At 62.9% G+C, this 57,671-nt stretch carries 51 protein-coding genes (2 of these 51 only partly in view); 26 read left to right on the top strand and 25 right to left on the bottom strand.

All coding sequences use genetic code 11. The annotated features are described in order from the left end of the window. The 7 genes from fliD to moaA form a co-directional block, all read right to left on the bottom strand. Positions 1-463: the beginning of a flagellar filament capping protein FliD gene (fliD, locus tag OUY36_RS09770; protein ID WP_230485151.1), read on the bottom strand. Its footprint begins 986 nt before the window's first position; the window shows 463 of its 1,449 coding nt (coding positions 1-463); its start codon is at positions 461-463; the stop codon falls past the left edge of the window. 63 nt (positions 464-526) lie between these two features. Beyond that, positions 527-820 carry a flagellar protein FlaG gene (locus OUY36_RS09765; RefSeq protein WP_267937843.1) on the bottom strand — a complete coding sequence of 98 codons (294 nt, stop codon included), beginning with the start codon at positions 818-820 and terminating at the stop codon, positions 527-529. A gap of 114 nt (positions 821-934) precedes the next feature. After that, the gene (locus OUY36_RS09760) at positions 935-2,416 is read right to left on the bottom strand and encodes a flagellin (protein WP_267937842.1); all 1,482 of its coding nucleotides are present in this window, start codon (positions 2,414-2,416) and stop codon (positions 935-937) included. A gap of 401 nt (positions 2,417-2,817) precedes the next feature. Next, positions 2,818-5,184, bottom strand: coding sequence for an NAD-dependent DNA ligase LigA (ligA, locus tag OUY36_RS09755; RefSeq protein ID WP_267937841.1), 2,367 nt, complete (start codon positions 5,182-5,184; stop codon positions 2,818-2,820). A gap of 289 nt (positions 5,185-5,473) precedes the next feature. Further along, complete coding sequence (gene zipA / locus OUY36_RS09750; RefSeq protein ID WP_042924541.1) at positions 5,474-6,307, bottom strand: cell division protein ZipA; 834 nt, start codon at positions 6,305-6,307, stop codon at positions 5,474-5,476. Between the two features lie 182 nt (positions 6,308-6,489). Further along, positions 6,490-9,978: a chromosome segregation protein SMC gene (gene smc / locus OUY36_RS09745; RefSeq protein ID WP_267937840.1), complete on the bottom strand. Its 3,489-nt coding sequence runs from the start codon at positions 9,976-9,978 to the stop codon at positions 6,490-6,492. A gap of 234 nt (positions 9,979-10,212) precedes the next feature. Continuing rightward, a complete protein-coding gene (gene moaA / locus OUY36_RS09740; protein ID WP_125886587.1) occupies positions 10,213-11,208 on the bottom strand; it encodes a GTP 3',8-cyclase MoaA in 996 nt (331 codons plus the stop codon). 189 nt (positions 11,209-11,397) lie between these two features. Here moaA and OUY36_RS09735 point away from each other — a divergent pair, with 189 nt between their 5' ends. Together OUY36_RS09735 and OUY36_RS09730 are read left to right on the top strand one after the other, a co-directional pair. Next, positions 11,398-12,249: an ion transporter gene (locus OUY36_RS09735; protein ID WP_267937839.1), complete on the top strand. Its 852-nt coding sequence runs from the start codon at positions 11,398-11,400 to the stop codon at positions 12,247-12,249. 118 nt (positions 12,250-12,367) lie between these two features. After that, positions 12,368-12,781, top strand: coding sequence for a CopD family protein (locus OUY36_RS09730; RefSeq protein WP_102841297.1), 414 nt, complete (start codon positions 12,368-12,370; stop codon positions 12,779-12,781). A gap of 102 nt (positions 12,782-12,883) precedes the next feature. Here OUY36_RS09730 and OUY36_RS09725 read toward each other — a convergent pair whose 3' ends face one another. Next, positions 12,884-13,363: a DUF2231 domain-containing protein gene (locus tag OUY36_RS09725; RefSeq protein ID WP_003301826.1), complete on the bottom strand. Its 480-nt coding sequence runs from the start codon at positions 13,361-13,363 to the stop codon at positions 12,884-12,886. 147 nt (positions 13,364-13,510) lie between these two features. Between OUY36_RS09725 and coxB the strand changes: the two genes are divergently transcribed. The 4 genes from coxB to OUY36_RS09705 are packed head-to-tail and all read left to right on the top strand — an operon-like array spanning position 13,511 to position 18,130. After that, positions 13,511-14,401, top strand: a complete 891-nt coding sequence (gene coxB / locus OUY36_RS09720) for a cytochrome c oxidase subunit II (protein ID WP_267937838.1) — start codon at positions 13,511-13,513, stop codon at positions 14,399-14,401. Continuing rightward, on the top strand, positions 14,398-16,926 hold the full coding sequence (gene ctaD, locus OUY36_RS09715) for a cytochrome c oxidase subunit I (RefSeq protein WP_267937837.1): 2,529 nt from the start codon (positions 14,398-14,400) through the stop codon (positions 16,924-16,926). Before coxB ends, ctaD begins: the two co-directional genes overlap by 4 nt. Further along, the gene (locus OUY36_RS09710) at positions 16,926-17,285 is read left to right on the top strand and encodes a hypothetical protein (RefSeq protein WP_267937835.1); all 360 of its coding nucleotides are present in this window, start codon (positions 16,926-16,928) and stop codon (positions 17,283-17,285) included. The genes ctaD and OUY36_RS09710 overlap by 1 nt, the downstream gene beginning before the upstream one ends. Next, a complete protein-coding gene (locus tag OUY36_RS09705; protein ID WP_267937834.1) occupies positions 17,276-18,130 on the top strand; it encodes a cytochrome c oxidase assembly protein in 855 nt (284 codons plus the stop codon). Before OUY36_RS09710 ends, OUY36_RS09705 begins: the two co-directional genes overlap by 10 nt. A 29-nt stretch (positions 18,131-18,159) precedes the next feature. Here OUY36_RS09705 and tusA read toward each other — a convergent pair whose 3' ends face one another. Further along, positions 18,160-18,411 (bottom strand): sulfurtransferase TusA, encoded by a 252-nt coding sequence (gene tusA, locus OUY36_RS09700; RefSeq protein ID WP_063543387.1) that lies wholly within the window; start codon positions 18,409-18,411, stop codon positions 18,160-18,162. Positions 18,412-18,483: 72 nt separating this feature from the next. Continuing rightward, positions 18,484-19,533, bottom strand: a complete 1,050-nt coding sequence (rlmM, locus tag OUY36_RS09695) for a 23S rRNA (cytidine(2498)-2'-O)-methyltransferase RlmM (protein ID WP_267937832.1) — start codon at positions 19,531-19,533, stop codon at positions 18,484-18,486. Between the two features lie 174 nt (positions 19,534-19,707). Here rlmM and acnA point away from each other — a divergent pair, with 174 nt between their 5' ends. Together acnA and OUY36_RS09685 are read left to right on the top strand one after the other, a co-directional pair. Next, positions 19,708-22,383: an aconitate hydratase AcnA gene (acnA, locus tag OUY36_RS09690; RefSeq protein ID WP_267937830.1), complete on the top strand. Its 2,676-nt coding sequence runs from the start codon at positions 19,708-19,710 to the stop codon at positions 22,381-22,383. A gap of 359 nt (positions 22,384-22,742) precedes the next feature. After that, positions 22,743-24,311, top strand: a complete 1,569-nt coding sequence (locus OUY36_RS09685) for a methyl-accepting chemotaxis protein (RefSeq protein ID WP_267937829.1) — start codon at positions 22,743-22,745, stop codon at positions 24,309-24,311. Positions 24,312-24,361: 50 nt separating this feature from the next. Here the strand turns inward: OUY36_RS09685 and OUY36_RS09680 are convergent, their stop codons facing one another. After that, positions 24,362-25,048 carry an alpha/beta family hydrolase gene (locus OUY36_RS09680; RefSeq protein ID WP_267938142.1) on the bottom strand — a complete coding sequence of 229 codons (687 nt, stop codon included), beginning with the start codon at positions 25,046-25,048 and terminating at the stop codon, positions 24,362-24,364. A 62-nt stretch (positions 25,049-25,110) separates the two neighbouring features. Here OUY36_RS09680 and ccoN (OUY36_RS09675) point away from each other — a divergent pair, with 62 nt between their 5' ends. The 12 genes from ccoN (OUY36_RS09675) (at position 25,111) to OUY36_RS09620 (ending at position 37,201) form a co-directional block, all read left to right on the top strand. Next, entirely contained in the window at positions 25,111-26,535 is a 1,425-nt protein-coding gene (gene ccoN / locus OUY36_RS09675) for a cytochrome-c oxidase, cbb3-type subunit I (RefSeq protein WP_110777313.1), read from the top strand. A gap of 13 nt (positions 26,536-26,548) precedes the next feature. After that, positions 26,549-27,160: a cytochrome-c oxidase, cbb3-type subunit II gene (ccoO, locus tag OUY36_RS09670; RefSeq protein WP_267937828.1), complete on the top strand. Its 612-nt coding sequence runs from the start codon at positions 26,549-26,551 to the stop codon at positions 27,158-27,160. A 92-nt stretch (positions 27,161-27,252) separates the two neighbouring features. Beyond that, positions 27,253-28,188: a cytochrome-c oxidase, cbb3-type subunit III gene (ccoP, locus tag OUY36_RS09665; protein ID WP_133456979.1), complete on the top strand. Its 936-nt coding sequence runs from the start codon at positions 27,253-27,255 to the stop codon at positions 28,186-28,188. A gap of 352 nt (positions 28,189-28,540) precedes the next feature. Continuing rightward, the gene (gene ccoN / locus OUY36_RS09660) at positions 28,541-29,968 is read left to right on the top strand and encodes a cytochrome-c oxidase, cbb3-type subunit I (RefSeq protein WP_110777315.1); all 1,428 of its coding nucleotides are present in this window, start codon (positions 28,541-28,543) and stop codon (positions 29,966-29,968) included. A 12-nt stretch (positions 29,969-29,980) separates the two neighbouring features. Then, positions 29,981-30,592, top strand: coding sequence for a cytochrome-c oxidase, cbb3-type subunit II (ccoO, locus tag OUY36_RS09655; RefSeq protein ID WP_063543403.1), 612 nt, complete (start codon positions 29,981-29,983; stop codon positions 30,590-30,592). Between the two features lie 6 nt (positions 30,593-30,598). Continuing rightward, positions 30,599-30,784, top strand: coding sequence for a CcoQ/FixQ family Cbb3-type cytochrome c oxidase assembly chaperone (locus OUY36_RS09650; RefSeq protein WP_003301805.1), 186 nt, complete (start codon positions 30,599-30,601; stop codon positions 30,782-30,784). Beyond that, positions 30,785-31,702: a cytochrome-c oxidase, cbb3-type subunit III gene (gene ccoP / locus OUY36_RS09645; RefSeq protein ID WP_110777318.1), complete on the top strand. Its 918-nt coding sequence runs from the start codon at positions 30,785-30,787 to the stop codon at positions 31,700-31,702. A gap of 137 nt (positions 31,703-31,839) precedes the next feature. Beyond that, positions 31,840-33,252, top strand: a complete 1,413-nt coding sequence (gene ccoG / locus OUY36_RS09640; RefSeq protein WP_110777320.1) for a cytochrome c oxidase accessory protein CcoG — start codon at positions 31,840-31,842, stop codon at positions 33,250-33,252. A gap of 12 nt (positions 33,253-33,264) precedes the next feature. Then, the gene (locus OUY36_RS09635; protein WP_156246004.1) at positions 33,265-33,765 is read left to right on the top strand and encodes a FixH family protein; all 501 of its coding nucleotides are present in this window, start codon (positions 33,265-33,267) and stop codon (positions 33,763-33,765) included. A 7-nt stretch (positions 33,766-33,772) separates the two neighbouring features. Continuing rightward, positions 33,773-36,187, top strand: coding sequence for a heavy metal translocating P-type ATPase (locus tag OUY36_RS09630; protein ID WP_267937820.1), 2,415 nt, complete (start codon positions 33,773-33,775; stop codon positions 36,185-36,187). A 92-nt stretch (positions 36,188-36,279) separates the two neighbouring features. Further along, the gene (gene ccoS / locus OUY36_RS09625; protein WP_063543407.1) at positions 36,280-36,492 is read left to right on the top strand and encodes a cbb3-type cytochrome oxidase assembly protein CcoS; all 213 of its coding nucleotides are present in this window, start codon (positions 36,280-36,282) and stop codon (positions 36,490-36,492) included. After that, positions 36,485-37,201, top strand: a complete 717-nt coding sequence (locus tag OUY36_RS09620; RefSeq protein WP_102841312.1) for a sulfite exporter TauE/SafE family protein — start codon at positions 36,485-36,487, stop codon at positions 37,199-37,201. The genes ccoS and OUY36_RS09620 overlap by 8 nt, the downstream gene beginning before the upstream one ends. 17 nt (positions 37,202-37,218) lie before the next feature. On the opposite strand, the gene nadE is transcribed toward OUY36_RS09620, so the two are convergent. Then, positions 37,219-38,043 (bottom strand): ammonia-dependent NAD(+) synthetase, encoded by an 825-nt coding sequence (nadE, locus tag OUY36_RS09615; protein WP_200629930.1) that lies wholly within the window; start codon positions 38,041-38,043, stop codon positions 37,219-37,221. Positions 38,044-38,246: 203 nt separating this feature from the next. Between nadE and hemN the strand changes: the two genes are divergently transcribed. From hemN to OUY36_RS09595, 4 genes are all read left to right on the top strand, one after another. Then, complete coding sequence (gene hemN / locus OUY36_RS09610) at positions 38,247-39,629, top strand: oxygen-independent coproporphyrinogen III oxidase (RefSeq protein WP_267937812.1); 1,383 nt, start codon at positions 38,247-38,249, stop codon at positions 39,627-39,629. 114 nt (positions 39,630-39,743) lie between these two features. Next, entirely contained in the window at positions 39,744-40,478 is a 735-nt protein-coding gene (fnr, locus tag OUY36_RS09605; RefSeq protein ID WP_003301790.1) for a fumarate/nitrate reduction transcriptional regulator Fnr, read from the top strand. Positions 40,479-40,506: 28 nt separating this feature from the next. Then, complete coding sequence (locus OUY36_RS09600) at positions 40,507-41,055, top strand: adenine phosphoribosyltransferase (protein WP_063543415.1); 549 nt, start codon at positions 40,507-40,509, stop codon at positions 41,053-41,055. Positions 41,056-41,091: 36 nt separating this feature from the next. Then, a complete protein-coding gene (locus OUY36_RS09595; protein ID WP_267937807.1) occupies positions 41,092-41,700 on the top strand; it encodes an SCO family protein in 609 nt (202 codons plus the stop codon). A 29-nt stretch (positions 41,701-41,729) separates the two neighbouring features. Here the strand turns inward: OUY36_RS09595 and OUY36_RS09590 are convergent, their stop codons facing one another. From OUY36_RS09590 to pdxB, 8 genes are all read right to left on the bottom strand, one after another. Next, a complete protein-coding gene (locus OUY36_RS09590; RefSeq protein WP_267937804.1) occupies positions 41,730-42,431 on the bottom strand; it encodes a transporter substrate-binding domain-containing protein in 702 nt (233 codons plus the stop codon). Between the two features lie 9 nt (positions 42,432-42,440). Beyond that, positions 42,441-43,214, bottom strand: a complete 774-nt coding sequence (locus OUY36_RS09585) for an ABC transporter permease (protein WP_102841317.1) — start codon at positions 43,212-43,214, stop codon at positions 42,441-42,443. Then, complete coding sequence (locus tag OUY36_RS09580; RefSeq protein ID WP_102841318.1) at positions 43,211-43,957, bottom strand: ABC transporter ATP-binding protein; 747 nt, start codon at positions 43,955-43,957, stop codon at positions 43,211-43,213. Before OUY36_RS09580 ends, OUY36_RS09585 begins: the two co-directional genes overlap by 4 nt. Before the next feature lie 100 nt (positions 43,958-44,057). Next, positions 44,058-45,047 carry an ABC transporter substrate-binding protein gene (locus OUY36_RS09575; protein ID WP_063543425.1) on the bottom strand — a complete coding sequence of 330 codons (990 nt, stop codon included), beginning with the start codon at positions 45,045-45,047 and terminating at the stop codon, positions 44,058-44,060. Positions 45,048-45,192: 145 nt separating this feature from the next. Continuing rightward, the gene (gene recR / locus OUY36_RS09570; RefSeq protein WP_102841319.1) at positions 45,193-45,792 is read right to left on the bottom strand and encodes a recombination mediator RecR; all 600 of its coding nucleotides are present in this window, start codon (positions 45,790-45,792) and stop codon (positions 45,193-45,195) included. A gap of 79 nt (positions 45,793-45,871) precedes the next feature. Then, complete coding sequence (locus OUY36_RS09565) at positions 45,872-46,198, bottom strand: YbaB/EbfC family nucleoid-associated protein (RefSeq protein ID WP_008567825.1); 327 nt, start codon at positions 46,196-46,198, stop codon at positions 45,872-45,874. A gap of 19 nt (positions 46,199-46,217) precedes the next feature. Further along, positions 46,218-48,239 (bottom strand): DNA polymerase III subunit gamma/tau, encoded by a 2,022-nt coding sequence (gene dnaX / locus OUY36_RS09560; protein WP_267937799.1) that lies wholly within the window; start codon positions 48,237-48,239, stop codon positions 46,218-46,220. 87 nt (positions 48,240-48,326) lie between these two features. Continuing rightward, positions 48,327-49,472, bottom strand: coding sequence for a 4-phosphoerythronate dehydrogenase PdxB (gene pdxB / locus OUY36_RS09555; protein ID WP_267937797.1), 1,146 nt, complete (start codon positions 49,470-49,472; stop codon positions 48,327-48,329). Between the two features lie 120 nt (positions 49,473-49,592). Here pdxB and OUY36_RS09550 point away from each other — a divergent pair, with 120 nt between their 5' ends. Beyond that, positions 49,593-50,987, top strand: coding sequence for an MATE family efflux transporter (locus tag OUY36_RS09550; protein ID WP_267937795.1), 1,395 nt, complete (start codon positions 49,593-49,595; stop codon positions 50,985-50,987). Between the two features lie 4 nt (positions 50,988-50,991). Here OUY36_RS09550 and OUY36_RS09545 read toward each other — a convergent pair whose 3' ends face one another. From OUY36_RS09545 to OUY36_RS09525, 5 genes are all read right to left on the bottom strand, one after another. Beyond that, positions 50,992-52,092 carry a cyclic nucleotide-binding domain-containing protein gene (locus OUY36_RS09545; RefSeq protein ID WP_267937793.1) on the bottom strand — a complete coding sequence of 367 codons (1,101 nt, stop codon included), beginning with the start codon at positions 52,090-52,092 and terminating at the stop codon, positions 50,992-50,994. A gap of 18 nt (positions 52,093-52,110) precedes the next feature. Then, complete coding sequence (locus tag OUY36_RS09540; RefSeq protein WP_267938139.1) at positions 52,111-53,022, bottom strand: 1-aminocyclopropane-1-carboxylate deaminase/D-cysteine desulfhydrase; 912 nt, start codon at positions 53,020-53,022, stop codon at positions 52,111-52,113. A gap of 41 nt (positions 53,023-53,063) precedes the next feature. Then, complete coding sequence (locus OUY36_RS09535; RefSeq protein ID WP_063543439.1) at positions 53,064-54,422, bottom strand: hypothetical protein; 1,359 nt, start codon at positions 54,420-54,422, stop codon at positions 53,064-53,066. Between the two features lie 195 nt (positions 54,423-54,617). Beyond that, positions 54,618-55,040 (bottom strand): nuclear transport factor 2 family protein, encoded by a 423-nt coding sequence (locus tag OUY36_RS09530; RefSeq protein WP_200594231.1) that lies wholly within the window; start codon positions 55,038-55,040, stop codon positions 54,618-54,620. Positions 55,041-55,082: 42 nt separating this feature from the next. Then, a complete protein-coding gene (locus tag OUY36_RS09525; RefSeq protein WP_267937791.1) occupies positions 55,083-57,113 on the bottom strand; it encodes an NADPH-dependent 2,4-dienoyl-CoA reductase in 2,031 nt (676 codons plus the stop codon). A gap of 191 nt (positions 57,114-57,304) precedes the next feature. Here OUY36_RS09525 and OUY36_RS09520 point away from each other — a divergent pair, with 191 nt between their 5' ends. Continuing rightward, a protein-coding gene (locus tag OUY36_RS09520; protein ID WP_267937789.1) for a carbon-nitrogen hydrolase crosses the window boundary here: on the top strand, positions 57,305-57,671 show its 5' portion. Its footprint extends 647 nt past the window's final position; the window shows 367 of its 1,014 coding nt (coding positions 1-367); it begins with the start codon at positions 57,305-57,307; its stop codon lies off the right edge, out of view.

Raw genomic sequence — 57,671 nt, 5'->3', positions numbered from 1 at the left:
TGTCCTCGTCAATCGTGACGGAAAAGGATTCCTTGGTGTTCGGCGCGGGCGGGATGCCTGGCACACCAAGCGAGACCTCGAACGTTCCACTGGTAAAACGCGCAGGGGCTTCGGCCGTATTGGGAATCGCGGCCAATGCAACCTTGCTGCTGCTCGCCAGTGATTTGACTTCCAGTTGATAGCTGCCAGCTCCCGCGGTGGTTGTCGCCGTAACGCCCACGAAGTCCGACTTGCTGGAGGTAGCCGAGCGCGCTTGGAACAGCTCTGGCTTGTTTAGCGCACCCAGTGCAGTCTGGAAATCACTGATTGCACCCTTTAGCGCGCCAACCGCCGTGATCCGCGTAGTGGTCTTCTTTTCGAGGGTTGCAAGCTGGGTTTCCTTGGGCGCGCGCTCGGCAGCCACCATGCTGGCCACGATGCTGTCGATGTCGATCCCGGAACCGATGCCTGTTACGCCTGCCATAGCTTCACCTCGTCAAATAAACCACGCGACCGTACTAGATCTAAAACCAAACAAGAAACGTGCCTAGGCCTTGGCCTCGAACAACAGGCTGCGCATCTCATCCAAACGCTCTGCCAGGCGCAGGATATCCTCGGATGGAATCTGCCGCACCACTTTGCCCGAGTCGCCGTCCAGCACCTGTACTACAACCTGACCGGAGGAATCATCCACGCTGAAGTTCAAATCGCGCTGCAAGTTCTGCACCTGCGTGCGAATTCGCTCTACTGCTTCGTTTACATCTACATTTTGTGGCGCCTTGCCAACGCCACCCTCGTCCTGCAACGACGAAAGCCCAGCCTCCTGACGAAAGCTGGGCATTGCATTGCTCGACGAGGATGACGCAAGTGTGGCACTGGCTGCTCTTGCGACGTCCATGATTCACCTCTCAATGAATCGATGGGGTGGATTAACCACCCCATCGGTAAGCCTCGCTTACTGCAGCAAGCTGAGAACGGCCTGCGGCAGCTGCTTGGCCTGAGCCAGGATCGCGGTACCGGCTTGTTGCAGAATCTGGTTCTTGCTCAGATTTGCAGTTTCGGCAGCGAAGTCGGTGTCCTGGATGCGGCCGCGGGCAGCGGAAACGTTCTCGGAGATGCTCTGTAGGTTAGCGATGGTATTGTCGAAGCGATTCTGCACCGCACCCAAATCTGCGCGCTGGCTATCAATACTGGCTAATGCCGAGTCGATAATGGCGATAGCAGATTGGGCACCGCCTTGGGTACTAATGTTTACGCTAGAAATCGCTTTCAACGCCGAGGTTTCGGTGCCAATAGCACCAGTAACATCAGCTGTATCAGCGGTAATCGAGAACGCCCCAGAACTAGTAGTGCGAACAACACCAACCGCAGTAGCAGCTGCAGCACTAGTCTCGGTGATAGTGAATGTACTAGTCGTAGCTTTACCTTCATAATCGAGCGCGGTAGCTACTACCGACTGGTCGCCAGTAGCGTTGCCAGCGAAGTTAGTAATCTTAATATCATCGCCAGCTTCGCTTATCAGTTGAAGCTTACCAGACGAGTCGGCCACAGCGACGATCCCAGTGCTACTACTAACCGCGTTAATCTTATCAGCAAAGTCGGCAAAATCGGTCGCTGAGGTTGCAGTCGCTGTGATAGCTACAGCGCTGGAGTTTGCACCCTGCAAATTAAAGGTGTAAGTGGCAGCTCCTGACAGCGTAGAAAGCTGCAACCCTGTGCGCGCGTCTGCAGCAACACCGGTATTACCGGTTTCAGCATTAATGGCTGCGGCTGTGGCCTTTGCAGACGCCCCTGCCCCAACGTTAATTGCTGCGGCATTACTGCCCTGAGGCCCCGTAATGTTCAGCGCCGTAGCAGCGACCGCATTGGCTGCAGAGACCGTGCCGATATCGCCTGCTGCCGCACCCGTAAGGTCGTTGAAATTCGTGCCCAGCGAGTTAGCAGACGCTCCTTTCAAGGCCACGTTAATAGTTTCATTTGCATTCGAGCCGACCTGAAAGGAGCTCGTTCCAAAGGTACCGTCCAACAACTTGCGCCCACCGAACGTAGTCGTGTCCGCAATCCTGGTTAGCTCAGACTGCAGCTGAGCTACTTCCTTCTGAAGGGATGCTCGATCTGACCCATCATTACTTCCATTAGCTGACTGCAGCGAAAGGTCACGCATGCGCTGGAGAATGTTTGTTGACTGCTGCAGTGCCCCTTCTGCAGTTTGTGCCAAGGAGATTCCATCGTTGGCGTTACGAACGGCAACTCCCAAGCCGCTGATCTGACTGGTCAGGCGGTTGGAAATCTGCAGACCAGCGGCGTCGTCCTTAGCGCTGTTGATGCGGCTACCGGTGGACAGGCGCTGCATGGAGGTGGCCAGCGCATTGGAAGAGTTGCTGAGGTTGCGCTGAGTATTCAGCGAAGCAATGTTGGTATTGACGGTAAGAGCCATGGTGTTTGCCTCCAAGGGCGCTAGTTACTTTGGTTGCCTGAGCTTGCGACTCCGGGCCGGCTTGTGCCCAGGCACCCATTGAGTTCGCATTCGATTAGCTTATCGGCGCCGTTTGGGTTGGCTTTAGGGCAGATTCGAACTTTTTCGTGAGCCCGGTACCGCTCCAACGCTACGCCAGCACATCCATACTGCGGACTTGCTTGACTAGCTTTTCGGGTGAGGCGAGGAAAACTTTAGGGGAAAGCTGCAGCTGTTCCCTGACCTGGAGTCAAAGGGGCTCGCTCACTGCTGGCGAGCTTTGCTAACGCATTCCCGCCGAAGGCCGCTCCCACCAATTCGGTGAAACATTTGGGGAGCGGGTATGACAGCGAAGCTCGCTGGGATGAGGCGTTGCTGACGTGCTATGAACCAAGCTGTGCGAGATGCTCGAGGAATTGCGCTTCGTCGAGCACCGTCACGCCGAGTTCGTTGGCTTTGGTGAGCTTCGACCCCGCGCCTGGGCCCGCCACTACGCAGTTTGTTTTGGCGGATACGGACCCGGCGACCTTTGCCCCCAAAGCCTCCAGCCGCGCCTTGCCTTCATCACGACTCATGGTTTCCAGCGTGCCGGTAAGTACCCAGGTCTGCCCGGCCAGCGGCAGGCCTTCCGCAGACTTCCTCTCGCTCTCCCAGTGCATACCGAACTCCCGCAGCTGGGCTTCGATAGCGCGGGCGCGTTCGGCGCTCTCGGGTTTGTCGAAGTAGTCGCGCAGGGAGCGCGCGGCCTTTTCGTTCAGCCGTTCAACCTGACGCAGATCGAGCCAGTCGGCGGCGATGATTGCTTCGAGCGTGCCGAAACGCTCTGTCAGCCGCTGGGCACCGGTGCGGGCGATATGAGGAATGTTGAGCCGGTCGAGCAGGTCAGCCAGTGTCGCGCAGGCGGCGAACTCGGGATGTACATCGCCCTCCTCCTGTGGTTCGACGCCGCGCTCGCGCAGCAGCGCGATGACCGTGCGGTTGTGTTCGTCCTCGAAGAAGCTATGGATTTCATGAGCGACTTCGAGCCCCACGTCAGGCAGGTAGACGAGCACGTCCGGCAATGCCCGGCTGATTCGCTCCAGGGAACCCAGCGCGCGTGCCAGCAATTTGGCGGTTTCTTCACCGACGTCTGGTATGCCGAGGGCGTAGACGAACCTTGCGAGGCTCGGTTTGCGGCTGGCATCGATGGCGTTGAGCAGGTTGCGCGTGGAAATTTCGGCGAAACCTTCCAGATCGATGACCTGCTCATGGGTCAGGCAGTAGAGATCCGCCGGCGATTTGACCAACCCCCTGTCGACCAGCTGCTCGACGATCTTGTCACCCAGGCCGTCGATATCCATCGCACGACGCGAGACGAAATGGATGATCGCCTGCTTAAGCTGCGCCTGACAGGCCAGCCGGCCGACGCAACGGTAGATCGAGCCTTCGCTCACCGACTCACGCCCCTTGCTGCGCTTGATCAGCTGGGTACGCTCCACGGCAGAACCGCACACCGGGCACTGCTCCGGCACATGCACGGCGCGCGCGCCGACCGGGCGGCGTTCGGCGATTACGCCAAGGATCTGGGGAATCACATCGCCTGCACGGCGCACGATCACCGTATCGCCGATCATCACGCCCAGGCGCGCCACTTCGTCCATGTTGTGCAGCGTCGCGTTGGAAACCGTAACGCCCGCCACCTGCACCGGCTTCAACCGGGCGACCGGGGTGATCGCGCCGGTACGGCCGACCTGGAATTCCACATCGAGCAGTTCGGTGATTTCCTCCCGCGCGGGAAACTTGTGGGCGATGGCCCAGCGCGGCTCGCGCGCCCGGAAGCCCAGCTCACGCTGCTGCGCGACCGCGTTGACCTTGAACACCACACCGTCGATCTCATACGGCAGCGCGTCGCGCTTTTCACCGATGGCGTCGTAATAGGCGCGGCATTCGGCGACGCCCCTGGCCAGTTTCAGCTCACGGCTGATGGGCAGGCCCCAGCTTTTCAGCGCCTGGAGAATACCGATGTGCGTACCCGGCAGCTCGCCATCGCTGCGCCCTACGCCGTAGGCACAAAGTTCCAGCGGACGGCTGGCAGTGATCTTCGAATCCAGCTGACGCAGGCTTCCAGCAGCGGCGTTACGGGGATTGGCGAAGGTTTTGCCGCCGCTTTCCAGCTGCCGCGCATTCAGCGCTTCAAACCCCGCCTTGGGCATGTAGATTTCGCCGCGCACCTCGAGCACCGCCGGCCAGCCACTGCCATGCAGCTTGAGCGGGATGTTGCGAACGGTGCGCACATTGGCGCTGATGTCCTCACCCGTGCTGCCATCGCCGCGGGTGGCGCCGCGCACCAGATGGCCGTTCTCATAAAGCAGGCTGACCGCCAGACCATCCAGTTTGGGTTCGCAGCTGTACTCGACTACAGCGCCATCGCCGAACAGGTCACCTGCCGGCAAATCCAGCCCTTCGCGCACGCGGCGGTCGAAATCGAGCAGATCCTGCTCCTCGAAGGCATTGCCCAGACTCAGCATCGGCACTTCGTAGCGCACCTGACCGAACGCCGCCAGCGCCGCTCCGCCGACCCGCTGGGTTGGCGACTCGGGTGTCACCAGCTCCGGGTGCTCCGCCTCGAGCGCCTTGAGCTCATTGAACAGACGGTCGTACTCGGCATCGGGAACGCTGGGTTCGTCGAGCACGTAGTAGCGGTAGTTGTGGGCGTCGATTTCGCTGCGCAGTTCGGCAATTCGCTCGGCGGCGGTTTGGGCGGAAGGCATAGGGACGGAGCCGTGACTGGGGCTGTGCTGATTCAGACCGCATCAGCGCGCCTTGGTTGATATGGAAGGCGTCGGATTCTAGCCGAATGCGAGTCCGAAGGCAGGTCTGCAGGTTCTGTTGGCTGGGGTCGGACTGGGCAGGCAGCGTTGCGTGACGACGCGCTGAAGCGAAGTGCCGGTGGGCTGAAGCCCACCCTACGACAGTCTGCAGAGCGAGGCGGCAGGCCAGTGAAAGCGAGTCTGCCCAATCAAACGCAACACCGGGCGCGAGGCCCGGTGCTGTGAATTATCAGCGTTGCTTGATGGTCATCTGTCGGCGTTCGAACTCGACGATGCGCTGGCGGTAGTGTTCGATGGTCTGGGCGGTCAGCACACTGCGCTGGTCGTCCTTCAGCTCACCGTTGAGCTCCTGGGACAGCTTGCGCGCCGCGGCGACCATGACATCGAAGGCCTGCTTGGGATGACGCGGCCCCGGCAATCCGAGGAAGAAGCTCACGGCCGGTGTGGTGAAATGATCGATATCGTCCAGATCGAAGGTGCCGGGCTTGACTGCATTGGCCATGGAGAACAGCACCTCACCATTCCCGGCCATGCTTTCGTGGCGGTGGAAGATGTCCATCTCACCGAAGCGCAGGCCGCTTTCCAGGATGTTCTGCAGCAATGCCGGGCCACGGAAGCCGTGCGGATCGCGGCAGATGACGTTGATGACCAGCACTTCTTCCACCGGTGCCTGCTCTTTCGCCGGCTGCGCCTCGACATCGTCCGCGTCGCCGACGACCGGATCCAGCAGGGTCGGCACCGGCTCGTCAGTGCTCAGTTGCAGATCGCCCTGGTAAGGCTCGCTATGCCGGCGCTTCTTGCCCGCGTCGCGACCAGACTGGCGGGCGCTCACCGGCGGCATGTCGGCTTCGTCCAGCGAAGGCTCATGCTCACGATCCACCACGCGAGCCGGCCCTAACAGCTCGGTGGAATCATCGACATCGGGAAGGTTGGAAAGGCTGCGGTCCAGCTTGAATTTCAGCTTGCCCTTGCCACCGCGCATGCGACGCCAGCCGTCGAACAAAATGCCGGCAATGACGATGATGCCGATGACGATCAGCCACTCGCGCAGACCGATATCCATTAATGCATTAACCTCTGAATTCGATGATAAAGACGCAACAAGCGGTCACCTGGGACTGCTCTCAGCGCATCGTAAAAATTGTGCCCTAAGCTAGCACGACGAACGGTAGATTTGCACCGTGCGGTAGTTCTCTTTTTATGGGCTCTTCAGTATCAAAAACGCTCAAATGCGCGGCTTAATCCTCATGCTTCGGCCAGTGCCACGGCCTGTTCGACATCGACCGCCACCAACCGTGAACAACCCGGTTCATGCATCGTCACGCCCATCAGCTGATCGGCCATTTCCATGGCGATCTTGTTGTGGGTGATGTAGATGAACTGCACTTTCTCCGACATTTCCTTGACCAGTCGTGCATAACGGCCGACGTTGGCGTCGTCCAGTGGAGCATCGACTTCATCCAGCATGCAGAACGGTGCCGGGTTTAGCTGGAAGATCGCAAACACCAGCGCCAGCGCAGTCAATGCCTTTTCGCCACCGGAAAGCAGGTGAATGGTGCTGTTCTTCTTTCCGGGCGGACGCGCCATGATCGCCACCCCGGTATCGAGTAAATCTTCTCCGGTAAGTTCCAGATAAGCATTGCCACCGCCGAACACTTTTGGAAAGAGCGCCTGCAGGCCACTGTTGATCTGGTCGAAGGTTTCCTTGAAGCGGTTGCGGGTTTCACGGTCGATCTTGCGGATGACGTTTTCCAGCGTGTCCAGCGCTTCGACGAGGTCGTCGTTCTGCGCATCGAGATAGCGCTTGCGTTCGGACTGCTGCTGGTATTCGTCGATCGCCGCCAGGTTGATCGGCCCCAGACGCTGGATACGCTGAGCCAAGCGCTCCAACTCCGCTTCCCAGGTCTGCTCGCTGGCGTCGCCGGGAAGCGTGGCGAGCACGCCATGCAGGTCGTAGCCGTCCTCGTGCAGCTGATCCTGCAGCGCCTTGCGCCGGACGCTCAGTTCTTGCCAGCCCAGGCGCTGTTGCTCCAGTTGCCCCCGCAGCAGCTGCGCCTGTTGTTCGGCCTGGGTACGGCGTTTCTCCGCATCGCGCAGTTCGCGATCGGCGTCTTCCAGCGCCAGACGCGCATGCTTGAGTTCATCCTCGACGCCCATGCGCCGCTCCAGCAGCTCTTCGAGCTTCATGCGCAGCTCTTCCAGCGGTGCCTCACCCTCCTCCAGGTTCAGCGTCAGCTGCTCGCGGCGCTCGACGGCGCGTTCGAACTGCTGTTCCAACCGCTCCAGAGCCTGGCGAGTCGACTCGTGCTGCGCCCTGAGCGAACCGACCCGCAACGCCAGCTGATGGGCATGATCCTTATGCTGCCGCGCCTCCTGGCGAATACGATCGAGCCGCTCACGGATGCCGTCGCGGCTGGCCAGCAGCGTCTCGCGCTGTTCGGTATCCTGCGCCATCGCTTCCAGCGCTTCTTGCAGCTGCAGGCGCGCTTCGCCCAGCTGTTCGGTCTCGATTTCGCGCTGTTCCTGCTGCTCGGCCAGCTCTTCGTCCAGCCGACGACGGCGCAGCGCCAGCTGTTCCAGGCGTGCCTGGCCGGCCGACAGCTTGGCCTTGAGGTCGCCATGCTTGCGTGCTTCTTCCTGTTGCTGACGACGCTGCTGTTCGCGCTCGCCTTCCAGACGGGACTGCTCGCCGCCCAGCTCGGCGATGCGGTCCTCCATCGTCGCCAGGCTCGCTTCGCGCTCGTCACGCTCGGCCAACAAGCGCTGCAGCTCCTGACCGCGCGCCAGTACGCCGGACTCCGCCTCGCTAGCGCGACGCACACGCAGAAAATGCCGGCCGACCCAATAGCCATCGCGGCTGACCAAACTCTCGCCCTCGGCCAGCGACGCGTGCGCGGCCAGTGCCTGCTCCAGCGATTCGACCGGCCGCACGCGGCTCAGCCAAGGCGAAAGATCCTGCGCCGACTCGACCCGTTCCAGCAGACTGCCAGGACAGCGGACGCCGCCACGCGACGCGTTGGCCAGATTTAGCTCGCCGTGCTGGAAGCCCGCAAGCTCGACCTCGGCGAAATCATCCAGCAGCACCGCCTGCAGATCCGCGCCCAGCACGGTTTCCACGGCCAGTTCCCAGCCTGGCTCGACGCGCAGCCCATCGGCCAGCCGCGGGCGCTGCTCCAGCCCCTGTTCGCGCAACCATTCAGCGACGCCCTTGCCCGGCTCCATCGCCGCCTGCTGCAACGCCTCCAGCGACGCGATTCGCCCATTCAGGCGCTGCAGTTCACCTTGCGCCTGCTGCTGGGTTCGGGTCGCCAGCTGCAACTCTTCACGCAGCTGCTCAAGACGTTCATTGAGCGCTTCGCCCGCCGCGGCGAATGCTTCGAGCTCGAGCTCACTAGCGGCAAGCTGCTCGTCCAATTCAAGGATCGCGACATCTTCCGGGTCGGCCGCCAACAACGCACGCTCGTCATCCAGACGGCGCTGCCGCTCGGCCAGGCGTTCCAGGCTCTGCTCCAGCTGCTGGATGCGTGATTGCTGCACTTCCGCGGCGCGGCGCGGCTCGGCGCTGTGCTGGTTGAAGCGCTCCCACTGCTCCTGCCAGGCCTGCATGGCGGATTCGGCTTCTTCCAGCTGGGCGGCAGATTCCTCGGCAGCAGCGTCGGACAGCTCCTGCTCGGGCTCGAGCATCGCCAGCTCTTCACCCAAGGTAGCGAGCAGCGTGCGGTCGTGGCCAAGGTGCGACTCGGTCTCAAGGCGCGCCTGCTCCGCCTCGCGCAGGTCGTCCTGCAGCTGGCGCAGGCGCTGCTGGCCATGCTGGATGCTCTGCTCGACGCGTGCGATATCACCGCCAACCGAATAGAAGCGGCCCTGCACCTGATTGAAACGCTCGGACAGCTCATGGTGACCGTCCCGCAGGCGCTCGATGCTCGCATCGGCACTGCGCTGCTCGGCCACCAGTGCTTCGAAGGCGACCTCCTGATCGCCGATGACCTGCTCGCGCTGACCGACCTGCTCGTTCAAGGCCTGCCAACGAAGTGCCGACAGCTGCGCCTTGAGCTGGCGCTCTTCGGCCTTGTACTCCTGATACTTCTCCGCCGACTGCGCCTGACGGTGCAGGCGCTCGAGCTGGCGTTCCAGCTCTTCGCGCAGGTCGGTCAGGCGCGCCAGATTCTCGTGAGTGCGGCGGATGCGATTCTCGGTTTCGCGCCGGCGCTCCTTGTACTTGGAGATGCCGGCCGCCTCTTCGATGAAGTTGCGCAGATCCTCCGGCTTGGCCTCGATCAGCTTGGAGATCATGCCCTGCTCGATGATCGAATAGCTGCGCGGCCCGAGCCCGGTGCCGAGGAAGATGTCGGTGATGTCGCGGCGCCGACACTTCACGCCGTTGAGAAAGTAGGTGTTCTGCGAATCACGGGTGACGCGACGGCGGATGGAGATTTCGGCAAAGGCGGCGTACTCGCCGGTAAGCATGCCATCGGAATTGTCGAAGATCAGCTCGATGCTCGCCTGGGTCACCGGCTTGCGCGTGTTGGAGCCATTGAAGATGACGTCGGTCATCGACTCGCCGCGCAGGTTCTTCGCCGAGCTTTCGCCCATGACCCAGCGTACGGCGTCGATGATGTTGGATTTGCCGCAGCCGTTCGGGCCGACCACCGCCGCCATGTTGCTGGGGAAGCTGACCGTGGTGGGATCGACGAAGGACTTGAAGCCGGCGAGTTTGATGCTTTTCAGTCGCATGCGGCCTATCCGTGGCGATCAGCGGGAAAACGAACAAGCGGAGTCGCCATGAGCATCGGGATTCCTGGCATCGATTGGGCTACTGGCAAGAAGCCGCGAAGCTTATCACGGCGCCCCGGCTGTCTCGCAGCGCGTCGGCGCACAGAAACGCAGCCGCGCACCTCGCCATGCTCTATGGCGACAGGACGAACACAGGAATGAAGCGCCATTCGGTGAATGGACGACGAAACGGTCTCAGCCGCCGGTCATGCTCATGAAACGCACCACCTGGACTTGCTCGTCGGTGCGGAAGTGGTGCTTTTCCGGCTTGAGCTGCAGGGCATCCACCAGCGCATTGCGCAAGCGCTCGCTGTCACCCGGATAGCGGCGCATCAGGCTCTTCAGATCCAGCGCCCCCTCGTGGCCAAGACACAGCACCAACTTGCCCTCGGCTGTGATGCGCACACGGTTGCAGCTGCCGCAGAAGTTGTTGCTGTGTGGGGAGATGAAGCCGACCTGCGTCTCGCTGCCCGCCACTTGCCAGTAGCGCGAGGGGCCACCCGTGGCATGGCTGCTGCGCACCAGCGTATGGCGCGCCTCGATGCGTTCACGCACCTCGTCGCTGGAGCAGAAGGTGATCTGCCGCTGATGACTGGACACGCTGCCCAGTGGCATCTCTTCGATGAAGCTGATATCCAGCCCGCGCTCGATGGCGAATTCCACCAGATCGAGAATCTCGTCGTCGTTGCGCCCCTTCTGCACCACGCTGTTGAGCTTGATGCGCTTGAAGCCGGCGCTGCGCGCCGCCTCGATGCCTTCGAGCACCTGATCGAGCCGGTCACGGCGGGTCAGCTCGGCAAAACGCTCGCGCTTGAGCGAGTCGAGGCTGATATTGAGCCGCTTGACGCCGGCTTCGTGCAGCGATGCAGCGAGGCTCGGCAACTGCGAGCCGTTGGTGGTGATGGCCAGATCTTCCAGCTCGCTGCGCTCGCCCAGGCGCGCCAGCAAGCTGGTCAGCCCCTTGCGCACCAGCGGCTCGCCACCGGTCACGCGGATGCGCTTGACGCCCAGACTGATAAAGGCGTCAGCCACCGCATAGAGTTCTTCCAACGTGAGAATCTGCGCGCGAGGGGCAAAGACCATGTCCTCGCTCATGCAATAGGTGCAGCGAAAATCGCAGCGGTCGGTTACCGACAACCTCAGGTAGGTAATGCGCCGGCCGAATGGATCGACCAACTGGGAATCGGGCATGGAACTCTCCAACTGCTGGATGCGCCTGTAGTCAGACTATGCGCTAAGTACGATTCAGGCAAAGCGACGTTACCAATGGCGCAGCTGCAACGCCACCACGCGACATGCAGTCGCCGCAACGCAATGCTTTAATGGACCGCTTTGGCAGGTGACCGCGAAACCTGCCACCCGTGCGAGAGACCACTGCGAATGGACAACGATTCCCTGAAAACGATGAGCTGGCGTGAGCGGCTATACACCATCATCTTTTTCACCAATACCCCGGCCGGCAAGCGTTTCGATACCTGGCTGCTGGTGATCATCTTCGCCAGCCTGATCGTGGTGATGTTCGACAGCATCGCCTCGTTCAACGAACGGCACGGCCAGCTGCTGACCGCCCTGGAGTGGGGTTTCACCGCGATCTTTGCCACTGAGTATGTGCTGCGCATCTACACCCACCCCGAACCACGCAAGTACATCTTCAGCTTTTACGGTGCGGTCGATCTGCTCTCGGTGCTGCCCGCCTTCATTGCGCTGCTGTTGCCCGACGCCCAGTATTTGCTGGTGGTTCGCGTCGTACGCATGCTGCGGATCTTCCGCGTGCTCAAGCTCACCCCCTACCTCAGCCAGGCCAACTTTCTGCTCGTGGCGCTGCAGGGCAGCCGGCAGAAGATCATCGTTTTCCTCGTCAGCGTGACCACGCTGATCATCGTCTACGGCACGCTGATGTATGTGATCGAAGGGCCAAGCAATGGCTTCACCAGCATTCCGATAAGCATCTACTGGGCTGTGGTCACCCTGACCACTGTCGGCTTCGGCGATATCGTTCCGCATACCCCGTTGGGCAAGGCGCTGGCGACGATGGTAATGATCACCGGTTATTCGATCATCGCGGTACCGACCGGTATCTTCACCGCCGAGCTGGCCAACGCCATGCGCCAGGACAGCCTGCGCCACAATTGCCCTACCTGCGACAAGCTCACCCACGAGCCCAATGCGGCGTTCTGCAGCCGCTGCGGCAGCCAACTGTTCGAGCCGAAGCAGCAGGACACGGCAGACTGAGCGCAGCGACCCCGCGCCCATCCGTGCGCGCGGCGGCCACCTCGCTGATCACACCCGAACTGCCTACCAGCAGGGCTGTCACATCCTCAGATTCGCATCAGGCAGGATGGAGACCGGCATGCCCTTGCTCAAACTGCTGCACTTCGCCGCTCTGCTCTGCTGGTGCGGCTCGCTGCTGTATCTGCCGGCCCTGATCGCCGCCGGCACCAAGCGCAGCGACCAGCTCTTCTATCGCGACCATGCCCATCTTACCCGCATGGTCTTCACCCTCATCAGCACCCCCGCCGCACTGCTGGCCATCGGCTCCGGCACGGCGCTGTTCCTGCGCGACGGCACCCTGGCCGGCTGGCTGATCCTGAAACTCACGACGGTAACGGGCATGGCGCTCTGTCACGCCCTGTGCGGCGTGCTGGTGCTGCGCATCGAACGCCAGCCGGAGCGTGGCGTCACATACCAATGCATGGCGCTGGGTGTACTGGTGCCGGTTCTGATTGCCCTGACCCTGTGGCTGGTACTGGCCAAACCCTTCTGACTCAAGGAATGACCACCTCGCATGACCGATCGCCCGGCCCGCCTCGACCATTCCCTTCCTGCCTGCGTGAGCCGGGCATTTCCGGCACGTCGGAGCGACGACTCAGGGTGCCTGCTCGCCATCCAGATCCACACCGACCGCATGCTCGTAGACCAGCCGCCCGCCGAGGAACGCGGCCAGCGAGATCAGCACAGCGGTCAGCAGCGAGAGATAAAGCCCCCACATCGCGTCGCCGTCTCCACTATCCAAGCCCTGGTAGCGCAGCAGCCAGTTCAACGAGGCCAGCGAGAGCATCATCACCGCGAGGATCGCATGGCACCAGGCGGTGACCTTGCGGCGGATCTGCTGGACCGAAACCAGGTCGATGATGCCCGCAATGCTGGCGATCCAGCCGCCGATCGCGCCGACGCCCGACAGCCACAACCCTGCGCGCCACCAGAACTCGTCGAGTGTCCACAGGTAGGCCAGGTCGGCCGGCACCAGCCCGATCAGCGCGGCGACCGGAAAGTGGATCATCATCGGGTGCAGCGGATGGCCACCAATGGCGGCATTGCTATTGATGGACTCGCGTTCTATGGCCATCCAGCCCTCCCAGGCATTGAAGTGAAACGAGCCGTACGTGCGACGAGGCGAGACGGCAACCCTTTCAAATGGACCACACTGGCGCTGGCAGTTCCTTTGCTCGCTGCCTGCGACGGGCCGCAATCGGCGCTTTCACCGGCCGGCCCGATGGCCCGCGATGTAGCGAACGTCTGGTGGGCGATGTTCGGTTTCTCCGTCGTGGTGCTGCTGGCCATAAGCGTGCTGTGGATCTACGCCATGCTGCGCCGCCCGCAAACCCACAGCGCCGAAGAGGCCAAGCGCATCAACCGGCGCTGGGTCATCGGCGGCGGTATCGTTCTGCCCACCGTCAGCATCATCGCCCTGCTGGCCTTCGGCATTCCCACCGGGCGCAGCATGTTGCCGCTGCCGGTGGAAGGCGAACAGCCGCTGCGGATTCAGGTGATCGGCCATCAGTGGTGGTGGGAGGTGCGTTATCCGGAAAGCGGCGTGGTGACGGCCAACCAGTTCATCCTGCCGGTGGACCGGCCCGTCGACGTCGAGGTCACCAGCGCCGACGTGATCCACTCATTCTGGGTGCCGCGCCTGGGGGGCAAGCTGGACATGGTCCCCGGGCGAACCAACACCTTGCGCCTGCAGGCGGCGCAGACTGGCGTTTTCCGCGGGCAGTGTTCGGAGTTCTGCGGCAGCCAGCACGCGCACATGATCCTGCATGTCGAAGCGCTGGAAGCCGATGCATTCGCCAGCTGGATAGACGCCCGCGGAGGCCTCGAGCACCAGCCGCCTACAGGTGCGGCGGGCCAGGTGTTCGATGAGCGCTGCGGCCAGTGCCACCGCGTCGCCGGTGTCAGTGACGGCAATCGCGCCCCGGATCTGAGCGACCTGGCGACCCGCCCGACGCTGGGTGCCGGAGTGATTGCCAACGACGCCGAAGGCCTGCGCCGCTGGCTCAGCGATCATCAGAGCATCAAGCACGGCATTGCCATGCCGCGCCACGACGACATTCCCGAAGAAACCCTCGGCCAGCTTGCCGACTGGCTGGAGACGCTCGCTCCATGACCCCGACCCGCAACAGTGGCGCGCCCGCCACCGACCCTGACCAGCTGCACGACCAGTTCAACGAGGTCTGGGGCAACCCGCGCGGCTGGCGCGCGCTGACCATCGTCAACCACACCAGCATCGGACTGCGCTTCCTGGTGACCGGCGCGTTCTTCTTCCTGGTCGGCGGCCTGCTGGCGATGCTGATCCGCACGCAGCTCGCCCTGCCCGGCTACGAGCTGATGGAGCCGGACGTCTACAACCAGGTCTTCACCATGCACGGCACGGTGATGATGTTCCTCTTCGCGGTGCCGATGATGGAGGGGCTTGCGGTCTACCTGATCCCGAAGATGATCGGCGCCCGCGACCTGGTCTTTCCGCGGCTATCGGCACTGGGCTACTACTGCTACCTGTTCGGCGGGCTGATCCTGCTGTCGAGCATCTTTCTTGACGTCGCCCCCAAGGCCGGCTGGTTCATGTACACACCGCTGTCCAGCTCGGCGCACACGCCGGGGGTGAACTCGGATTTCTGGCTGCTGGGCATCACCTTCGTCGAAATCTCCGCGGTTTCCGCCGGGGTCGAGCTGGTGGTGTCGATCCTGCGTACCCGTACCAACGGCATGGCGCTGCACAAGATGCCGCTGTACGCCTGGTACATCCTGGTGATGGCGATGATGATCGTGGTCGGCTTTCCGCCGCTGATCCTCGGCTCGATCCTGCTGGAGCTGGAGCGCGCGGCCGGGATGCCGTTCTTCGATGTGGCACGTGGCGGCGACCCGATCCTCTGGCAGCACCTGTTCTGGCTGTTCGGTCACCCCGAGGTATACATCATCTTCCTGCCGGGCGCGGGAATCGTCTCGACGCTGATCCCGGTGTTCTGTCAGCGCCCGCTGGTGGGCTACCGCTGGGTGGTGCTGGGGGTGCTGACCACTGGCTTCATCAGTTTCGGCCTGTGGGTGCACCACATGTTCACGGTCGGCATTCCGCAGTTGGCCACCGCCTTCTTCTCGGCGGCGAGCATGCTGGTGGCGATCCCCACCGGCGTACAGATCTTCGCCTGGCTGGCGACGCTCTGGCTCGGCAAGCCGGTGTACAAGGTGCCGATGCTCTGGCTGGTGGGCTTTCTCATCGTTTTCGTCGCCGGCGGCCTGACCGGCGTGATGCTCGCCCTGGTGCCGTTCGACTGGCAGGTACACGACACCCACTTCGTGGTTGCGCACATGCATTACGTGCTGGTGGGCGGCATGGTCTTCCCGCTGATGGCCGGGCTGTATTACTGGCTGCCGCACTTCTCCGGTCGCATGCCCTCGGCCAAGCTCGGTCGCTGGGGCTTCTGGCTGTTCTTCATCGGCTTCAACGTCACCTTCATGATCATGCACTGGACCGGCCTGATCGGCATGCCGAGACGGGTCTACACCTATGACACCGGCCTCGGCTGGGACCTGCCCAACCTGGTGTCCTCGGTCGGCAGCTTCATCATGGCGGTGGGCGTGGCAACCATCCTGCTGGATATCGTCCTGCACTTTCGTTTCGGCGTTCCGGCGCCGAAGAACCCATGGAACGCGGATACCCTGGAGTGGGCCACCAGCCTGCCGCCCAGCGCCTACAACTTCGTCAGCCTGCCGGACGTGACCGACCGCCATCCGTTGTGGAAAGACCCGGACCTACCCGACAGCGTCGCCCGTGGTGAGCACGCACTGACCGTGATTGACCATGGCCGACGGGAAACCTGGGGCAGCGACCCACTGACCGGCAAGGCCCGCGAGATCATCCACCTGCCGGGCAACAGCTGGCTGCCGTTCATTGCCTCAGTGTTTCTCGCGGTGCTCTGCCTGAGCCTGCTGAACAAGTTCTACTGGGTCGCACTGGGTGCGACCGTGGCGACTCTAATCGTGCTCTTTCGCTGGTCCTGGGAGAACGGCGCGCATCCAGCGGCCGCGCCGGATGCCCATACCCAGCCCGGCGAACCGCCGCTGCATTCACGCACGTTCGACGGGCCGGGCCTGTGGGGCATGGGCGTAACATTGCTGGCCAACGGCGCGCTGTACCTTTCGCTGTTGTTCGGCTGGTTCTACCTATGGACCGTTTCGCCGCAGTGGCGGGTTCCGGAGAGCCAGCTCAACGGCTGGCTGATGTTCGCCAGCGCCGTGCTGCTGAGCGCCGGCACGCTCTGGCTGCACCGCCTGATCAAGCGTCTGCGGGCCGGCCCGCACAGCGGCTTGATGGCGCAGCTGGCATGGCTGGGGCTGCTGGCACTGGTGCAGTCGGCGATGCTGCTGTGGCTGATGCTGAGCGCCGGGCTGGCGCCGACCGAAACCGCGCATGATGCGGTGATCTTCGTGATGCTGGCCTATAGCCTGATTCACTGCGCCTTGGCCGCCGTGCTCACCATCCTGCAGGCCTGGCGCGTACAGCTCGGCTATGTCGGCGACAAGGCGCCCTACGAACCGGTGGTGGTCGAGCAGCTCTGGTATTACAACCTCGGCGTGCTGTGGGTCAGTTACGCGGCCATCGTGCTGTTCCCTGCGACCTGGGGAGGTGCCTGATGAAATACGCGCGAACGTCGCCCTACCATCCGATCCAGATCCCTATCGGCCTGATCATCTGGAGCCTGTGGTTCATAGCCATGTATGGCGGCCAGGCGGTGATCTGCAAACTCAGCCCGCCCGACCCGGCACAGGGTGTGTGGAACTGGCTCAATGCCGGCCTCGGCGTGCTCACTGTGCTGACTCTTGTGCTGCTGCTGTGGATGGCCGGTTATTTCTGGCGCCTGTCGCGCACACCCGAGGCGCTGAACGAGCGGCAGCAGTTCGTCACCAAGATCGCGGCGGGCATTCACTTCATCGCCGCCCTCGCCACGCTGTTCGTCGGCATTCCGCTGCTGCAGATACCGCCATGCCTGTGACCACCCGAACCAAGCGCTGGGGTTTTTTACCCCTACTGGCGATGACCATCAGCCTCGGCCTGCCCATGCCCGCGCTTGCCCACGGCCTGTTCGACGCCCATCTGCTCGACCGCGCGCCGCTGCTGCTGACCGCCCTGCTGGTGGCTGCGGCCTGGCTGCTGTACCTGCTCGGTAGCCGCAAGGTGCCGCCGCGGCGCCATGAAGCGCTCTGCTTTCACGCGGCAATGCTGCTGGTGGTGTTCTCGGTGTTCGGCCCTATCGACGACTGGGCGGAAACCAGCACTGCCTGGCACATGACCCAGCACATGCTGTTCATCATCGTGATCGCGCCGCTGTGGGCGCTGGCGCGGCCGCTGCCGCAATGGCGAGGCATCACCGGGCGCTTCGCCCAGCCGCTATGGACCGGCATTCTGCGTGCCGGGCGCTATCCCACATTGCTGGCGCTGCTGCATGGTGCGGTGATCTGGATCTGGCACACGCCGAAGCTCTATGTACTGGCGCTGGACAACCTCTGGTGGCACGCCTTCGAGCATGCATGCTTCCTGTTCACCGGCTGGCTGTTCTGGTGGTCGGCGCTGCGCGCGAACCCGAAGCAGGTACCGCAGGCGCTGATGGCAGTGCTGCTGACGCTGATACACACCGGCCTGCTGGGCGCCCTGCTCACCTTCGGTAGCGTGTCGTTCTACGGCGAAGGCCGCTCAGTGGAAGATCAGCAGCTGGCCGGTCTGATCATGTGGGTGCCGGGCGGGCTGATCTACCTGATCGGCGGCGGCTGGATCGCCTGGCGCTGGCTGACCCGCATGTGGCGCCGGCAGAACACGCGAGCCGCTGCCCCGGATACCTAAGGCTCAGCCAGGCATCACGTTTGCCGACGTCAGTCGACTTTCTTGCGAATCCAGTAGAGATAGGTGCCTGCGTCTTGCTGCTGTTCGACCAGATCATGGCCGAGGAACACGCAGAACTTGGGAATGTCGCGCTGGGTCGAGGGATCGGTGGCGATGACCTTGAGCATCGCCCCGCCAGCCAGGTCGCGCACCTTGTTGTGCAACATCATCACCGGCTCAGGGCAGTTCAGGCCGGTGGCGTCGAGCACGGCGTCGACAGTCATTTCAGCTGATTGGCTCATCAGTGGGCTCCGGAAAACAGGCGTGCATTGTGGCGCAAGCGCGCGGACAGGTCATCCGCAGGTGATCGACGATCAGAGGCGGCGCAGGTGACAGGTCACCTCTTCCCGGTCGTGATACAGCTGCTTGCAGCCAATACTGGCCTTGACGCCACGTTCGGCCAGCCCGTCAGCGATACGTTCGAGGAGGCGCTTGACCTCGGCATAGCGCTGCTTCATCGGCAGCTTGAGATTCACCACCGCCTCGCGGCACAGGCCCTCGCCGATCCAGGTTTCCAGCAGCGCAGCATTGCGCGCCGGCTTCTCGACGATGTCGCAGACCATCCAGTCCACCGGCCTCTTCGGGCGGAAGGTGAAGCCATCAGCACGAAAGTGCTCCACCAGCCCGGAATCCATCAGGTCGGCGTTCATCGGCCCGTTGTCCACCGCGCTGACCTTGATATGCCGGTTGACCAGCTGCCAGGTCCAGCCGCCCGGCGCCGCGCCGAGATCGACCCCGGTCATGCCCGCCGCCAGCCGCGTATCCCATTGCTCGCGCGGGATGAAATGGTGCCAGGCCTCTTCCAGCTTGAGCGTCGAGCGGCTGGGCGCCTGGCGCGGAAACTTCAGCCGCGGGATACCCATCGGCCACAGCGCGCTGTTGTTTGCCTCGGCGGTGCCGGCGAACACCTCGCGTCCGCTCTTGAACGTGAGCAGCAGGCGCGGTCCCTTGCCTTCTTCGTCGAGGCGACCGGCCTTGATCAGTGCCTTGCGCAGCGGCGCCTCGAACTTGCGACAGAAGTTGGAAAGCTCCTTGCCATCGTTGGTATCCAGCACTTCAAGCCATAGGCTGCTGCATACCGGATAGCTCGCCAGATGCGCCAGCAGCACGCTGATCCGGTCGGTTTCCGGCAGTTGCACGTACTCGCCACGCGCCCACTGCCGCGGAAAGATCAGCTCGGCGAAACGCAGCCGGCGCATCAGCTTCTCGGCACCGCCGGCTTCGCTGCAGATGAACTCGGCGCAGGCGCTGTCGGGCCGCGCCTTGGCATAGCCTGCGACTTCGAGGATGGCGGCGTGCTCACTGATTTCCGCACACACCTCGCCCTCGAAACCGGGACGGCAATGCAGCAACAATGTGTTCATGTTCGAATCCTGTCAGCGGTATGGCCTGGACCAAAGCCGCGCATCATAGCCGACCGCGGGAACCCTCGCCCGCATCGCCCGGTCCAGTGCAGTAGCGAAACACCTGCCCAAGGGCTAGTTTCAAAGCTCGTTCATCAGCCAGCCCCTCACCGTGTGGGCACAAGGAGATGAGGAATGCCTTCCCTGGATAGCCTGAAATGTCGCCGCAGCCTCGAGGTTGCCGGCAAGACCTACCACTACTACAGCCTCCCCGAAGCGGCCGCCCAGCTGGGCGACATCAGCCGCCTGCCAACCTCGCTGAAAGTGCTGCTGGAAAACCTGCTGCGCTGGGAAGACGGCGAGACGGTACGCGGTGAGGACCTCCAGTCGCTGGCGCGATGGCTGCAGACGCAGAGCTCCGAGCAGGAGATCCAGTACCGCCCGGCCCGTGTACTGATGCAGGACTTCACCGGCGTACCGGCCGTGGTCGACCTCGCCGCCATGCGCGATGCCGTGGCCAAGGCCGGGGGAGATCCGCAGAAGATCAACCCGCTGTCGCCGGTGGACCTGGTGATCGACCACTCGGTGATGGTCGACCGTTTCGGCAGCGACCATGCCTTCGAACAGAACGTCGAGATCGAGATGCAGCGCAACGGCGAACGCTACGAGTTCCTGCGCTGGGGCCAGCAGGCCTTCGACAACTTCAGCGTAGTGCCGCCGGGTACCGGCATCTGCCACCAGGTCAACCTGGAGTATCTCGGCCAGGTGGTCTGGACCCGCGAAGAGAACGGCGAGACCGTCGCCTACCCCGACACCCTGGTCGGCACCGATTCGCACACCACCATGATCAATGGCCTCGGCGTGCTGGGCTGGGGCGTCGGTGGCATTGAGGCCGAAGCGGCGATGCTTGGCCAGCCCGTGTCGATGCTGATTCCCGAAGTGATCGGTTTCCGCCTGAGCGGCAAGCTCAACGAAGGCGTCACCGCGACCGATCTGGTGCTGACCGTGACGCAGATGCTGCGTAAGCACGGCGTGGTCGGGAAGTTCGTCGAATTCTACGGCCCGGGTCTGGATCACCTGCCGCTGGCCGACCGGGCGACCATCGGCAACATGGCACCCGAATACGGTGCCACCTGCGGCTTCTTCCCGGTCGATCAGATCACCATCGATTACCTGCGTCTGACCGGCCGCGACGAAGAGCGTATCGCGCTGGTCGAGGCCTACAGCAAAGCGCAAGGCATGTGGCGTGACAGCGACTCGCCGGACCCGGTGTTCACCGCCACGCTGGAACTCGATCTCAGCCAGGTACGCCCCTCGGTGGCCGGTCCCAAGCGTCCGCAGGATCGGGTCACCCTCGGCGACATCGGCGCCAACTTCGACCTGCTGCTGGAGACCGCTGGGCGCCAGGCTCAGGCGGATAGCGCGGTGCCGGTCGCAGGCGAAGACTTCCAGCTCAAGCATGGTGCAGTGGTGATCGCAGCGATCACCTCGTGCACCAATACCTCGAACCCGAACGTGCTGATGGCCGCCGGCCTGGTCGCCAAGAAGGCAGTGGAGCGCGGCCTCAAGCGTCAACCCTGGGTCAAGTCCTCACTGGCGCCCGGCTCCAAGGTGGTCACCGACTACCTCGAGCGGGCTGGGCTGACCCGCTATCTGGACCAGCTCGGCTTCAACCTGGTGGGCTACGGCTGCACCACCTGCATCGGCAACTCCGGGCCGCTGCCGGACGCCATCGGCCAGGCGATCACCGACAACGATCTGATCGTGTCGTCGGTGCTGTCCGGCAACCGCAACTTCGAAGGCCGCGTGCATCCGCTGGTCAAAGCCAACTGGCTGGCTTCGCCGCCGCTAGTGGTGGCCTTCGCCCTGGCCGGCACCACGCGAATCGACATGGATCGCGAACCGCTGGGCTACGACGGGCAGAACCAGCCGGTGTATTTGAAGGACATCTGGCCAAGCAGCACCGAAATCGCCGAAGCGGTGGCACGCATCGACGGCGAGATGTTCCGCAGCCGCTATGCCGACGTATTCAGCGGTGACGAGCACTGGCAGAAAATCCCGGTCAGCGCCGGCGACACCTATCAGTGGAACGCCGGCTCCAGCTATGTGCAGAACCCGCCCTACTTCAAAGATATCGGCCAGCCCCCGACGCCGCCTGCGGATGTCGAGAACGCGCGAATACTCGCCCTGTTCGGCGATTCCATCACCACCGACCACATTTCACCCGCAGGCAATATCAAGGCCAGCTCTCCAGCCGGCCTGTATCTGCAATCGCTGGGCGTGGCGCCGGATGACTTCAACTCCTACGGCTCGCGCCGCGGCAATCATGAAGTGATGATGCGCGGCACCTTCGCCAATATCCGTATCAAGAACGAGATGCTCGGCGGCGAGGAAGGCGGCAACACGCTGTATCAGCCGAGCGGTGAAAAGCTCTCGATCTACGACGCCGCCATGCGCTACCAGGCCGAAGGCGTGCCGCTGGTGGTAATCGCCGGCAAGGAGTACGGCACCGGCTCCAGCCGTGACTGGGCCGCCAAGGGCACCAACCTGCTCGGCGTCAAGGCGGTCATCGCCGAAAGCTTCGAGCGCATTCACCGCTCCAACCTCATCGGCATGGGCGTGCTGGCATTGCAGTTCGTCGGCGAGCAGACGCGCCAATCGCTGGGCCTCAATGGCACGGAGAAGCTGTCGATCCGAGGGCTCGGCGCGGACATCAAGCCTCGCCAGCTGCTTACCGTAGACGTCGAGCGAGCTGACGGCTCGCGTGATTCGTTCCAGGTGCTAAGCCGGATCGACACGCTGAACGAGGTCCAGTACTTCAAGGCTGGTGGCATCCTGCACTACGTATTGCGCCAGCTGATCGGCAGCTGAGCGCAAAAAGAAAAAACGCCGGTGCGAAGTCCTTTCGCACCGGCGTCAGCCACTCCCTTGGCATCGAATCTCCAGCCGCCTGGGCCTCCATGCACGGGTCCGGCTCCCTGAACTGGTCGCCGCTGCCTCCCTCGAGAGCAGCGTCCGGACATGCACCGACATTGCCGAAAAAGCATTGCAGAAAGATTAAGCCCCGACGTCCGCCAGTCGCCTGTATCGACAAAGCTGATCCTCGAATCAGCTTTCCGCTCAAGATCGCCACGCTACGGCCGACCCATTGGTCAGCCTGAGACCGAATTAAAACGATAAAGGTCAGGTGTGCCATTCCGAGAACACTTCTATGCCAGGCGTGAAAGTAGATGCGTAACAACCAGCCCGTAACCCAGCGTGAGTATGCCTTCCCCGATCAGCAGCGCCTCATCTCGACCACCGACCTGAAAGGCCAGATAACCTACTGCAACGACATCTTCGCCGAAGTCAGCGGTTTCACTCGCGACGAACTGATTCGAGCACCACACAATCTGGTGCGCCATCCCGATGTGCCGCCCGCGGTGTTCGAACACATGTGGGCGACCCTCAAGCAGGGCAAGCCGTGGATGGGGATCGTGAAAAACCGGCGCAAGACCGGTGATCACTACTGGGTCAACGCCTATGTCACGCCGATCCTGGATCAGCAACGCCAGGTAACCGGCTACGAATCCGTGCGAACCAAGCCGAGCCGCGAGCAGGTCCAACGGGCCGAAGCGCTATATGCTCGACTGAACGCGGGCAAGAGCGGTGTGCCCCGCCGCAATAATTGGCTTCCGGTATTGAAGAAATGGCTGCCGTTCATTCTCGTCAGCCAGGTCGGCTTTTTGGTAGGCGCTTCCTTTGATCACGCGATGGGATTCGTCGCGGCCGCGCTGCTGTCCGTTCCGCTCGGGCTTGCCGGGCTGCATTGGCAACAGCGCGGTCTGCGGCGCCTGATGCAGCTTGCCCAAGAGACCACCAGCGACCCGCTTATCGCCTGCATGTACACCGACAGCCGAGGCGTCGAGGCCCAGCTGGAAATGGCGATGCTCAGCCAGCAGGCGCACCTGAAGACCTGCCTGACCCGCCTGCAGGACACAGCGGTGCAGCTGCAGGGACAGGCCAAACAGGCCGATTCCCTGGCGCAGAATTGCGCCAACGGCTTGGCCCAGCAACATCAGGAAACCGAGCAGGTGGCCACGGCGATCAATGAGATGGCCGCAACGACGCAGGAAGTGGCCAGCAACGTCGCGCTGGCAGCCGACGCCACGCGTGAAGCCAGCCGGCTGACCGTTCACGGGCGCGAAGTCACCGCAGACACCCGCAAGGCGATTCAGCAGCTATCGGAATCGGTCAGCAAAGCCGGCGAGTCGGTCAACCAGCTGGCAAGCGACAGCGAGGCCATCGGCAGCGTGGTCGATGTGATCAAGAGCATCGCCGACCAGACCAACCTGCTCGCGCTCAACGCTGCAATCGAGGCCGCACGAGCCGGTGACAGCGGCCGCGGCTTCGCGGTGGTCGCCGATGAGGTGCGTCAGCTGGCGCAACGTACCGCGGCAGCCACCGGCGAAATCCACCAGCTGATCGAGAAGCTGCAATCGCAAGCTCAGCATGCGGTGTCGACGACCGAGCAGGGCCGTGTGCATGCGGCCCGTGGCGTCGAGCAGATGATCCAGGCAGACCAGGCCCTGAGTGGAATCAACGAGGCGATGGGCAACATCATCGACATGACCACCCAGATCGCCTCCGCCACCGAAGAGCAGAGCGCAGTGGCCGAGGAGATCAGCCAGAACGTCAGCACCATCGCCCGCCTGGCCGATCAGACGTCCGGCGACGCGCGCAGCTCGGCATTGCTCAGCGAAGCGCTGACCGCAACGGCCGAAGGCCAGTATTCGCTGGTCGAGCGCTTCAACCGCTGAACGGGTAACCCGCCCGGTCAGCCAGTTGGGCGGCCGACCGGGCCTGAAGCCTAGGCCAAGCCTCGCAGAAACGTCGCCACCGCCGTGACTGCGGCGTCCATGTGCTGATCATGCGTCAGCCCGGAACGCTTCAGCGGCTTGAGATCGTGGTCGGCGGCGGCCAGCCAGTGCAAGCTGATGGCAGCTGACAGCGGGTACTGCTCGACTGTCGCGCGGTTACCCAGCGCATCACGCTCGCCCTGGACGATCAACGTAGGCGTGAGCAATTTCTCCAGGTGGGCGGTGCGCGTTTTTTCCGGCTTTCCGGCCGGGTAAAACGGATAGCCCAGACACACCAGACCGTCGACACCCAGCTCGTCGGCCAGCAGGCTGGCCATTCGCCCGCCCATGGACTTGCCACCGATGACCAGCAGTCCTGTGGCCTGCTGTCGCACCTCGGCATGGACCTCCCGCCACTGAGCCAGCAGCTGCGCCTGCGGGCTGGGTGGTCTTTTGCTCGCGCCCAGGCGCCGCGCGGCCATATAGGCGAACTCGAAGCGGCATACCGCAACCCCGCGTGCGGCAAGGCGTACGGCTACTTCCTCCATGAACGGACTGTCCATCGGTGCCCCGGCGCCATGCGCCAGAATCAGGCTCACCCAGGCTTCATCCTGCGGCCGGTTCCACCTGACGAGATACCCTTTGTCACTTTGTGTGTATTGACCCGCGTCAATACCGGCAGATTGCCCTTTCCCCATCCTTGCCCCGCTTTCTATTAGAAAGAAAAAACTGCTCATTACCCGTGGATGGAAGCCCATACATGAACACAGCAACCAGTACCGCCTACAGCTACAAGGTGGTCCGCCAATTCGCCATCATGACGGTGGTGTGGGGAATCGTCGGGATGGGGCTCGGCGTTTTCATCGCAGCACAATTGGCCTGGCCTTTCCTGAACTTCGACCTCCCTTGGACCAGTTTCGGTCGTCTGCGCCCATTGCACACCAACGCGGTGATCTTCGCCTTCGGTGGCTGTGCATTGTTCGCGACGTCCTATTATTCGGTCCAGCGCACCTGCCAGACCACCCTGTTCGCGCCGAAACTGGCCGCGTTCACCTTCTGGGGCTGGCAGCTGGTCATCCTGCTCGCCGCGATCTCCCTGCCGCTGGGTTTCACCAGCTCCAAGGAATACGCGGAACTGGAGTGGCCGATCGACATCCTGATCACCATTGTCTGGGTGGCCTATGCGATCGTCTTCTTCGGCACGCTGGCGACGCGCAAGGTCAAGCACATCTACGTCGGTAACTGGTTCTTCGGTGCCTTCATCCTGACCGTGGCGATTCTGCATATCGTCAACAATCTGGAAATGCCGGTCACCGCGATGAAGTCCTACTCGGTATACGCCGGGGCGACCGATGCCATGGTCCAGTGGTGGTACGGCCACAACGCCGTGGGCTTCTTCCTCACCGCCGGCTTCCTCGGGATCATGTACTACTTCGTGCCGAAGCAGGCCGAGCGTCCGGTGTATTCCTACCGCCTGTCGATCGTCCACTTCTGGGCACTGATCACCGTCTACATCTGGGCCGGCCCGCACCACCTGCACTACACCGCGCTGCCGGATTGGGCGCAGAGCCTGGGCATGGTGATGTCGCTGATTCTGCTGGCTCCAAGCTGGGGCGGCATGATCAACGGCATGATGACCCTCTCGGGCGCCTGGCACAAACTGCGTAGCGACCCGATCCTGCGCTTCCTGGTGGTCTCGCTGGCGTTCTACGGCATGTCGACCTTCGAAGGTCCGATGATGGCGATCAAGACCGTCAACGCCCTCTCCCACTACACCGACTGGACCATCGGCCACGTTCACGCCGGCGCCCTCGGCTGGGTTGCCATGGTGTCCATCGGTGCGCTGTATCACCTGATCCCGAAAGTGTTCGGTCGCGCCCAGATGCACAGCGTCGGCCTGATCAACACCCACTTCTGGTTGGCCACCATCGGCACCGTGCTCTACATCGCCTCGATGTGGGTCAACGGTATCGCCCAGGGCCTGATGTGGCGCGCGATCAACGACGACGGCACGCTGACCTACTCCTTCGTCGAAGCACTGGAAGCCAGCCACCCCGGTTTCGTGGTGCGGATGATCGGTGGTGCGATCTTCTTCGCCGGCATGCTGGTGATGGCCTACAACACCTGGCGCACCGTGCAGGCTGCCAAGCCCGCCGAGTACGACGCTGCCGCGCAGATCGCCTGAGGAGCCTAGGTAAATGAAATCGCACGAGAAACTAGAAAAGAACGTCGGCCTGCTGGCCCTGTTCATGATCCTGGCGGTGAGCATCGGTGGCCTGACCCAGATCGTCCCGCTGTTCTTCCAGGACGCCGTCAACGAGCCGGTCGAAGGCATGAAGCCCTACACCGCGCTGCAGCTGGAAGGCCGTGACATTTACATCAAGGAAGGCTGCGTCGGCTGCCATTCGCAGATGGTACGCCCGTTCCGCGCCGAGACCGAGCGCTACGGCCACTACTCCGTGGCCGGCGAAAGCGTCTACGACCATCCGTTCCTGTGGGGCTCCAAGCGCACCGGTCCGGACCTGGCCCGCGTTGGCGGCCGCTACTCCGACGACTGGCACCGTGCGCACCTGTACAACCCTCGCAACGTCGTACCCGAGTCGAAGATGCCGTCCTACCCGTGGCTGGTCGAGAACACCCTCGACGGCAAGGACACCGCCAAGAAGATGACCGCTCTGCGCACCCTCGGCGTGCCCTACACCGACGACGACATCGCCGGTGCCCGGGATGCCGTCAAGGGCAAGACCGAGATGGACGCCATGGTCGCCTATCTGCAGGTGCTCGGCACGGCTCTGACCAACAAGCGCTAATCACAGCCAAGAAAAATGACGGCTGTCACACCAGCCGTCAGGGACTTCAATCGCGGACAGCCAGAGTTGCTCGGGCTGTCCAGGAGTAGCACATGAGCACTTTCTGGAGTGGATACATCGCCCTGCTGACGCTGGGCACCATCGTCGCTCTGTTCTGGCTGATCTTCGCCACCCGCAAGGGCGAGTCCGCCGGCACCACGGACCAGACGATGGGTCATGCCTTCGACGGCATCGAGGAATACGACAACCCGCTGCCACGTTGGTGGTTCCTGCTGTTCATCGGCACCCTGGTGTTCGGCATTCTGTACCTGGTGCTCTACCCGGGCCTGGGCAACTGGAAAGGCGTCCTGCCGGGTTACGAAGGTGGCTGGACTCAGGAGAAGCAGTGGGAGCGTGAAGTCTCGCAAGCCGACGAGAAGTACGGCCCGATCTTCGCCAAGTACGCTGCCATGTCGGTGGAGCAAGTGGCACAGGACCCGCAGGCCGTGAAAATGGGTGCCCGTCTGTTCGCCAACTACTGCGCCATCTGCCATGGCTCCGACGCCAAGGGCTCCCTGGGCTTCCCGAACCTGGCCGACGATCACTGGCGCTGGGGCGGTGATGCGGCTTCGATCAAGACCACCATCCTGAACGGTCGTATCGCTGCGATGCCGGCCTGGGGCCAGGCCATTGGCGAAGAAGGCGTGAAGAACGTCGCCGCCTTCGTGCGCAAGGAGCTCGCCGGCCTGCCGCTGCCCGAGGGCACCGACGCCGATCTGGGCAAAGGCAAAGAGGTCTATGCCCAGACTTGCGCCGTTTGCCACGGCCAAGGTGGCGAAGGCATGGCCGCGCTGGGCGCGCCGAATCTGCAGCATGCTTCCGGCTGGATCTATGGCTCAAGCCTGACCCAGCTGCAGCAGACCATCCGCCATGGTCGCAATGGCCAGATGCCTGCTCAGCAGCAGTATCTGGGTGACGACAAGGTTCACCTTCTCGCCGCCTACGTTTACAGCCTGTCGCAAAAACCGGAACAACTCGCCAAGCAGTGAGTCATTAAAGGGCGGTACACTCGTACCGCCCTTCCCACCTTGTTCCCAAGCAAGTTCCCGAGCGCTGCGACCATCTGTCGCATCGCGAGCTGACCAGCGCCCTTTCCCCTCTTCGCTTGCCCTCCTAAGCTTTGCTTTCGACTCGCCGCCCTGCCTAGAACCATAAGGCGACGTCACCATTCCAGCGCGCCGGCCTGGCGCGTAAAAGCCCCTTGGCAGAGCATGGAAAACGCTTGAAATCAGGGGTTTGGAGAGCAAAAGGAGCCTTGGCGTCGTTTGCATTGCCCCCCTGCTTTCTCCATACTTGCCGCCGTTTTTGCCTTCGAAAATGCCATTAGCGTGGAAGCCTTGCATGAGCACAGCAATAAGTGAGACTGCTTATAACTATAAGGTGGTTCGCCAATTCGCCATCATGACGGTGGTATGGGGAATCATTGGGATGGGTCTGGGTGTCTTCATCGCCGCGCAGCTGGTGTGGCCCGCACTCAACTTCGACCTACCATGGACCAGCTTCGGCCGTCTGCGACCGCTGCACACCAACGCGGTGATCTTCGCCTTTGGTGGTAGCGCGCTGTTCGCCACGTCCTACTATGTCGTCCAGCGCACCTGCCAGGCGCGACTGTTCTCCGACAGCCTCGCCGCTTTCACCTTCTGGGGATGGCAAGCCGTGATCGTGCTGGCGGTCATCACCCTGCCGCTGGGCTACACCAGCTCCAAGGAATACGCGGAACTGGAGTGGCCGATCGACATTCTGCTGGCGATCGTCTGGGTCAGCTATGCGCTGGTGTTCTTCGGCACCATCATGAAGCGCAAGGCCAAGCACATCTATGTGGGTAACTGGTTCTTCGGCGCCTTCATTCTGGTCACGGCGATGCTGCACATCGTCAACAACCTGGAAATGCCGGTAAGCCTGTTCAAGTCCTACTCGATCTATTCCGGTGCGACCGACGCCATGGTCCAGTGGTGGTACGGCCACAACGCCGTGGGTTTCTTCCTCACCACCGGCTTCCTGGGCATGATGTACTACTTCGTGCCGAAGCAGGCCGAGCGTCCGGTGTATTCCTATCGCCTGTCGATCGTCCACTTCTGGGCGCTGATCACCCTTTATATCTGGGCCGGCCCGCACCACCTGCACTACACCGCGCTGCCGGATTGGGCGCAGAGCCTGGGCATGGTGATGTCGATCATCCTGCTAGCTCCGAGCTGGGGCGGCATGATCAACGGCATGATGACCCTCTCGGGCGCCTGGCATAAGCTGCGCACCGACCCGATCCTGCGCTTCCTGGTGGTCTCGCTGGCGTTCTACGGCATGTCGACCTTCGAAGGTCCGATGATGGCGATCAAGACCGTCAACGCGCTCTCCCACTACACCGACTGGACCATCGGCCACGTACATGCCGGCGCCCTCGGCTGGGTAGCGATGATCACCATCGGTTCCATGTATCACCTGATCCCGAAAGTATTCGGTCGCGAGCAGATGCACAGCATCGGCCTGATCAATGCGCACTTCTGGCTCGCCACCATCGGCACCGTGCTCTACATCGCCTCGATGTGGGTCAACGGCATTACCCAGGGCCTGATGTGGCGCGCAATCAACGAAGACGGCACGCTGACCTACTCCTTCGTCGAAGCGCTGGAAGCCAGCCACCCGGGCTTCATCGTCCGCGCCGTGGGCGGTGCCTTCTTCCTCACCGGCATGCTGCTGATGGCCTACAACACCTGGCGCACCGTGCGTGTCGCCAAGCCAGCCCAGTACGACGCTGCCGCGCAGATCGCTTGAGGAAACGGATAGATGAAGAACCACGAAATACTTGAAAAGAACATCGGTCTGCTGACCCTGTTCATGATCCTGGCGGTGAGCATCGGTGGTCTGACCCAGATCGTTCCGCTGTTCTTCCAGGACGCCGTCAACGAGCCGGTCGAGGGCATGAAGCCCTACACCGCGCTGCAACTGGAAGGCCGTGACCTGTACATCCGTGAAGGCTGCGTCGGCTGCCACTCGCAGATGGTGCGTCCGTTCCGCGCCGAGACCGAGCGCTACGGCCACTACTCTGTGGCCGGCGAAAGCGTCTACGACCATCCGTTCCTGTGGGGCTCCAAGCGCACCGGTCCGGACCTGGCCCGCGTTGGCGGCCGCTACTCCGACGACTGGCACCGTGCGCACCTGTACAACCCGCGCAACGTCGTGCCCGAGTCGAAGATGCCGTCCTACCCGTGGCTGGTCGAGAACACCCTCGACGGCAAGGACACCGCCAAGAAGATGACCGCTCTGCGTACCCTTGGCGTCCCCTACACCGACGAAGACATCGCCGGTGCCCGGGATGCCGTCAAGGGCAAGACCGAGATGGACGCCATGGTCGCCTATCTGCAGGTACTCGGCACTGCACTCACCAACAAACGGTAACGCATGATGGAAATCGGGACTCTTCGCGGCCTGGGCACAATTCTGGTATTCGTCGCCTTCATCGGCGTGGTGCTCTGGGCTTACAGCAGCAAACGCAAGAACAGCTTCGACGAAGCCGCCAACCTGCCCTTCGCGGACGACGAGACCGACGCCAAGAAGCGTGATGAAGAAGCTTCCAGGAGTAAGAAATAAATGACCTCGTTTTGGAGTTGGTACGTCACCCTGCTGAGCCTCGGCACCATTGCCGCGCTGGTCTGGCTGCTACTGGCAACTCGTAAGGGCCAACGCCCCGACAGCACCGAAGAAACCGTCGGCCATTCCTATGACGGCATCGAGGAATACGACAATCCGCTGCCGCGCTGGTGGTTCATGCTGTTCGTCGGCACAGTCATCTTCGCGCTCGGCTATCTCGCCCTGTATCCCGGCCTGGGCAACTGGAAAGGCGTCCTGCCTGGTTATGAGGGCGGCTGGACGCAGGTCAAGGAATGGCAGCGCGAAATGGACAAGGCCGAGGAGCAGTACGGCCCGCTGTATGCCAAGTACGCCGCCATGCCGGTAGAACAAGTGGCCACCGATCCCCAGGCGTTGAAGATGGGTGGCCGCCTGTTCGCCTCGAACTGTTCGGTCTGCCACGGCTCCGACGCCAAGGGTGCCTATGGCTTCCCCAATCTGACCGACAACGACTGGTTGTGGGGCGGTGAGCCGGAAACCATCAAGACCACCATCCTGCACGGCCGTCAGGCCGCAATGCCGGCGTGGAAGGACGTGATCGGCGAAGAAGGCATTCGCAACGTGGCTGGCTATGTTCGCAGCCTCTCCGGCCGTGATACCCCAGAGGGTATCAGCGTCGACATTGAGCAGGGTCAAAAAATCTTCGCCACCAACTGTGTAGTCTGCCATGGACCGGAAGCCAAGGGCGTTGCAGCCATGGGCGCGCCGAATCTGACCGACAATGTCTGGTTGTATGGTTCCAGCTTCGCCCAGATCCAGCAGACCCTGCGCTACGGTCGCAATGGCCGCATGCCGGCTCAGGAAGCAATCCTTGGCAACGACAAGGTGCACTTGCTGGCAGCCTACGTCTACAGCCTGTCGCAGCAACCGGAGCAGTGATCCACAAGGGTCGGGGGTGACGACCTGTCGCACCTGACCCCAACGCTCCGGGCGTACCATTCGCAGCTGGACAGAAAAATGATCCTGGTCGGCACGTATCGGCCAGGACACCCACCTTCCGCCGTGGTACGCACTCGATGACTGAGCAGATCCCCGTTCGTGATGTAACCCCCCCGTCCAAGGCTGAAGCGTCAGCCGACCTTTATGCCGCGCGTGAAAAGATCTATACCCGAGCCTTCAGCGGTGTATTCCGCAACCTGCGACGCGTAGGCGGCGCCGTACTGTTCGTCCTCTTTTTTGGAACCGTGTGGCTCAACTGGAACGGCCGTCAGGCTGTCTGGTGGGACCTGCCGGACCGCAAATTCCATATCTTCGGGGCGACGTTCTGGCCCCAGGATTTCATGCTGTTGTCGTGGCTGCTGATCATCTGCGCCTTCGGTCTGTTCTTCATCACCGTGTTCGCCGGCCGCGTCTGGTGCGGCTACACCTGCCCACAAAGCGTGTTCACCTGGGTGTTCATGTGGGCCGAAAAGGTCACCGAGGGTGATCGTAACCAGCGAATGAAGCTGGACAAGGCGCCGATGAGCGCCAACAAGTTCTTCCGCAAGCTGGCCAAGCATGCGATCTGGCTGGGTGTCGGCATCCTGGTCGCCATCACCTTCGTCGGCTATTTCACGCCGATCCGCCAGCTTGTGCCCGATCTGCTCACTCTCAACGTCAATGGCTGGGCGGCGTTCTGGATCGGCTTTTTCACCCTTGCCACTTACGGCAGCGCCGGCTACCTGCGCGAGCAGGTGTGTATCTACATGTGTCCCTATGCTCGCTTCCAGAGCGTGATGTTCGACAAGGACACGCTGATCGTTTCCTACGATCCGCGCCGCGGTGAAAAACGCGGCCCGCGCAAGAAGGACGCCGACTACAAGGCGATGGGTCTTGGCGACTGCATCGATTGCACCATGTGCGTGCAGGTCTGCCCGACGGGCATCGATATCCGCGACGGCTTGCAGATCGAGTGCATCGGCTGCGCGGCCTGCATCGATGCTTGTGATGCCATCATGGACAAGATGAACTACCCTCGCGGGCTGATCAGCTACACCACTGAACACAACCTCTCCGGACAGAAGACCCACTTGCTGCGTCCGCGCCTGATCGGCTACGCGGTCGCGCTGCTGGCGATGATGAGCCTGTTCACCTATGCCGTGTATGATCGGCCGCTGGTGAAGCTGGATGTCCTGAAGGACCGCGTCCTCTACCGCGAGAACGAGCTGGGCAACATCGAAAACGTCTACACCCTGAAGGTGATGAACAAGGCTCAGCGCGAGCAGACCTTCGTCATCGAAGCGTCTGGCCTCGACGGCCTGGTCTATGAGGGGCGCAGCGAAGTGCGCGCCGAGGCAGGCGAACTGGTCACGATCCCGGTCGAGCTGTCCATCGCGCCCGAGAAGCTTCCTTCAAGCACCAACGAGATCGTCTTCCATATCCGCTCGGCGGACGATGAATCGATTAACGACGATGCCGATAGCCGCTTCATCGGCCCGAGCATCCGCTAAGCAAGGTAATACATGCGCTCTGACAACGAACAAACGCGTTGGTACACCCAGTTCTGGGCCTGGTTCGTCATCGCGATCCTGCTGATCGCCGTCGTGCTCGGCCTTTCGCTGCTGACCATTGCGATCCGCAACGCCGATACCCTTGTCGCTGACAATTACTACGATGCCGGCAAGGGCATCAACCAGTCGCTGGAACGCGAGAAACTGGCCGAGCGACTGGACATGCAAGCCCGCCTCGTCCTCAACGACGAGCGCGGGCTGGCAGAAGTGCAGCTCAGCGGCGCGAGTCGCCCCCAACAGCTTGTTCTCAACCTGCTCTCGCCAACCCAACCCGAGCGCGATCGCCGCATCATCCTGCAGCCGCAGGGTGACGGCTTTTATCAGGGGCAGATGCAGGAATCGGTAACCGGGCGACGCTTCATCGAACTGCTTGGTCGCGAAGGTGATCAGGACTGGCGTCTGTACGAGGAAAAAACCATCGAAACCGGCCGCGCGCTTGAACTGAAGCCCTGAGCCGCAGATGGCAACGCCTACTCCCTGCTACCACTGTGGTCTGCCGGTTCCGGCCGGCAGCCACTTCCAGGCCCGCGTGCTGGGCGAGACGCGGGCCTTATGCTGCCCGGGTTGCCAGGCAGTCGCTGAGGCCATCGTCAAAGGCGGGCTGGAAAGCTACTACCAGCACCGCAGCGATACGGCAGTCAATCCCCAGGCGCTTCCGCAGGAGCTCGGCGAAGAACTGGCGTTGTACGATCGCCAGGACGTCCAACAACCATTTGTCCAGCACCAGGGCGACCTGGCCAGCACGTCTCTGATGATCGAGGGCATCAGCTGCGCTGCCTGTGGCTGGCTGATCGAGCGCCATCTGCGCAACGTCAGGGGCGTTGCCGAGGCTAGCCTCAACCTGTCCAACCACCGACTGAACGTGCGCTGGAGCGACTCGGAGCTGCCGCTCAGCGAGCTGCTGGCTGAGCTTCGTCGCATTGGCTACGCCGCTCATCCCTACCGCGCCGATGAGGCCGCTGAACGCCTGGCTAACGAGAATCGCCGCTCGCTGCGCCAGCTCGGTGTCGCCGGTCTGCTGTGGATGCAGGTGATGATGGCCACCATGGCGACGTGGCCCGAGTTCAATCTCGACCTGTCGGAGAGCTTCTTCGTCACCCTGCGCTGGACCGCCCTGCTGCTGACGACCCCTATCGTCTTCTACTGCTGCACGGACTTCTTCAAGGGGGCGCTGCGCGACATACGCACCCGTCATCTGACCATGGACGTTTCCGTGTCGCTGGCCATCGGCGGTGCCTACGTTGCCGGCATCTGGTCGACGATCACCGGCCAGGGGGAACTCTATTTCGATGCGGTCGGCATGTTCGCCCTCTTTCTGCTGGCAGGACGCTATCTTGAGCGAAGGGCCCGCGAGCGGACCGCAGCCGCCACCGCGCAGCTGGTCAACCTGCTGCCGGCTTCGTGCCTGAGGCTTGATGCGCAGGGCCATAGCAGCCGTATTCTGCTCAGCGAACTGCGACTGGGCGATCAGGTGCTGGTGCAACCTGGCGGACTGATTCCAGCGGATGGCACGATCATCAGCGGTCAATCCAGCGTCGATGAATCACTGCTCACTGGCGAGTATCTGCCGCTGCCACGAGGTGCAGGCGATGCCGTCACCGCAGGCACCCTGAATGTGGAAGGTCCGTTGACCATCGAAGTCCAGGCGCTGGGAGACGACACCCGCCTGTCCGCCATCGTCCGGCTGCTGGAGCGGGCGCAAGCGGACAAACCGAAACTGGCAGAGCTGGCCGATCGGGTTGCACAGTGGTTCCTTCTGGTGGTCCTGGTCGTAGCTACCGTTGTCGGTCTGGTCTGGTGGCAGATCGACCCGCAACGGGCGTTCTGGATCGTCCTCGCGCTGCTGGTGGCGACCTGCCCGTGCGCGCTGTCGCTGGCGACCCCTACCGCCCTCACCACGGCAACCGGAACCCTGCACAAGCTCGGCCTGCTATTGACTCGCGGGCACGTCCTGGAGGGGCTCAATCAGATCGACACAGTGGTGTTCGACAAAACCGGCACCCTGACCGAGGGGCGCCTCACGCTCAGCGCCATACACCCCCTCGGCGCTCTCGATGCCGATGCATGCCTGGCACTGGCCGCCGCCCTCGAGAACCGCTCCGAGCATCCGATCGCCCGCGCCTTCGGACGTGCGCCGTTGCCGGCGGAGTCGGTCGAGACCGTGCCAGGCCTTGGCCTTGTGGGCAGCGTCGACGGACGCGTGCTGCGTATCGGCCAGCCGAGCTTCGTGGCAGAAGGCTACGGTAATCCACCCCCATCGATTCCCGGAGACATGGGGCAATGGCTGTTGCTCGGCGATGACCACGGGCCACTCGCCTGGCTGGTTCTGGACGACCGGCTGCGTGACGACGCACCAGCGCTGCTCGATGCCTGCCGGGGTCGTGGCTGGAAGACGCTCCTGCTTTCCGGCGACAGCTCACCGATGGTCGGTCAGATCGCTGCCGAGCTGGGCATCGACCAGGCCGAGGGCGGCCTGACCCCCGCGGCAAAGCTTGCCAGACTGCAAGCACTGCAGGCACAAGGACATCGGGTGCTGATGCTCGGTGATGGCGTCAACGACGTGCCAGTTCTGGCCGCTGCCGATATCAGCGTTGCCATGGGCTCGGCTACCGATCTGGCGAAGACCAGCGCTGACGCTGTGCTGCTCTCGAACCGTCTTGGCAGCCTGGCGCAGTCGTTCGAGGTTGCACGCCGCAGCCGGCGCATCATCATCGAAAACCTCGTCTGGGCGAGTCTGTACAATGGCCTGATCCTGCCGTTCGCCGCGATAGGCTGGGTCACTCCCCTTTGGGCGGCACTGGGCATGTCGGCAAGCTCGCTGCTGGTGGTATTGAACGCACTTCGGCTGACCCGCCTACCCAAGGCGCTCGGCTGACACATGCGGCTCAGGCACCTCGACGCACGCGAGGTACTGGCTACGCATTTTTTCCGCGCTGAAGGCTTTCGCTTCAGCGCATGGAGGTCCCGATGGCGGCTTTGTATATCCTGATCCCTGTCGCAGTGGTACTGGTGGCTCTGGCAATCTGGGTGTTCTTCTGGGCGGTGGACAGCGGCCAGTTCGACGATCTGGACGGACCGGCACACAGCATCCTGTTCGATGATGAAGAGCCGCAACGGCCGTCCAGCGGAGGCCCTCAGGAAACCGACGAGCAGCAGCAGGAGCAACGCAAAGGTGAATGAGCTGGCGCCCTTGCTGCTATCCGCCTGGGTGCTTGGATTGCTCGGCGGAGGCCACTGTCTCGGCATGTGCGGCGGCCTGATGGGTGCCCTGACCATGGCCATCCCGCCGGAGCAGCGCGCCCGGCGTCTGCGTCTGCTGTTCGCCTATAACCTGGGCCGCGTATTGAGCTATGCGCTTGCCGGCTTCCTCATCGGCCTGGCCGGCTGGGCCGTGGCAAAGAGCCCCGCGGCAATGACGCTGCGGGTCATCGCTGCCCTTTTGCTGATCAGCATGGGATTGTACTTGGCCGGCTGGTGGAGCGGGCTGACTCGCGTCGAGGCCCTCGGCCGCGGCCTCTGGCGGCATATCCAGCCCGTCGCCAGTCGCCTGATGCCTGTGACCAGCGTTTCCAGAGCCCTGATTCTGGGCGCGCTTTGGGGGTGGCTGCCGTGCGGGCTGGTCTATAGCACATTGTTGTGGTCGGCCAGCCAGGGTGATGCGCTGGACAGTGCCATGCTGATGCTGGCGTTCGGCATCGGCACCTGGCCGGTACTGCTTGCCACCGGCCTCGCCGCAGAACGCTTGACGACGCTCCTGCGCAAGCGCGGAGTACGTGTCGCCGGGGGCATCATGGTCATTCTGTTCGGCATCTGGACCATGCCCGGCCCGCATCAGCAGTGGCTGATGGGGCATGGCTCGGCTGCGTCGAATGGCAGCCACTCGCATTAGTCAATCGCCAGTGCGCCTCAAGGCTCCTTGGGTAGCTGACGCTTGTGCGCCGTCTTGTCGTAGGTCTGGACGATGATGCGCGCCGCTTCCTCTGGCACTGGCTTGCCCTGCAGAAAGTCGTCGATATGGCGGTAGGTCACGCCGTGTGCCGCTTCGTCGGGCTTGCCGGGCGACAGCTCCTCGAGATCAGCGGTGGGCACCTTGTGAACCAGCTGCTCCGGCGCACCTAGAGCCCCGGCCAGCTGGCGCACCTGATCCTTCACCAACCCCGCCAACGGCGTCAGATCACAAGCCCCATCGCCAAACTTGGTGAAGAAGCCCATCACCGCTTCCGCAGCATGATCAGTCCCGATGACCAGCCCCTGCCGGGCATTGGCAATGGTGTACTGCGCGACCATACGCATGCGCGCCTTGGTGTTGCCCAGCACGAAGTCGCGCTGCTCGGGACTTAACGGTTCGAGGGCCTCGGTCGCTGCAGCCAGACCAAGCACAGCTGTACCGATGTTTACGGTGTGGCATTCGTCCGGCTTGATCGTGTCCACGGCGAGCTGCGCCTCATGTTCATCATGCTGGACCTGGTAAGGCAGACGAACCGCAATGAATCGGTAATCTCCTTCGCCAGCCGCCCGCATGCCCTCGACCGCGCGCTGGGCGAGCAAACCGGCAGTCGTGGAGTCGACCCCGCCACTGATGCCCAGCACCAGCGTCTTCATTCCAGACTCACGCAAACAGCGCTGGATGAAGGCCACGCGCCGGTCGATTTCGGCCTGAATCGCGTCGGGCCCGCTAAACGGTGCGCAGACGTTGAGCGCAGCTGCAATTTCTTGCTGGCGGCTGTGCATGAAACTCTCCTTGGCCTTGTGAGGCTCTGCTGATCAATACGATTCGATGTAATGTCCGACCACGGCTGCGGCGGAATCTTCGCGCCCGGAGGCATCGATTTGGTACCGCTGGCTAGGGTCAGACCAAGTTTGATACAGGTCAAGTCCGGTGCCAGGCGCTCCCCCTAGAATCCAGCGACCGCTGTCATGACCGGAAACACCACATGCTCGACTCCATTCGCTGGGATGCCGACCTGATCCGTCGTTACGATCAGATTGGCCCGCGTTATACGTCGTATCCGACAGCGGCCCAGTTCAACGACAAGATCGGATCCTTCGACCTCCTTCACGCGCTGCGCAGCAGCCGTCTGGCCGTGCATCCGCTGTCGCTGTACGTGCATCTGCCATTCTGTGCCAACGCCTGCTACTACTGCGGTCGCAACAAGGTCATCACCAAGGACCGGGGCCGCGCTCTCCCCTACCTGGAGCGTCTCGAAAAGGAGATCGAGCTGATCGCCTGCCACCTGAGCCCGGAACAGGTCGTCGAGCAGCTGCACGTCGGAGGCGGTACCCCCACGTTTCTCAGTCATGACGAACTGCGAAGGCTGATGCGCCACCTGCGCCAGCATTTCCATCTGCAGGACGACGATCACGGGGATTTCAGCATCGAAATCGATCCCCGCGAAGCGGACTGGCCAACCATCGGTCTGCTCAGAGAACTTGGCTTCAATCGCCTGAGTATCGGTGTCCAGGATCTGGACCCTGACGTGCAGCGCGCGATTAACCGCATGCAGACCCTCGAACAGACCCGCACCATCATCGATGCGGCCCGCACGTTACAGTACCGCTCACTGAACATCGATCTGATCTACGGCCTGCCATTGCAGAGCCCGGACCGCTTTGCCAGGACCGTCGACGCCGTAATCGAGCTGCAGCCGGATCGCCTGTCCCTGTTCAACTACGTGCACCAGCCCGAGCGATTCACCCCACAGCGACGTATCAACCAGTCCGACCTGCCGTCTGTGGCCGATAAACTGACCATACTCGAGCGCAGCATCGAGCAGCTCACCGATGCGGGATACCGCTACATCGGAGCGGATCACTTCGCACTGCCTGACGACGAGCTGGCAATGGCACAGGAAGATGGCAGCCTGCAGCGCAACTTCCAGGGCTACACCACCCATGGCCACTGCGATCTGATTGGTCTCGGCGTATCGGCAATCAGCCAGATCGGCGACCTGTACTGCCAGAACAGCGCGGATATCGCCGACTATCAGCATCAACTGGATCTCGGCCAGTTAGCGACAGCCAGAGGTTTGCGCTGCAACCAGGATGACCGCATCCGCCGCGCCGTCATTCAGTCACTGATCTGCGACTTCGAACTGTCCTTCGCCACTATTGAGCATGCCTATGGCATCGACTTCCGCGCGTATTTCGCCGAAATCTGGCCGATCCTCGAGCACATGGCGGCGGACGGGCTGCTCGAACTGACGCACAGTCACCTGATCATCCAACCTGCCGGGCGCTTGCTGGTTCGCTCCATCTGCATGCTGTTCGATCACTACCTGCCGGAAGACGCCGCCCGCGGCCAATTCCATGTGATCTAACCTTCCCCAAGGACGGCCTGTCTCGAAGCCCCTGCGACCCTCGCGCCGATTGGCTATGGTCGACAAGCTGAGTTAACCTTGCGCGCTATAACCCGGTTTTCCAGGAAGCCCTCTATGTCCGAGTCGATCAAGGTCCGTGCGCAGCGGCAAGCTCACTGCAAGGATTGCAGCCTTTCCGGGCTCTGCCTGCCCCTGTCCCTGAACATGCAGGACATGGACGCGTTGGACGACATCGTCAAGCGCGGACGCCCGTTGAAGAAAGGCGAGACACTGTTCCGCCAGGGCGACGTGTTCAGCTCGGTATTCGCGGTGCGCTCCGGGGCGCTGCGTACCTTCAGCGTGACCGATGGCGGCGAGGAGCAGATCACCGGCTTCCACCTGCCCAGCGAGCTGGTCGGCCTGTCGGGTATGGACACCGAAAGCTACCCGGTCACGGCCCAGGCGCTGGAAACCACATCGGTATGCGAAATTCCTTTCGAGCGACTCGATGAACTGAGCGTGCTGCTGCCGCAACTGCGCCGCCAGCTGATGCGCATCATGAGCCGCGAGATCCGCGACGATCAGCAGATGATGCTCTTGCTGTCGAAGAAGACCGCCGATGAGCGCATCGCCACCTTCCTGATCAACCTCTCGGCGCGCTTCAGTGCGCGGGGCTTCTCGGCTAACCAGTTCCGCCTGCCCATGTCGCGCAACGAGATCGGCAATTATCTGGGCCTCGCGGTCGAAACCGTATCCCGCGTATTCACCCGCTTCCAGCAGAACGGCCTGCTCGAAGCCGAGGGCAAGGAGGTGCGCATTCTGGATTCCATCGGACTGTGCGCCCTCGCCGGCGGTGCCATGGACGTCTGAGTCACCGAGTTTTTGGAGTAGTAACCCGATGATCTTCGACGAATTCAGCATCAAGACCCTGATCCGCCCGGTGCCGGATTTTCCGCAGCCGGGCGTGATCTTTCGCGATATCACCCCTCTTTTCCAGTCGCCGAAAGCGCTGCGCATGGTGGCTGACAGCCTAATCCAGCGCTACGTGGAAGCCGACTTCACCCATATCGGCGCACTCGACGCCCGCGGTTTTCTGATCGGTTCGATCCTCGCATATGAGCTGAACAAGCCACTGGTGCTGTTCCGCAAGCAGGGCAAACTGCCCGCAGACGTGCTGTCGCAGGCCTATTGCACCGAATACGGCGAAGCGCACCTGGAGATCCATGCCGACAGCCTGTGCGAAGGCGATTCGGTACTGCTGTTCGATGACCTGATCGCCACCGGCGGCACCCTCCTCGCCGCTGCCCAGCTGGTGCGGCGCATGCGTGCCAGCATCCATGAAGCCGCTGCGATCATCGACCTGCCCGAGCTCGGCGGATCGCAGAAGCTGCAGGACATTGGCATTCCGACCTTTACCCTGACCGCCTTCGCGCTGAGCGACCGCTGATCAGTTACGGCCTCGACGCGATCTAGAGGAGCCGCTGTGCCAATGACTCTCTGGCGCTGCCTGCTGATTCTTGCGCTTGCCTGGACCACACCAGCACTGGCACTGGACCGTGACGCCCTGCTGGATGAGGCGAATGTTCTGCTGCTGCCGCGTGAGCGTGTGATACCTCCGCTAACGCTGATCGACCAGGATGGCCAGCCGTTCGACACGCGGTCATTGCAGGGACGCTGGCATATTCTTTTCTTCGGATTCACCGCCTGCCCGGACATCTGTCCGACGACGCTGAGCGACATGCGCCGACTGTTCAGCCAGCTACCGAGCGATACCCGCGAGCGGTTGCAGCTGGTATTGATCACTGCCGATCCTGCGCGCGATACACCGCAGCAGCTGAAGACCTATCTCGATTACTACCGCGCGGGCTTCAGCGGCCTCACCGGCGAAATGGAGCAACTACAGCAGCTGTCCAGGGCGCTCGGCCTGCCGTTCGTGCCGGCGAACGAGACTCAGGGCGACTACAGCGTCAGCCACAGCGGCAATCTGGCGCTGGTGGGCCCCGACGGCACCCTGCGTGGGCACATTCGCGCCCCACTCATGCTCGATGGACTGCAGCGAGCGCTACCGCGGATCGTCGATACCGAGCACTGAACAAGCCGCTGATGTTGACTGCGAGGCGATCAGTGGCAATCCAGAGTGTCGGCCAGCACATAGGCCTGAAAGGCGACCTCATCGATCCACTGCCGCGTCAGTTCCGCCAGGCTGCCGTCCGCGGACCAGCGAGCGATGAGCGCGTCGAGCTCCTGCTGTAGTTTAGTATCGTCAGCAACCAGGCGAAGCTGCCGCTCGGCGTTGCCCAGCGCAGGCAGCAGTCGCTTGTAGCGGCGCCATTCCGGCAAGGTGGCCAGCTCCGTCAGTAAGCCTTCATCCTCGACCACCGCCACGCATTCGCCGAGCTTGAGGCCGATAAGTGCGTGCGCTGTGCTGGGATACTGCCGCGGAGATGCCGCAAAGCGTTGGCGCAGCAGTGCCGCATAGGGGCTTGCATTGCTGACGCAGACCGGCTGATCGTGAAGATCGGCCCAGCCGGCGGGCCCCGCCTCGGTCGCGACGAGCGCGGCAGGCACGGCGCGATAGTAGGCACTCACGCCACGCGGCAGGCTGGCATCCATGCGCACGGCGGCCTCTCCTTCCGACACCACGAGCTGCACCGGACGCCCGAGCTCGGCGCCGATCTGCTCGGCCAGCGCCGACTCGAAACTCTCCGTCTCGCTACTCGAGAGCACACGGTGTTCGGGCAGCGCTATCGGCAGCGGCTCGGCCAAGGACGCAGCTGGCGCCAACAAGGCGAGCCACAGAACGATGCGCGACGAAGCAGGCACGGGCCAATCCTAGACGTACTGGTAGCGCAGCATTCGCTGCTTGAACTTCTCCAGCACCACCTGATCGATCAGGGTCGCGAGAATGGCAATCACCAGGATGTTCATCATGACCCCCACCATATCGGCGATCTCCCCGGAGTAAGCCAACGAGCGACCCAGGCCCTGACCGAAACCGATCAGCATCTCGGCGGAGATGAGTGCACGCCAGGCATTACCGAAGGCCAGCTGGGCACCAGTGATCAGCTCTGGCATCACCGCCGGCAGGTACACGCGGCGCAGCAGCTGCCAACGCGAAGCGCCCATCACCCGTGCGGCCGAGACATGCACTGGCTGCACGCTCTCGGTGGCGTTCATCACCGAAAGCGCCATCGGGAAGAACGCCGCCAGCGCCACCACGACGATGATCGGCAGGTTGCCGAAGCCCATCACGATGAGGAACAGCGGCACCCAGGCGATCGACGGAATCGACTGCAGGATGACAATGGCCGAGCGCAGGATCTCGCGGAAGAAGAACAGTACGCCCCCGACCAGGCCGAAACCGATGCCGAACAGCAAGGCGAAGCCATAACCACTGCCCAGGCGGCTCATGCTGCCGTACAGGCCTTCGCGGAACTCCGCTTGCTGGATCGTGGTGATCAGACGCTCAACGACGGTCGGGATACCCGGCATGAGGAACGCAGGCAGGCTCCAGGCCGCCACCTGCCAGATCAGCAGAATGAACAGGATGGCCAGAACGACGGCGAGGTATTTCTTCGGGCCGGTTAGACGACGAGCCTGACTCATGGGTGCGCTACCTCCGTCTTGATGCCCAGCAGGCTGAGGATTTCCTTACGCTCGGCAGCGAAGTCCGACAGGTCGTGGCTTTTTTCGCAATGGGTGAAATTGAACGTCTTGAGCACCCGAGTCGGCCGCGCACTGAAAACCAGCACATGATCGGCCAGATACAGGGCTTCATCGACGTCATGGGTAACCAGCAGCACGGTCGGCTGATGCTCCTCGATCAGCTCGCGCAGCACATCCTGCAGCGCCATGCGAGTCAGTGCATCGAGGGCGCCGAACGGCTCGTCCAGCAGCAGTACCTCGGGCTTGGCGATAAAAGCCCGGGCCAGGGCCGTACGCTGGCGCATGCCACCGGAAACCTGGTGCGGATAGTAGTGCTCGAAGCCATTGAGCCCGACACGCTCGAGCCAGACGCGCGCCTGCTCGAACGCCTCGCCCTTGGCCACGCCCTGCAGCTCGAGCGCCATGGCCACATTGCCCTGCAGGCTGAGCCAGGGATACAGCGCATGCTCTTGGAACACCAGCGTTCGCCGCGGGCTCGGCTCGGTGATCGGCTTGCCATCGGCAAGCACGCGGCCAGCGCTGGGCTTCTCCAGCCCCGCAACCAGATGCAACAGGGTCGACTTGCCACAGCCTGAAGGCCCGACCAATGCGACCAGCTCGCCCTGGGCGAACTCGCCGCTGAATCCCTTGATGACTTCGAGCTGCCCGAAGCGCTTGTCTACTTCTTCAAACCTGAGTTGCATAAAAATCCGCAAATCCAGAAACGAAATTGCCCGGCAATGCGGGCGATGCAAACGGCCCGGCGCAAGGCCGGGCCCGTGTGGTTCCAAACAGAGGGAGCGATCAGAGCTGGCGAGCTTCCTGCCAGGACAGATCGACGATGGCGCTGGTGTCGAACGGCTTGCCATCGCGGGTCTTCAGCGAACCGAGCTCCTGCAGAATGTCCGCCAGCTCCTGAATGCGCGCCAGATCATCCTGGCCAAGCTTGGCGCTGAAGGTCTGGGTGCCGATCGCCTCCTCGATCACCACCTCGCGAGCGAGCTCACCACGCTTGAGCGTTTTCAGCGTCGGTTCGGCGATGAAGTAGTCGGCGATCAGCTTGGCTGCCTCGGCTGGCTGCTTGTCGAGCATCTCGATGGCATCGCGCTGAGCATCCAGCGACTTCCAGACGGCGTCCTTGCGCTTGGCCAGGGTGTCGCCGGAGGTGATCACAACCATGCACGGGAACGGCCACACTTCACCGATCTCGTAGACCTGCTGAACCGGTGCAACCAGCTGCGCGATGCGATCGTATGGCTCGAACAGGAAGGCGGCATCGACACGTCCGGAGACCAGCGACTGCACCGCAACGGCCGGGCTGACACCCATGATGTTGACGTCGCTCGGCTTGAGCTCTGCGCTTTTCAGCGTCACGCCGCGCAGCACCGCATCGGCCGTGCTTCCTTCTTTCTGGGAGGCAAGGATCTTACCTTTCAGGTCCGCAACCTTCTCGATGCCCGAACCCTCAAGCGCCACGATGGAGTGGTAGCCCTGCTGAGCACCGCCCACGACCTTGAGATCTGCGCCTTTGGAAGCCCAGGCCACCGCATTGGTGAAGCCGAGCACGCCGGTATCCAACTGCCCACCAACGATCGCCTTGATCAGATCGGTACCGGAGCTGAACTCGATCAGCTCGACATCAAGGCCGTGCTTCTTATACAAGCCAGCCTCATGTGCAACCATGGCCTGGGCATCGTCCATCACGCGGATGTAGCCAACCTTGAACTTCTCCTGCGCCTGAGCAAACGCGCTCAGCAACAGCAGAGCCGGAACCAGCCAATGCTTTGCTTTCATTTCGACCTCGATTCGGATAGCCAGTACATATAACCAGAACGAAGGACTATATTCGTTTTAGTTATCTAATGTTAATGGCTTAGAACTGTACCTGAATCACACGGGAAACGGCACTACCGAGGTGGCATATCATCAATGCTGCAGGTTATAGGCTGATCGTCTTGCGGCCGGCCAAGGCATGGGCGAGGGTTCCGCCGTCGACCAGATCCAGTTCGCCGCCCAGCGGAACGCCGTGGGCGATTCGGCTGATGGTCAGCCCCTTTGGAATCAGCATCTGCGCGATGTAATGCGCCGTCGCCTCCCCTTCCACCGTGGGGTTCGTCGCGAGGATGACTTCAGTGAATGCACCGTCCGCAACACGCGCCAGAAGCTCGGGGATGCCAATGGCTTCCGGACCCAAGCCATCGAGTGGAGACAGATGCCCCTTGAGCACGAAATAACGTCCACGAAAGCCAGTCTGCTCGACCGCGAACACATCCACCGGGCTCTGCACCACGCAAAGCAGCGAATCGTCGCGCCGCGGATCAGCGCACTGCGGGCACAGATCGTCTTCGGTCAGCGTGCGGCACTGCCGGCAGTAGCCAACCCCTTCCATCGCCGCCGTCAGCGCCTGCGCCAGGCGCAGGCCACCGCTGCGGTCGCGCTCGAGCAACTGCAACGCCATGCGTTGTGCGGTCTTTTGCCCGACGCCGGGAAGAATGCGCAGGGCATCGATGAGTTGCCGAATCAGCGGGCTGAAGCTCATGAGCGTCTCGGTTTGAATCACTGGAAAAGCGGGCCGCTCCCTGGCAAGCGGACGGCCCGGGTGGGACCTGCCTGATGGATCAGAACGGCATCTTGAAGCCCGGCGGCAGCTGCATCCCGGCGGTCATGCCGGCCATCTTTTCCTGGCTGTTCTGCTCGATCTTGCGTACCGCATCGTTGACGGCCGCAGCGATCAGGTCTTCGAGGATTTCCTTGTCTTCCTGCATCAGGCTGTCATCGAGGCTGACGCGCTTGACGTCATGACGCCCGTTCATCACCACGCTGACCAGGCCGGCGCCGGACTGTCCGGTGACCTCGGCGTTCGCCAGCTCTTCCTGCATCTTCTGCATCTTTTCCTGCATCTGCTGCGCCTGCTTCATCAGGCCGGCCATGCCACCTTTCATCATGGGTATCACCTCAATTCGATCAGGGTTCTGAGTGTTCTACGGGTTCGATGGTGCCTTCACGGATCACCGCGGCGAACTGCTGCATCAACTGCTGGACCAGCGGATCCGCATGAATCGACTGCTCGGCGGCACGCTGTCGCTCGGCGCGACGACGCTGCGCGGCCTGCGCCGGCGTTTCCTGCTCGGGCTTCTGCAGCACGATATCGAGCTGCAGCGTCCGCCCGTGGTACTGATTCAACGCATCGTTCAGCCGGCGCTGCTGCGTCGGATTGAACAGGGCGCTCTGCGCCGGGTCGAGGTGCATCAGCCAGCGATCGCCCTCCACCGAAATCAACGTGCAGTTGGCAGCGATGCTGCCGGTCAGACCGGACAGGCCGAGCTTGAGATAGAGCTCCAGCCACTCGGCAGCCAGCCCGGTAGCCGGCTCCACCGCGGGCAGAGGCTCGGCCTCCTGCTGCTCGGTCTCGTCCTGCTGCAATTCTTCGAGGTACGCCTCGGCCTGGTTCTCCACCTCGAAATAGTCTTCATCAGTCAGCGGCGGCTCGTCATCGTCAGGCTCTTCGACCTGGACCACGGCGGCCACATGATCAGGCGGACCGTCCAGCGCCGGCTCCGGCAGAACGGCATCGGACTCGACGGCCACCGGCGCCACCGCGGGCGGCTCGTTCCAGGGCACATCGACCACTGGCACCGGCTGTTCTTCAATCGCTGACGGTGCCGGTGGCTCTGCCGCGGTGGGCTGCTCAGGAGCGGCTGCGGCCAGCGGCTCGACAGGGCTGGCCGCCACCACAGCAGCTGACATCGGCATCTCTGAGGCGACAGGAGCCTCTGGAGCGGAACCAGGAACAGGCGACACGCCGGGAGCAGCGGTATCGGCCACCGCTGCAGGCTTGGAATCAGCTGTGGCCGGGCTGATTCCCAAATTCTTTAGCGATGTTCGCGGCGCGTCATCCGTATCCGCCGGACGGAACGCCAGCATACGCAGCAGAACCATTTCGAAGCCACTGCGCGGATCGGGCGCCAATGGCAGATCGCGGCGGCCGATCAGCCCCATCTGGTAATAAAACTGCACATCTTCGGCTGGCAGCGCCTGGGCCAGTGCCAGCACCCGATCGCGATCGCCCTGACCATTATCCACCGCATCCGGTAGCGCCTGGGCGATGGCAACGCGATGCAGCACATTGAGCATTTCCGCCAGTACACCGGCCCAATCCGGGCCCTGTTCGGCAAGATGGCGAACGGCTTCGAGCAGCGCCCGGGCGTCGCCCTCGAGCAACGCCTGCAGCACGCCGTAAACCTGACCGTGATCGAGCGTGCCAAGCATCGCCCGCACATCGGCGGCCAGCACCTTGCCCTCGCCGAATGCGATCGCCTGGTCGGTCAGACTCATGGCGTCGCGCATCGAGCCGTCCGCGGCGCGCCCGAGCAGCCACAGCGCATCTTCCTCGAAAGGCACGTTCTCGACGCCAAGCACATGGGTCAGGTGCTCAACGACTCGCTCCGGCGGCATGTTTTTCAGCGAGAACTGCAGGCAGCGCGACAGGATGGTCACTGGCAACTTCTGCGGATCGGTGGTCGCGAGCAGGAACTTTACGTGGGGTGGCGGCTCTTCGAGGGTCTTGAGCAGCGCGTTGAAAGAGTGCGACGAGAGCATGTGCACTTCGTCGATCAGGTAGACCTTATAGCGCCCGCGGCTCGGCGCGTACTGCACGTTGTCCAGCAGTTCGCGCGTGTCCTCGACCTTGGTGCGGCTTGCGGCGTCCACCTCGATCAGGTCGACGAAGCGCCCCTCATCGATCTCCCGGCAGACCGAACACTGCCCGCAGGGTGTGGAACTGACGCCCGTCTCGCAGTTCAGGCACTTGGCAATGATCCGCGCAATCGTCGTCTTGCCGACGCCGCGGGTACCGGTGAACAGATAGGCATGGTGCAGGCGCTGATTGTCCAGCGCGTTGATCAGGGCCTTGAGCACATGCGTCTGGCCGACCATTTCGCGGAACGAGCGCGGACGCCATTTACGTGCAAGAACCTGATAACTCATAACACCATCGCGGGGAACTAGGCAGAGGACGGGTAATGCTAGCGGAGCAGGATGGAAATTGCATCCGAGCCGCGCCCGATCTGCCAGCTAGTGCAGCAAGCGAGCACCGAGCGCGCTGACAACCGTTTCCAGCGCTCGGTTGTCCCCCTCTATCCGCACGGCGAGCCCGTCGATCTCGCGGCGCGTCGGGTAGCCTTTGCGCAGCAGATCGAAAGCTGTCCGGCGCTGCGCGTCGTCGCCGACGAGGCTACGACGGAAGTCGGCATCGTCGCGGCGCGGGTCGTAGACCGCCCGGCACAGCGTTGCCAGCATGTCGGCCGGCTCTGCCGATGCGGCGAAGGTCAGCTCGGTCAGCGCGGCACCCGGCATCAGCTGCGCCAGCTGGACGGTCGGCTCAAGGCCTCGTGCAGCGCAATAGGCCGCATGGATCTGCGCCGTGCCGCGCAACTTGCCGTCCAGACTGTAACCGGCAATATGCGGCGTGGCGATGCGACACAGATCAGCCAGTTCGACGTCCACCTGCGGCTCGCCTTCCCAGACATCCAGCACTGCCTCGAGGTCCGGGCGCTGCAGCAGCAGGTCGCGTAACGCTGCGTTATCCACCACCGCCCCTCTGCTGGCGTTGATCAGCCAGGCGCCCGGTCGCAGCTTGCTCAGCCTCTGCCGATCGAACAGATGGAAGGTCGGGCAGTCGCCGCTCATGCTCAGCGGGGTGTGCAGGCTGATGACGTCGCACTCGGCGAGCACCTCATCCAGCGACACGAAACCGCCCGTTTCGCGCGCCTGGCGCGGTGGGTCGCAAACGCGCACGTCCCAGCCGAGGCCTCGCAGCACTTCGACCAGGCGCCCGCCTACCTCGCCGGCGCCCACCACGCCGAAACTACGTTGCGCCAGGGCTTCGCCGCTGACCTCGGCCAACGCCAACAGGCCGCCCAGCACATAATCGACCACCCCCCGCGCATTGCAGCCTGGCGCGCTGGCCCAAGCGATGCCAGCCTGCTCGAAATAGTCGAGATCCAGATGGTCGGTGCCAATGGTGCAGGTACCGACGAAGCGCACCGCCGTGCCCTGCAGCAATTCGCGGTCGACCCGCGTCACCGAGCGCACCAGCAGCACATCCACGCCTTCCAGCGCCGCCCGGTTGATACTGCGGCCGGGCATGCGACGAATCGCCCCGAGACCGGCAAAGAACTCATCGACCAGCGGAATGTTTTCGTCGGCAAGGATGTGCATGGCATGGCTCCGGTTGGGGGAAGCACATTCTAGACGGCCCGCCACTGCTTTGCCGCCTTCCTGAGTACGGCGACCCGGCGTAGACTAGCGCGTTTCTTGTATACAACCGGAACGCCTTGAATGCCCACTGAGCTGCGTCTCAGACGGGTCCGCCTTGAACTGCGCACCCTCTTCGCCCTCGCCCTGCCCATGATGATTGCCCAGCTGGCCAGCACCGCCATGGGTTTCGTCGATACCGTGATGGCGGGCCGTGTCAGCCCGCATGATCTCGCTGCCGTCGCGCTGGGCAACTCGATCTGGGTGCCGGTCTACCTGCTGGTCAGCGGCATTACCCTGGCCACCACACCCAACGTTGCCCAGCGCTTCGGCGCCGGTCAGCATGCCGAAATCGGCCCTCTGGTGCGCCAGGCCCTGTGGATGGGTGTGGGTATCGGCATCATCAGTGCGCTGCTGATGTGGAACGCCAAGCCGGTGCTGCACTTGATGCGTGTCGAACCCGCGCTGATCGACCCGACCATGGCCTACCTGCGTGCCGTCGCCTGCGGTTTCCCCGCCGTGGCGCTGTATCAGGTGCTGCGTTGCTTCAGCGATGGCCTGGGTCACCCACGGCCGAGCATGGTCATCGGCATCCTCGGCCTGCTGCTGAACATCCCGCTGAATTACATCTTCATCTACGGCAAGCTCGGCATGCCGGCACTGGGCGGCGTCGGCTGCGGCGTCTCCACGGCGCTGGTGATGCTGTTCATGCTGACGGCGATGAGCCTGTGGGTGAAGCGCGCGCCGGCCTACCAGGCGAGCCAGCTGTTCGCCCACTTCGAAGGGCCGCGCTGGCCGATGCTAAGTCGGCTGCTGTCGGTCGGCGTCCCCATCGGCATCGCCGTGTTCGCCGAGGCGAGCATCTTCTCGGTGATCGCGCTGTTGATCGGCGCGCTCGGTGCGACGGTGGTTGCCGGGCATCAGATCGCACTGAACTTCACCTCGCTGATCTTCATGATCCCGCTGTCGCTGGGTATGGCGGTAACCGTGCGCATCGGGCAGGAGCTGGGTCGCAGCGCCCCGCGGGACGCCCGTTTCGTCGCTGGTGTAGGGATCGCCGCGGCGCTGGTCTATGCCTGCTTCTCGGCCAGCGCCATGCTGCTGTTCAGCGAGCAGATCGCACGAATCTATACTCCGGACCCGGCGGTGATCGCAGTCGCCGCCAGCCTGTTCTTCTATGCGGCACTGTTCCAGTTCTCGGATGTGGTGCAAGTCACCGCGGCTGGCGCATTGCGTGGCTATCAGGACACCCGCATGACCATGGTCTACACGCTGTTCGCCTATTGGGGCATCGGATTGCCGGTCGGATATCTGCTGGGGCTGACCGATCACCTTGGCCCGGCGAGCGGGCCGAGCGGCCTATGGCAGGGTCTGATCGCCGGCTTGAGTTGCGCCGCGCTGCTGCTCAGCGTGCGACTGGCGCGCAGCGCTCGCCGGGAGATTCGTCGCCATACGGCGCTGCGCCGAGCCGTAGCCTGACGGATCAGAGGCTGCGCTCGATGCGACCATCGGATCGCGCCAGGTAACCGGTACCGCACTCCCAGAGCAGCGCATCGCGATCTTCGGCATCGAGCGCATCGAGCCCACCACGCAATGCGTAGGCGGTAAAGCCAAGCTGGGTCAGCAGAAACACGGCGTTGGCGCTGCGCTTGCCGCTTTCGCAGTAGCACAGGTAGGTGCGTCGCGGGTTGAGAAGACGGGTCTTCAGACGTAACAGATGCAAGGGCATATGCAGCGCCTGCATGGCATGCCCCCGCTCGTAGTCATCCAGCGGCCGCACGTCCAGCCATTGGGCGCCGCAACCTAGCAGATCGGCCACCTGCTCCAGCTCGACCTCAGCCACGACCGGCGCCTTGAGCAACTCGATGAAGTCCGACCGATCGAGGCGCAGCACACAGCCATCCTCGATCATCACGACACTGGCATTGCGTGCCCGCTCCTCCAGCAGCGCCTCCTCGCCGAAGCAGGCGCCGGGCTCCAGCTCGGCGAGCAGCTGCTGCTGGCCACTGTCGATGTTTTTCAGTACCTGGGCATGACCGCTCTTGAGGAAATAGCAGCAGTCGCCGACATCACCTTCGTTCAGCAGGATCTGGCCCGCCGCGACGTCAATGCTCACCAGTCGGCTCAGCATGCTGCGGATGTTCGCCGGCGGGACCTGAGCGAACAACGGGTTGTCCAGCAGCCGCTCGAGCCAGTCGCCCACCTCGTCATCCGAAGACAGCTCCAACAGCACATCCTGCAGGGCCTGACGCCAGGACAGCAGACGATCCAGTTCATGGCTGTCGATCGACAGCATCAGACAGTCATCCACCGCGCGCACCTCGCGCAGCAGGTTTGGCGAAAGGCTATGCGACGCCTCCGGGCTGCCTTCGAGCAGGAGCGACTCCAGACCATCGCAATCGACCAGCAGCAACCGCCCCGTCAGCAGATAATCGCGTGTCGAGCCCTGCCCTCGCTCGAATACCTGCCCTGCGGACAGGACCGCAGGCTGCAGACGGGCACGCAGGTCCCATAGCTGACGGGTGGACAACTCATTCAGCGGAACCAGATTACGCAGCTGATCGGGGTGTAGCGGTTTGTTCATCCTGACAAATCCAAAGCTCTATCCATCCAACAGCCGTTCCAGCTGCGCCTGGGCAGCGCGGCAGCCCTGCAAACCGCCGGTGTGAACGAACACCAGGCGTGTGCCCGATGGAAAATACCCGCGCTCGACATAAAGGCGCAATGCCATCATCGCCTTTGCAGTGTAGATGGGATCCAGAGGGATACCCGAGTCACGCTCGGTCAGCTGAATGAAACCCGCGAGCTCTCTGTCGAACCGAGCGAAACCGCCGCGGCTCGCATCCAGAAGGTGATAGTCGGCCTTTGTTGCGCCAGCCTCTGTCAGCAACGTGGCTACACGGCTATCGACCGCATGTGAGGGCGGACCGGCCAGCGCGCCGAATACCCGGTGCCGCCCCGCCTCGCCGATGGCGATTCCGGCCAGCGTCGTGCCGGTGCCGGCGGCGAGCCAGACCGCGTCGTAATCGTGCCAACCCACTTGGTCCAGTGCCGAACCCAACCGCCCGACCAGATCCACGCAGCCCAGCGCACCGAGCAAGCCGCCACCACCTTCGGGAACGCAGTAGTAACCGGGATAGCGCTCTTGCCAGTGGTGCCAGAAGTCGGGGAGATTGCGCGCCCGATAACCGCCATAGCCCAGCCAGTGCAAACGCATGCCGAACGTCTGCAGATCGACGACGGTAGGCGTGTCCTGTGCATGTCCGCGCAGCAACCCGACCGTCTCGAGGCCGAAGCGACGACCGGCAGCCGCCAGCGCATGAAGATGGTTGGAATGAGCTCCGCCGAGACTGATCAGGCCGCCCGCCCCACTGCGTTGAGCAGCCTCCAGATGCTTGACGAGCTTGAACCACTTGTTACCCGACAGCTCGGCATCCACCAGATCGAGCCGCAGCACCACGGCCTCCACACCGGCGGCCTGCAGCCAGTCCAACGACAGCGACTGCAAACGCAGCGGTGCATGCAGCTCGGGTGAAATCGGACCAGACAAGTGGCTCAGCTACCGGTGCGCTGCCGGTCTTCCTTCCGGTGACGGGCACAGCAGTTGGATTCACCGATCACGAAGCGGCTCGGCGAATCGATCTTGTCCAGCGGCATGGCACAGCGCTCACCGCTCGCAAGCGTCGCTACACAGGCCGGCTTCTGATAATGATCCAGCCACTGGCGGTACTGTTCTTCGGAAACGAAGCACTTGGCTGCGGCATAAGCCATGGGGTTAGCGCGGTATCGAGCCAGGTCCTGCAAGGCGATGGTCAGGTGGCCGGCTCCAGGGTGATAGGCCATGAATACCACGCCCTGACGCGACAGCTCCTCCAGTACGCGATCGCCGCTTAGCCGCAGCTCCTCGCATTCACCTTTGAGCCGCTGAATCTCGTCTTCGAGCTGCGCGTCCAGCTCGTTGCGGTAAGCCAGCTCGACATCGCGGATCGCGACCTGCTCCTTGTACTCGGCGATAGCCGCGGCTATGCGCGCCTGCGCCTCATGCTCGAACTGCTCGCGAGCGGCACTGACCTCGACGCGCCCGTTCGCCTCCAGCGTGCGAAGTTGCTTGCTCATCTCCTCACGCGCTTTCTGGAAACTTTCGCCTTGTGCGGTCAGTTGAGCATGCAGGTTGGCATTGATATCGGTCTGCTGCTGAAGTTGCTGCTGCAACGAGCGGATTTCATCCTGCAGCAGCTTGCGCTCCTTCTCCGCCGCAGCGCTCGCCTTGAGCGTTTCTTCTTCGCGCAGGCGTTCCAGATTGGCGATACGCTGACGCTGCTGCTTGATCAGCAGCGCGGCCTTCTGCCGCTGCTCCCGCTCGTGAGCTTCGGAGCGCCGGGTCGCCGCTTCCTTTGCCGCCTCGGCGGCATACCAGGTGTCCTCGGCAACCATCTGCAAACGCTCGGCAGGCACTGCCTGGGGCGCATCATCCTCAACCAGGAGGCCAAGCTGGTTGCGCTTGATGGTCTCGCGCAACACGGCGAGATCATTGCGCTCGGCGGTTACCTTGGGGTCCCACATGTGCATCTGGTGCCAGGACACCGGGCATTGGCTGCGGCAGGCCAGGCGAATCGGCCCCGCCCCCATGTCCGGCCCCCTGCCGGTACGCTCGGCGAGCTGCCGCAATGGAATGTTCCAGCCAGAGTCCGCGGAACCATCGTCATTGAAGTCGAGGCAGAAGAACACCGCGGCACGAACCTGCAACCGCGGGTTGATCATGACGTAGACCGCGCGCATCTGGCGATCGGCGAACTCGGGGAGCGCGACCACTCCGTCCAGCACTGCCTCGAATTCGGGATACAGCATTTCCTTGCAGATGGCGCCTTCATTGAAGAACAGCACGGCTTCGACCATCTGCGGTTTGTTCTGCATGCTCGGCTTCCTTTATCGCTCGCAACGGCGAGCCGGCGATTGGCGGAACGCGCGGCGATCCGTCGCCGTGGTTCCGTAGGTTTCGCCAGTTTAGGGGAAATGCACGCGCAGGCAATGTGACTTGGTTGGCAGCCATTCTGCGCATTGGCCGCCGTAGAACGCGACGTCCGCGGATTTGCGATGGGCTTAGCTAAATCACCCGACGCTGTGGGCCGCAAGGCGGCGCTTCATTTCCTCGCCCAGCGCTTGCAGGCCGCTCATCGGCCTGATCATGACCTCGAACTCGACGATCTTGCCCGCCTCGTCGAAGCGGATCATGTCGATTCCCTTGAGCTCACGATCACCTACCCTGGCACTGAACTCGAGCACGACGTCGCTGCCTTCGGCGCTGACCAGTTCACGGTGATAGCGAAAGTCCTCGAATACCTGCAGCACGGTGTTGAGGATCAGATTGACCGCCGCCGCGCCCTCGTAGGGCTTGTACGCCATCGGCGAGCGGAACACCGCCTGCGGGTGCAGCAGTTCCGGCAACCGGCTCAGATCGCGCTGGGCGATCATCGCGTGCCAGGCCTGCAGGCATTCGGCAGCCTGTGGCTGCAGCATCATCTTGCTTTCCATACGCGTGCTCCCGTGGAGTGGTCAGGTCAGGTCAGGATGGGCTCAGAGCGCGGCAGCCAGACGGCAACCCTGGTTGATCGCGCGCTTGGCATCCAGTTCGGCTGCCACGTCGGCGCCACCGATCAGGTGCACCCGGGCGCCAGCCGCTTCCAGCCCTTGCTGAAGCTCGCGTAGCGGCTCCTGACCGGCGCAGAGAATGACCGTATCCACCGCCAGCACCTGCGGTTCGCCCTCGCCAACCCGGATGTGCAACCCAACATCGTCGATCTGCAGATACTCGACCGAATTGAGCATCTGCACGTGCTTGTTCTTCAGGCCGGTACGGTGAATCCAGCCGGTGGTCTTGCCCAGGCCGTTACCAACCTTGGATTTCTTGCGCTGCAGCAGGTAGACCTGCCGCTTGGGTGCATGCGGAGCCGGCTGGATGCCGGCGATGCCGCCACGTGCCGATAGGCCGAGATCGATGCCCCACTCCTTCCAGAACGCTTCGCGATCCAGACTGGTGGATTGACCGTCGTGGGTGATGTACTCCGACACATCGAAGCCGATGCCACCGGCACCGATCACCGCCACGCGCTGACCGACCGGCTTGCGTTCGAGGATCGCATCGAGATAGCCAATCACCTTCGGATGGTCGATTCCGGGAATCTCCGGGGTGCGCGGCACGATACCGGTGGCCAGGATGATCTCATCGAAACCGCCTGCCAGCAGTGTCTCGGCCGTTGCGCGAGTGTTCAGGCGCACCTCGACCCCAGTTTCCTCCAGGCGGTTCTGGAAATAGCGCAGGGTCTCGTAGAACTCTTCCTTGCCCGGTACGCGCTTGGCGACGTTGAACTGGCCACCGATTTCACCGGCAGCGTCGAAGAGCGTCACCTGATGCCCGCGCTCCGCTGCAACGGTCGCTGCGGCGAGGCCCGCCGGACCGGCGCCGACCACCGCGACCTTTTTCACTGTCGTGGTGGGGATGTAGTTGAGCTCGGTTTCATAGCAGGCACGCGGGTTTACCAGGCAGGTGGTCAGCTTGCCGCTGAAGGTATGGTCCAGGCAGGCCTGGTTGCAGCCAATGCAGGTATTGATCCGCTCGCTGTGGCCCGCAGCGGCCTTGTTGACGAACTCAGGGTCGGCAAGGAACGGCCGCGCCATGGAGACCATGTCGGCGTCGCCCTCGGCCAGCACCTGCTCGGCCACTTCCGGCGTATTGATGCGGTTGGTGGTGACCAGTGGAACGCCAACCTCGCCGCGCAGCTTGGCAGTGACCTTGGTGAAGGCGGCACGTGGAACCTTGGTGGCGATGGTCGGAATGCGTGCTTCGTGCCAGCCGATGCCGGTGTTGATCAGTGTGGCGCCGGCCTGCTCGATGGCCTTGGCCAGCTGCACCACTTCTTCCCAGACACTGCCGCCCTCGATCAGATCGAGCATCGACAGGCGATAGATGATGATGAAGTTCGGCCCAACCGCCTCGCGCACTCGACGCACGATCTCCACTGGCAGGCGCATGCGGTTTTCGTAGCTGCCACCCCAGCGGTCGGTACGGTGATTGGTGTGCGCGACCAGGAACTGGTTGATGAAGTAGCCTTCCGACCCCATGATCTCGACGCCGTCATAGCCGGCACTTTGGGCGAGACTCGCGCAATTGACGAAGTCGCGGATCTGCTTCTCGATGCCCTCCTCGTCCAGCTCGCGCGGGGTGAACGGGTTGATCGGCGCCTGGATCGCACTCGGCGCCACCAACTGCGGGCTGTAGGCATAGCGACCGGCATGCAGGATCTGCATACAGATCTTGCCGCCGGCCTCGTGCACGGCCTGGGTGACGATCTTGTGCTCTTCGGCCTCTTCCGGTGTCGACAGCTTGGCCGCACCGGCGCGCACCGAACCTTCCTCGTTGGGACCTACGCCACCGGTGACGATCAGGCCGACGCCGCCACGGGCGCGCTCGGCGAAGAACGCCGCCATGCGTTCGAAACCGTTGGGCATCTCCTCCAGGCCGGTGTGCATGGAGCCCATAAGGGTGCGATTGCGCAGCGTGGTGAAGCCCAGATCGAGCGGAGCCAGCAGATGCGGGAAGGCGGTCATCGGTGTGTCCTCATCATTGTCGGTGCCGAGCCTCTTGGGGCTACGGTCGGATATGCAGCGACGATAAACAGCCCATACGCCACGCTCAATGATCATAAGTGACAACTTTCTGATCATTCAGCGCAAAACGCTTGGCAACCGCACCACCTTTATCTAGGCTGACGCCGTCCATCCCTGCTCATCGCCTGCTCATGCGTCTCTCGCTCAAACTGGCCCTGCTGCTGATCCTCGTCGGCGTCTCGCTCGCGGTCTATCTCGACTGGACCCATGACAGACGCAGCGGCCCGCTGCTCTCCGATCTGCGCACCCTGCCCATCGAAAGCCAGGGTCAAGCGGGCACCGGGGGCAACCTGCTGGGCATCGAAACGCGCCTGCAACCGGCCGACTATCAGAGCCGCGAACGGCTACAGCTGAAGTTCAGGACGTATCTCCGCCAGGCTGCCGAAGCCGGAATGCTGAGCGAACGAACCATCGTCGTGCTGCCGGAGCATGTCGGCACCGGCTTGTTCGCTCTGGGTGAGAAGCCGGAAGTGCAGCAAGCCCGCACGCTGCGCGATG

Origin of the sequence: Stutzerimonas sp. R40042 (assembly GCF_026642215.1) — a bacterium.
GTDB lineage: Bacteria > Pseudomonadota > Gammaproteobacteria > Pseudomonadales > Pseudomonadaceae > Stutzerimonas > Stutzerimonas frequens.
This window is presented reverse-complemented; position numbering and strand designations above follow the sequence as displayed.

Excerpts from the sequence above, each read along its gene's own strand:
- OUY36_RS09765 (WP_267937843.1), bottom strand. The coding sequence starts at position 820 with ATGCCCAGCTTTCGTCAGGAGGCTGGGCTTTCGTCGTTGCAGGACGAG.
- OUY36_RS09760 (WP_267937842.1), bottom strand. The coding sequence starts at position 2,416 with ATGGCTCTTACCGTCAATACCAACATTGCTTCGCTGAATACTCAGCGC.
- ligA (WP_267937841.1), bottom strand. The coding sequence starts at position 5,184 with ATGCCTTCCGCCCAAACCGCCGCCGAGCGAATTGCCGAACTGCGCAGC.
- zipA (WP_042924541.1), bottom strand. The coding sequence starts at position 6,307 with ATGGATATCGGTCTGCGCGAGTGGCTGATCGTCATCGGCATCATCGTC.
- smc (WP_267937840.1), bottom strand. The coding sequence starts at position 9,978 with ATGCGACTGAAAAGCATCAAACTCGCCGGCTTCAAGTCCTTCGTCGAT.
- moaA (WP_125886587.1), bottom strand. The coding sequence starts at position 11,208 with ATGCCCGATTCCCAGTTGGTCGATCCATTCGGCCGGCGCATTACCTAC.
- OUY36_RS09735 (WP_267937839.1), top strand. The coding sequence starts at position 11,398 with ATGGACAACGATTCCCTGAAAACGATGAGCTGGCGTGAGCGGCTATAC.
- OUY36_RS09730 (WP_102841297.1), top strand. The coding sequence starts at position 12,368 with ATGCCCTTGCTCAAACTGCTGCACTTCGCCGCTCTGCTCTGCTGGTGC.
- OUY36_RS09725 (WP_003301826.1), bottom strand. The coding sequence starts at position 13,363 with ATGGCCATAGAACGCGAGTCCATCAATAGCAATGCCGCCATTGGTGGC.
- coxB (WP_267937838.1), top strand. The coding sequence starts at position 13,511 with ATGGCCCGCGATGTAGCGAACGTCTGGTGGGCGATGTTCGGTTTCTCC.
- ctaD (WP_267937837.1), top strand. The coding sequence starts at position 14,398 with ATGACCCCGACCCGCAACAGTGGCGCGCCCGCCACCGACCCTGACCAG.
- OUY36_RS09710 (WP_267937835.1), top strand. The coding sequence starts at position 16,926 with ATGAAATACGCGCGAACGTCGCCCTACCATCCGATCCAGATCCCTATC.
- OUY36_RS09705 (WP_267937834.1), top strand. The coding sequence starts at position 17,276 with ATGCCTGTGACCACCCGAACCAAGCGCTGGGGTTTTTTACCCCTACTG.
- tusA (WP_063543387.1), bottom strand. The coding sequence starts at position 18,411 with ATGAGCCAATCAGCTGAAATGACTGTCGACGCCGTGCTCGACGCCACC.
- rlmM (WP_267937832.1), bottom strand. The coding sequence starts at position 19,533 with ATGAACACATTGTTGCTGCATTGCCGTCCCGGTTTCGAGGGCGAGGTG.
- acnA (WP_267937830.1), top strand. The coding sequence starts at position 19,708 with ATGCCTTCCCTGGATAGCCTGAAATGTCGCCGCAGCCTCGAGGTTGCC.
- OUY36_RS09685 (WP_267937829.1), top strand. The coding sequence starts at position 22,743 with ATGCGTAACAACCAGCCCGTAACCCAGCGTGAGTATGCCTTCCCCGAT.
- OUY36_RS09680 (WP_267938142.1), bottom strand. The coding sequence starts at position 25,048 with ATGGGGAAAGGGCAATCTGCCGGTATTGACGCGGGTCAATACACACAA.
- ccoN (WP_110777313.1), top strand. The coding sequence starts at position 25,111 with ATGAACACAGCAACCAGTACCGCCTACAGCTACAAGGTGGTCCGCCAA.
- ccoO (WP_267937828.1), top strand. The coding sequence starts at position 26,549 with ATGAAATCGCACGAGAAACTAGAAAAGAACGTCGGCCTGCTGGCCCTG.
- ccoP (WP_133456979.1), top strand. The coding sequence starts at position 27,253 with ATGAGCACTTTCTGGAGTGGATACATCGCCCTGCTGACGCTGGGCACC.
- ccoN (WP_110777315.1), top strand. The coding sequence starts at position 28,541 with ATGAGCACAGCAATAAGTGAGACTGCTTATAACTATAAGGTGGTTCGC.
- ccoO (WP_063543403.1), top strand. The coding sequence starts at position 29,981 with ATGAAGAACCACGAAATACTTGAAAAGAACATCGGTCTGCTGACCCTG.
- OUY36_RS09650 (WP_003301805.1), top strand. The coding sequence starts at position 30,599 with ATGGAAATCGGGACTCTTCGCGGCCTGGGCACAATTCTGGTATTCGTC.
- ccoP (WP_110777318.1), top strand. The coding sequence starts at position 30,785 with ATGACCTCGTTTTGGAGTTGGTACGTCACCCTGCTGAGCCTCGGCACC.
- ccoG (WP_110777320.1), top strand. The coding sequence starts at position 31,840 with ATGACTGAGCAGATCCCCGTTCGTGATGTAACCCCCCCGTCCAAGGCT.
- OUY36_RS09635 (WP_156246004.1), top strand. The coding sequence starts at position 33,265 with ATGCGCTCTGACAACGAACAAACGCGTTGGTACACCCAGTTCTGGGCC.
- OUY36_RS09630 (WP_267937820.1), top strand. The coding sequence starts at position 33,773 with ATGGCAACGCCTACTCCCTGCTACCACTGTGGTCTGCCGGTTCCGGCC.
- ccoS (WP_063543407.1), top strand. The coding sequence starts at position 36,280 with ATGGCGGCTTTGTATATCCTGATCCCTGTCGCAGTGGTACTGGTGGCT.
- nadE (WP_200629930.1), bottom strand. The coding sequence starts at position 38,043 with ATGCACAGCCGCCAGCAAGAAATTGCAGCTGCGCTCAACGTCTGCGCA.
- hemN (WP_267937812.1), top strand. The coding sequence starts at position 38,247 with ATGCTCGACTCCATTCGCTGGGATGCCGACCTGATCCGTCGTTACGAT.
- fnr (WP_003301790.1), top strand. The coding sequence starts at position 39,744 with ATGTCCGAGTCGATCAAGGTCCGTGCGCAGCGGCAAGCTCACTGCAAG.
- OUY36_RS09600 (WP_063543415.1), top strand. The coding sequence starts at position 40,507 with ATGATCTTCGACGAATTCAGCATCAAGACCCTGATCCGCCCGGTGCCG.
- OUY36_RS09585 (WP_102841317.1), bottom strand. The coding sequence starts at position 43,214 with ATGAGTCAGGCTCGTCGTCTAACCGGCCCGAAGAAATACCTCGCCGTC.
- OUY36_RS09580 (WP_102841318.1), bottom strand. The coding sequence starts at position 43,957 with ATGCAACTCAGGTTTGAAGAAGTAGACAAGCGCTTCGGGCAGCTCGAA.
- OUY36_RS09575 (WP_063543425.1), bottom strand. The coding sequence starts at position 45,047 with ATGAAAGCAAAGCATTGGCTGGTTCCGGCTCTGCTGTTGCTGAGCGCG.
- recR (WP_102841319.1), bottom strand. The coding sequence starts at position 45,792 with ATGAGCTTCAGCCCGCTGATTCGGCAACTCATCGATGCCCTGCGCATT.
- OUY36_RS09565 (WP_008567825.1), bottom strand. The coding sequence starts at position 46,198 with ATGATGAAAGGTGGCATGGCCGGCCTGATGAAGCAGGCGCAGCAGATG.
- dnaX (WP_267937799.1), bottom strand. The coding sequence starts at position 48,239 with ATGAGTTATCAGGTTCTTGCACGTAAATGGCGTCCGCGCTCGTTCCGC.
- pdxB (WP_267937797.1), bottom strand. The coding sequence starts at position 49,472 with ATGCACATCCTTGCCGACGAAAACATTCCGCTGGTCGATGAGTTCTTT.
- OUY36_RS09550 (WP_267937795.1), top strand. The coding sequence starts at position 49,593 with ATGCCCACTGAGCTGCGTCTCAGACGGGTCCGCCTTGAACTGCGCACC.
- OUY36_RS09545 (WP_267937793.1), bottom strand. The coding sequence starts at position 52,092 with ATGAACAAACCGCTACACCCCGATCAGCTGCGTAATCTGGTTCCGCTG.
- OUY36_RS09535 (WP_063543439.1), bottom strand. The coding sequence starts at position 54,422 with ATGCAGAACAAACCGCAGATGGTCGAAGCCGTGCTGTTCTTCAATGAA.
- OUY36_RS09530 (WP_200594231.1), bottom strand. The coding sequence starts at position 55,040 with ATGGAAAGCAAGATGATGCTGCAGCCACAGGCTGCCGAATGCCTGCAG.
- OUY36_RS09525 (WP_267937791.1), bottom strand. The coding sequence starts at position 57,113 with ATGACCGCCTTCCCGCATCTGCTGGCTCCGCTCGATCTGGGCTTCACC.